This window comes from Serratia sp. MF1(2023) (assembly GCF_030954545.1).
Taxonomy (GTDB): Bacteria; Pseudomonadota; Gammaproteobacteria; order Enterobacterales; family Enterobacteriaceae; genus Serratia; species Serratia sarumanii.
On the sequence record NZ_JAVHUX010000048.1, the window covers coordinates 1 to 57,671 of the forward strand.

50 protein-coding genes and 5 tRNA genes (1 of these 55 running past the window's edge) are annotated in these 57,671 nt (G+C 60.3%); 43 read left to right on the forward strand and 12 right to left on the reverse strand.

All coding sequences use genetic code 11. The annotated features are described in order from the left end of the window. Positions 1 to 179: 179 nt before the first annotated feature. Positions 180 to 389, reverse strand: a complete 210-nt coding sequence (locus tag REA38_RS23010) for a YbfA family protein (RefSeq protein WP_004939916.1) — start codon at positions 387 to 389, stop codon at positions 180 to 182. 440 nt (positions 390 to 829) lie between these two features. Between REA38_RS23010 and REA38_RS23015 the strand changes: the two genes are divergently transcribed. From REA38_RS23015 to kdpE, 6 genes are all read left to right on the forward strand, one after another. Further along, complete coding sequence (locus REA38_RS23015; RefSeq protein ID WP_016928742.1) at positions 830 to 919, forward strand: K(+)-transporting ATPase subunit F; 90 nt, start codon at positions 830 to 832, stop codon at positions 917 to 919. Next, entirely contained in the window at positions 919 to 2,607 is a 1,689-nt protein-coding gene (gene kdpA, locus REA38_RS23020) for a potassium-transporting ATPase subunit KdpA (protein ID WP_060429645.1), read from the forward strand. The genes REA38_RS23015 and kdpA overlap by 1 nt, the downstream gene beginning before the upstream one ends. 26 nt (positions 2,608 to 2,633) lie before the next feature. Next, positions 2,634 to 4,703 carry a potassium-transporting ATPase subunit KdpB gene (kdpB, locus tag REA38_RS23025; RefSeq protein WP_033637460.1) on the forward strand — a complete coding sequence of 690 codons (2,070 nt, stop codon included), beginning with the start codon at positions 2,634 to 2,636 and terminating at the stop codon, positions 4,701 to 4,703. A gap of 18 nt (positions 4,704 to 4,721) precedes the next feature. After that, complete coding sequence (kdpC, locus tag REA38_RS23030) at positions 4,722 to 5,291, forward strand: potassium-transporting ATPase subunit KdpC (RefSeq protein WP_049196293.1); 570 nt, start codon at positions 4,722 to 4,724, stop codon at positions 5,289 to 5,291. A 73-nt stretch (positions 5,292 to 5,364) separates the two neighbouring features. Next, the gene (gene kdpD, locus REA38_RS23035; protein ID WP_060387383.1) at positions 5,365 to 8,061 is read left to right on the forward strand and encodes a two-component system sensor histidine kinase KdpD; all 2,697 of its coding nucleotides are present in this window, start codon (positions 5,365 to 5,367) and stop codon (positions 8,059 to 8,061) included. Positions 8,062 to 8,077: 16 nt separating this feature from the next. Continuing rightward, positions 8,078 to 8,767: a two-component system response regulator KdpE gene (kdpE, locus tag REA38_RS23040; RefSeq protein ID WP_033637458.1), complete on the forward strand. Its 690-nt coding sequence runs from the start codon at positions 8,078 to 8,080 to the stop codon at positions 8,765 to 8,767. Positions 8,768 to 8,794: 27 nt separating this feature from the next. Here kdpE and REA38_RS23045 read toward each other — a convergent pair whose 3' ends face one another. From REA38_RS23045 to seqA, 4 genes are all read right to left on the reverse strand, one after another. Then, positions 8,795 to 9,094 carry a DUF3861 domain-containing protein gene (locus REA38_RS23045; RefSeq protein WP_308886697.1) on the reverse strand — a complete coding sequence of 100 codons (300 nt, stop codon included), beginning with the start codon at positions 9,092 to 9,094 and terminating at the stop codon, positions 8,795 to 8,797. After that, complete coding sequence (locus tag REA38_RS23050; protein ID WP_060420297.1) at positions 9,094 to 9,735, reverse strand: PadR family transcriptional regulator; 642 nt, start codon at positions 9,733 to 9,735, stop codon at positions 9,094 to 9,096. Before REA38_RS23050 ends, REA38_RS23045 begins: the two co-directional genes overlap by 1 nt. Positions 9,736 to 9,926: 191 nt before the next feature. Further along, the gene (gene pgm / locus REA38_RS23055) at positions 9,927 to 11,570 is read right to left on the reverse strand and encodes a phosphoglucomutase (alpha-D-glucose-1,6-bisphosphate-dependent) (RefSeq protein ID WP_033638690.1); all 1,644 of its coding nucleotides are present in this window, start codon (positions 11,568 to 11,570) and stop codon (positions 9,927 to 9,929) included. 76 nt (positions 11,571 to 11,646) lie between these two features. Beyond that, positions 11,647 to 12,189, reverse strand: a complete 543-nt coding sequence (gene seqA, locus REA38_RS23060) for a replication initiation negative regulator SeqA (protein ID WP_033637454.1) — start codon at positions 12,187 to 12,189, stop codon at positions 11,647 to 11,649. Between the two features lie 224 nt (positions 12,190 to 12,413). Between seqA and ybfF the strand changes: the two genes are divergently transcribed. The 4 genes from ybfF (at position 12,414) to fur (ending at position 15,311) form a co-directional block, all read left to right on the forward strand. Then, on the forward strand, positions 12,414 to 13,187 hold the full coding sequence (gene ybfF, locus REA38_RS23065) for an esterase (RefSeq protein WP_126171408.1): 774 nt from the start codon (positions 12,414 to 12,416) through the stop codon (positions 13,185 to 13,187). A gap of 256 nt (positions 13,188 to 13,443) precedes the next feature. Further along, a complete protein-coding gene (gene ybfE / locus REA38_RS23070; protein WP_004939936.1) occupies positions 13,444 to 13,731 on the forward strand; it encodes a LexA regulated protein in 288 nt (95 codons plus the stop codon). A 264-nt stretch (positions 13,732 to 13,995) separates the two neighbouring features. Next, the gene (gene fldA / locus REA38_RS23075; protein WP_025301862.1) at positions 13,996 to 14,535 is read left to right on the forward strand and encodes a flavodoxin FldA; all 540 of its coding nucleotides are present in this window, start codon (positions 13,996 to 13,998) and stop codon (positions 14,533 to 14,535) included. Between the two features lie 329 nt (positions 14,536 to 14,864). Further along, positions 14,865 to 15,311 carry a ferric iron uptake transcriptional regulator gene (gene fur / locus REA38_RS23080; protein WP_019454058.1) on the forward strand — a complete coding sequence of 149 codons (447 nt, stop codon included), beginning with the start codon at positions 14,865 to 14,867 and terminating at the stop codon, positions 15,309 to 15,311. 247 nt (positions 15,312 to 15,558) lie between these two features. Here fur and REA38_RS23085 read toward each other — a convergent pair whose 3' ends face one another. The 5 genes from REA38_RS23085 to nagE all read right to left on the reverse strand — a co-directional run bounded on the left by REA38_RS23085 (position 15,559) and on the right by nagE (position 24,526). After that, on the reverse strand, positions 15,559 to 18,216 hold the full coding sequence (locus REA38_RS23085) for a beta-N-acetylhexosaminidase (protein ID WP_041033874.1): 2,658 nt from the start codon (positions 18,214 to 18,216) through the stop codon (positions 15,559 to 15,561). Positions 18,217 to 18,229: 13 nt separating this feature from the next. Next, a complete protein-coding gene (gene chiQ, locus REA38_RS23090) occupies positions 18,230 to 18,556 on the reverse strand; it encodes a ChiQ/YbfN family lipoprotein (protein ID WP_004939944.1) in 327 nt (108 codons plus the stop codon). A 46-nt stretch (positions 18,557 to 18,602) separates the two neighbouring features. Next, a complete protein-coding gene (locus tag REA38_RS23095; protein WP_033655304.1) occupies positions 18,603 to 20,006 on the reverse strand; it encodes an OprD family outer membrane porin in 1,404 nt (467 codons plus the stop codon). Positions 20,007 to 20,584: 578 nt separating this feature from the next. Then, positions 20,585 to 22,249: a glutamine--tRNA ligase gene (glnS, locus tag REA38_RS23100; protein WP_308886700.1), complete on the reverse strand. Its 1,665-nt coding sequence runs from the start codon at positions 22,247 to 22,249 to the stop codon at positions 20,585 to 20,587. A gap of 240 nt (positions 22,250 to 22,489) precedes the next feature. Beyond that, complete coding sequence (gene nagE, locus REA38_RS23105) at positions 22,490 to 24,526, reverse strand: N-acetylglucosamine-specific PTS transporter subunit IIBC (protein WP_033655302.1); 2,037 nt, start codon at positions 24,524 to 24,526, stop codon at positions 22,490 to 22,492. 334 nt (positions 24,527 to 24,860) lie between these two features. On the opposite strand from nagE, the gene nagB reads away from it, so the two are divergent. The 11 genes from nagB to REA38_RS23160 all read left to right on the forward strand — a co-directional run bounded on the left by nagB (position 24,861) and on the right by REA38_RS23160 (position 33,161). Continuing rightward, positions 24,861 to 25,661: a glucosamine-6-phosphate deaminase gene (nagB, locus tag REA38_RS23110; RefSeq protein ID WP_004939952.1), complete on the forward strand. Its 801-nt coding sequence runs from the start codon at positions 24,861 to 24,863 to the stop codon at positions 25,659 to 25,661. An 18-nt stretch (positions 25,662 to 25,679) separates the two neighbouring features. After that, entirely contained in the window at positions 25,680 to 26,819 is a 1,140-nt protein-coding gene (nagA, locus tag REA38_RS23115; protein ID WP_164096875.1) for an N-acetylglucosamine-6-phosphate deacetylase, read from the forward strand. A 27-nt stretch (positions 26,820 to 26,846) separates the two neighbouring features. Continuing rightward, positions 26,847 to 28,067 carry an N-acetylglucosamine repressor gene (locus REA38_RS23120; RefSeq protein ID WP_033637448.1) on the forward strand — a complete coding sequence of 407 codons (1,221 nt, stop codon included), beginning with the start codon at positions 26,847 to 26,849 and terminating at the stop codon, positions 28,065 to 28,067. A gap of 67 nt (positions 28,068 to 28,134) precedes the next feature. Then, on the forward strand, positions 28,135 to 28,887 hold the full coding sequence (locus REA38_RS23125) for an HAD-IIA family hydrolase (protein WP_004939957.1): 753 nt from the start codon (positions 28,135 to 28,137) through the stop codon (positions 28,885 to 28,887). Positions 28,888 to 29,075: 188 nt separating this feature from the next. Next, complete coding sequence (locus tag REA38_RS23130; RefSeq protein ID WP_041033868.1) at positions 29,076 to 30,512, forward strand: carbohydrate-binding protein; 1,437 nt, start codon at positions 29,076 to 29,078, stop codon at positions 30,510 to 30,512. Between the two features lie 284 nt (positions 30,513 to 30,796). Next, positions 30,797 to 32,461, forward strand: a complete 1,665-nt coding sequence (asnB, locus tag REA38_RS23135) for an asparagine synthase B (RefSeq protein ID WP_033637446.1) — start codon at positions 30,797 to 30,799, stop codon at positions 32,459 to 32,461. A 219-nt stretch (positions 32,462 to 32,680) separates the two neighbouring features. Then, positions 32,681 to 32,757: transfer RNA gene (locus REA38_RS23140), tRNA-Met, on the forward strand. Between the two features lie 17 nt (positions 32,758 to 32,774). Next, positions 32,775 to 32,859 (forward strand) — tRNA-Leu (locus REA38_RS23145). Between the two features lie 30 nt (positions 32,860 to 32,889). Beyond that, a tRNA-Gln gene (locus tag REA38_RS23150) sits at positions 32,890 to 32,964 on the forward strand. A 41-nt stretch (positions 32,965 to 33,005) separates the two neighbouring features. Next, positions 33,006 to 33,082, forward strand: a tRNA-Met gene (locus tag REA38_RS23155). Positions 33,083 to 33,086: 4 nt separating this feature from the next. Further along, positions 33,087 to 33,161, forward strand: a tRNA-Gln gene (locus tag REA38_RS23160). Positions 33,162 to 33,248: 87 nt separating this feature from the next. Here the strand turns inward: REA38_RS23160 and ubiF are convergent. Beyond that, positions 33,249 to 34,430 (reverse strand): 3-demethoxyubiquinol 3-hydroxylase, encoded by a 1,182-nt coding sequence (gene ubiF / locus REA38_RS23165; RefSeq protein ID WP_308886702.1) that lies wholly within the window; start codon positions 34,428 to 34,430, stop codon positions 33,249 to 33,251. 197 nt (positions 34,431 to 34,627) lie between these two features. Between ubiF and miaB the strand changes: the two genes are divergently transcribed. The 12 genes from miaB to REA38_RS23225 all read left to right on the forward strand — a co-directional run bounded on the left by miaB (position 34,628) and on the right by REA38_RS23225 (position 46,310). Beyond that, the gene (gene miaB, locus REA38_RS23170; RefSeq protein ID WP_004939964.1) at positions 34,628 to 36,052 is read left to right on the forward strand and encodes a tRNA (N6-isopentenyl adenosine(37)-C2)-methylthiotransferase MiaB; all 1,425 of its coding nucleotides are present in this window, start codon (positions 34,628 to 34,630) and stop codon (positions 36,050 to 36,052) included. Positions 36,053 to 36,170: 118 nt separating this feature from the next. Further along, entirely contained in the window at positions 36,171 to 36,506 is a 336-nt protein-coding gene (locus REA38_RS23175; protein ID WP_004939967.1) for a zinc ribbon domain-containing protein YjdM, read from the forward strand. 234 nt (positions 36,507 to 36,740) lie between these two features. Continuing rightward, on the forward strand, positions 36,741 to 37,796 hold the full coding sequence (locus tag REA38_RS23180; RefSeq protein ID WP_033637443.1) for a PhoH family protein: 1,056 nt from the start codon (positions 36,741 to 36,743) through the stop codon (positions 37,794 to 37,796). Further along, positions 37,793 to 38,266, forward strand: a complete 474-nt coding sequence (gene ybeY / locus REA38_RS23185; RefSeq protein ID WP_033637441.1) for an rRNA maturation RNase YbeY — start codon at positions 37,793 to 37,795, stop codon at positions 38,264 to 38,266. The genes REA38_RS23180 and ybeY overlap by 4 nt, the downstream gene beginning before the upstream one ends. 84 nt (positions 38,267 to 38,350) lie before the next feature. Beyond that, positions 38,351 to 39,229 carry a CNNM family magnesium/cobalt transport protein CorC gene (corC, locus tag REA38_RS23190; RefSeq protein WP_004939973.1) on the forward strand — a complete coding sequence of 293 codons (879 nt, stop codon included), beginning with the start codon at positions 38,351 to 38,353 and terminating at the stop codon, positions 39,227 to 39,229. Positions 39,230 to 39,236: 7 nt separating this feature from the next. Beyond that, positions 39,237 to 40,766, forward strand: a complete 1,530-nt coding sequence (lnt, locus tag REA38_RS23195) for an apolipoprotein N-acyltransferase (protein WP_308886703.1) — start codon at positions 39,237 to 39,239, stop codon at positions 40,764 to 40,766. 393 nt (positions 40,767 to 41,159) lie between these two features. After that, complete coding sequence (locus tag REA38_RS23200) at positions 41,160 to 42,056, forward strand: amino acid ABC transporter substrate-binding protein (RefSeq protein WP_033637439.1); 897 nt, start codon at positions 41,160 to 41,162, stop codon at positions 42,054 to 42,056. A 213-nt stretch (positions 42,057 to 42,269) separates the two neighbouring features. Then, positions 42,270 to 43,010: an amino acid ABC transporter permease gene (locus REA38_RS23205; RefSeq protein WP_033647195.1), complete on the forward strand. Its 741-nt coding sequence runs from the start codon at positions 42,270 to 42,272 to the stop codon at positions 43,008 to 43,010. Then, on the forward strand, positions 43,010 to 43,684 hold the full coding sequence (gltK, locus tag REA38_RS23210; protein ID WP_033637438.1) for a glutamate/aspartate ABC transporter permease GltK: 675 nt from the start codon (positions 43,010 to 43,012) through the stop codon (positions 43,682 to 43,684). Before REA38_RS23205 ends, gltK begins: the two co-directional genes overlap by 1 nt. Further along, complete coding sequence (locus REA38_RS23215) at positions 43,684 to 44,409, forward strand: amino acid ABC transporter ATP-binding protein (protein ID WP_033637437.1); 726 nt, start codon at positions 43,684 to 43,686, stop codon at positions 44,407 to 44,409. Before gltK ends, REA38_RS23215 begins: the two co-directional genes overlap by 1 nt. Before the next feature lie 115 nt (positions 44,410 to 44,524). Next, the gene (gene rihA / locus REA38_RS23220) at positions 44,525 to 45,457 is read left to right on the forward strand and encodes a pyrimidine-specific ribonucleoside hydrolase RihA (RefSeq protein WP_308886704.1); all 933 of its coding nucleotides are present in this window, start codon (positions 44,525 to 44,527) and stop codon (positions 45,455 to 45,457) included. A gap of 148 nt (positions 45,458 to 45,605) precedes the next feature. Beyond that, positions 45,606 to 46,310, forward strand: coding sequence for an FMN-dependent NADH-azoreductase (locus REA38_RS23225; RefSeq protein ID WP_308886705.1), 705 nt, complete (start codon positions 45,606 to 45,608; stop codon positions 46,308 to 46,310). A gap of 40 nt (positions 46,311 to 46,350) precedes the next feature. On the opposite strand, the gene REA38_RS23230 is transcribed toward REA38_RS23225, so the two are convergent. Beyond that, entirely contained in the window at positions 46,351 to 46,833 is a 483-nt protein-coding gene (locus REA38_RS23230) for a zinc ribbon-containing protein (RefSeq protein ID WP_025301844.1), read from the reverse strand. 285 nt (positions 46,834 to 47,118) lie between these two features. On the opposite strand from REA38_RS23230, the gene leuS reads away from it, so the two are divergent. The 10 genes from leuS to dacA all read left to right on the forward strand — a co-directional run. Next, positions 47,119 to 49,701 (forward strand): leucine--tRNA ligase, encoded by a 2,583-nt coding sequence (leuS, locus tag REA38_RS23235; RefSeq protein WP_033637432.1) that lies wholly within the window; start codon positions 47,119 to 47,121, stop codon positions 49,699 to 49,701. A 14-nt stretch (positions 49,702 to 49,715) separates the two neighbouring features. After that, positions 49,716 to 50,276, forward strand: coding sequence for an LPS assembly lipoprotein LptE (lptE, locus tag REA38_RS23240; RefSeq protein WP_033637431.1), 561 nt, complete (start codon positions 49,716 to 49,718; stop codon positions 50,274 to 50,276). After that, on the forward strand, positions 50,273 to 51,307 hold the full coding sequence (gene holA, locus REA38_RS23245; RefSeq protein ID WP_033647201.1) for a DNA polymerase III subunit delta: 1,035 nt from the start codon (positions 50,273 to 50,275) through the stop codon (positions 51,305 to 51,307). The genes lptE and holA overlap by 4 nt, the downstream gene beginning before the upstream one ends. Further along, the gene (gene nadD, locus REA38_RS23250; RefSeq protein WP_015376938.1) at positions 51,297 to 51,959 is read left to right on the forward strand and encodes a nicotinate-nucleotide adenylyltransferase; all 663 of its coding nucleotides are present in this window, start codon (positions 51,297 to 51,299) and stop codon (positions 51,957 to 51,959) included. The genes holA and nadD overlap by 11 nt, the downstream gene beginning before the upstream one ends. Before the next feature lie 194 nt (positions 51,960 to 52,153). Next, entirely contained in the window at positions 52,154 to 52,471 is a 318-nt protein-coding gene (gene rsfS, locus REA38_RS23255; protein WP_016928774.1) for a ribosome silencing factor, read from the forward strand. 3 nt (positions 52,472 to 52,474) lie between these two features. Next, a complete protein-coding gene (rlmH, locus tag REA38_RS23260) occupies positions 52,475 to 52,945 on the forward strand; it encodes a 23S rRNA (pseudouridine(1915)-N(3))-methyltransferase RlmH (protein ID WP_004940002.1) in 471 nt (156 codons plus the stop codon). A gap of 38 nt (positions 52,946 to 52,983) precedes the next feature. Continuing rightward, entirely contained in the window at positions 52,984 to 54,879 is a 1,896-nt protein-coding gene (gene mrdA, locus REA38_RS23265) for a peptidoglycan DD-transpeptidase MrdA (protein ID WP_308886706.1), read from the forward strand. An 8-nt stretch (positions 54,880 to 54,887) separates the two neighbouring features. Next, positions 54,888 to 56,000, forward strand: coding sequence for a peptidoglycan glycosyltransferase MrdB (mrdB, locus tag REA38_RS23270; protein ID WP_004940006.1), 1,113 nt, complete (start codon positions 54,888 to 54,890; stop codon positions 55,998 to 56,000). A gap of 10 nt (positions 56,001 to 56,010) precedes the next feature. Further along, positions 56,011 to 57,084, forward strand: a complete 1,074-nt coding sequence (gene rlpA / locus REA38_RS23275; protein ID WP_308886708.1) for an endolytic peptidoglycan transglycosylase RlpA — start codon at positions 56,011 to 56,013, stop codon at positions 57,082 to 57,084. A gap of 180 nt (positions 57,085 to 57,264) precedes the next feature. Then, positions 57,265 to 57,671 carry the start of a D-alanyl-D-alanine carboxypeptidase DacA gene (gene dacA, locus REA38_RS23280; RefSeq protein WP_033637426.1) on the forward strand. The gene runs 805 nt beyond the window's last position, so 407 of the gene's 1,212 nt are visible here — the first part of the coding sequence; it begins with the start codon at positions 57,265 to 57,267; its stop codon lies beyond the right edge, outside the window.

The following is a 57,671-nucleotide window of genomic DNA, read 5'->3' on the forward strand; positions in this document are numbered from 1 at the left end:
ATCCTGAGCGTGAACATGAAACGACTGCTTGCCGAGGTCAATACCGATGAGCGTAACGTTTTGCATGATGATCCCCTTCAGAAAGAAAAACACCCTGCCAGCGTACCGCTCACAGGGTGGGGGTGACCATCTCATTAACCCTCGCCGCAGGGCGAGGGTTTTCGTGAATCGGCAGCGACTCAGTAGAAATCGCAGGACGCCAGTTCCGCCTGCTGCAGCCAAACCGGCTTATCGCTGGTTTTTGACCAGACGCGGTGCAGGTAGCTGTAAAAACGCCCGCGATCGCTGCGGAACAGCATCACCGGCAGGGCCAAAATGCCCGCGATAACCACTGCGCTGCGGCGCAGGAGAATCCGATGCAGTGAATAAGCGTGATAGGTCGTAGACATGCGAACCTCCTAAAAACGCCTGCCGTTGATTTGTCAGGGAAAACGGCGTCGGCGTATCAAATGAACAATCGGTAATTTGGTAACTGGACAAAATTTTAGCGCACTTGATGAAAGTTTACTACTCATCCGACCACTAAATCGCACAAAAAATCGCTAACAGCCGCCGCGATCCGTAATTTTGTTACAGCAAGGTTAATTTTTAACTTACCATTAGTTACATTGTGGTTATTATCTGGTTCATTATTTCCCGCTTACGCCTGTTCTCCCTCCCCCATCAGGGACAATCTCGCCACCGGCCTGATGATTGAAATGCTAAATTTTCGCTGAAATTTCAGCCATTTTTATACTTTTTTTACACCCGCCCGCGCGATTTTTTCATCTTCTTTCTACCCCTCTCCCTACACTGCCTCTATCAAAAACAACACCTCTGGAGGTGTCCCGTGAGTTTCAGCGTTATTGGTGGTGCGCTGTTGGTTCTGCTGCTGTTGGCCTATCTGGTCTACGCCCTGTTTAACGCGGAGGATTTCTGATGGCGGCTTCAGCCTTTTTACTGATCGCCAGCTTCCTGCTGGTGCTTCTGCTGCTGGCCAGGCCGCTGGGCGGCTTTATGGCGCGCCTGATCGAAGGTGAACCGCTGCCTGCGCTACGCGGGGTGGAAGCCGGCGTCTGGCGCGCCTGCGGCATCCGCGTCACCGAGATGAACTGGTGGCAGTACGCGCTGGCAATACTGGCGTTCAACCTGCTCGGCCTGGCGCTGCTGTTTGCCCTGCTGATGACGCAGGGCTCGCTGCCGCTCAACCCGCAAGGCTTCCCGGGCCTCTCCTGGGATCTGGCGCTCAACACCGCCGTCAGCTTCGTCACCAACACCAACTGGCAAGCCTACAGCGGCGAAAGCGCCCTCAGCTATTTAAGCCAGATGGCCGGGCTGGCGGTGCAGAACTTCGTCTCCGCCGCCACCGGCATCGCCGTGGCCTTTGCGCTGATCCGCGCCTTTACCCGCCGCGCCGGCAACACCGTCGGCAACGCCTGGGCCGATCTGTTCCGCATCACGCTGTATGTGCTGCTGCCGATCGCGCTGCTGATCGCCCTGTTCTTCGTCAGCCAGGGCACGCTGCAAAACTTCCTGCCTTACCTGCACGTCACCACGCTCGAAGGCGCGCAGCAGACGCTGCCGATGGGGCCGGTGGCCTCGCAGGAAGCGATCAAGATGCTCGGCACCAACGGCGGCGGCTTCTTCGGCGCCAACTCGGCGCACCCGTTCGAGAACCCAACCGTGCTGACCAACTTCGTGCAGATGCTGGCCATCTTCCTGATCCCCTGCGCGCTGTGCTTCTCCTTCGGCCAGTTGGCCGGTGAAAACCGCCAGGGCCATGCGCTGATCTGGGCGATGGCGCTGATCTTCGTGGCGGCGGTGGTGGCGGTGATGGTCGCCGAGCTGGCAGGCAACCCGCACCTGAGCGCGCTGGGCGCCGACAGCAACATCAATATGGAAGGCAAAGAGTCGCGCTTCGGCATTCTCGCCACCAGCCTGTTCTCGGTAGTCACCACCGCCGCGTCCTGCGGGGCGGTCAACGCCATGCACGACTCCTTCACCGCGCTGGGCGGCATGGTGCCGATGTGGCTGATGCAGATCGGCGAAGTGGTGTTCGGCGGCGTCGGCTCCGGCCTTTACGGCATGCTGCTGTTCGTGCTGCTGACGGTGTTTATCGCCGGTCTGATGATCGGCCGCACCCCGGAATATCTGGGCAAGAAGATCGACGTTTACGACATGAAAATGACCGCGCTGGCGATCCTGGTCACGCCGACGCTGGTGCTGCTGGGCAGCGCGCTGGCCATCGGCACCGACGCGGGCCGCGCCGGCATCCTCAACCCGGGCGCCCACGGCTTCAGCGAAGTGCTGTATGCCCTGTCCTCCGCCGCCAACAACAACGGCAGCGCCTTCGCCGGGTTGAGCGTCAATACGCCGTTCTACAACCTGCTGCTGGCCTTCGCCATGTTCGTCGGCCGCTTCGGGGTGATCCTGCCGGTGCTGGCGATCGCCGGCTCGCTGAGCGCCAAGCAGCGCCAGCCGGCGGGCAACGGCACCCTGCCGACCTATGGGCCGCTGTTTATCGGCCTACTGATCGGCACCGTGCTGCTGGTGGGCGCGCTGACCTTCGTGCCGGCGCTGGCGCTGGGCCCGGTGGCCGAGCATTTGCAGCTTTGGTTGGCAAACTAATCGACGTCACAGAGAGAGAATAAGAGATGACTCGCAAACAACGCGCGCTGTTTGAACCGGCTCTGGTGCGCACCGCGCTGATCGATGCGGTGAAAAAACTGGACCCTCGCGTTCAATGGCGCAACCCGGTGATGTTCGTGGTGTATATCGGCAGCATTCTGACCACCGCCATCTGGCTGGCGATCCTCACCGGCCAAACCGACGGCGCCGCCGCCTTCACCGGCAGCGTCGCCCTGTGGCTGTGGTTCACCGTGCTGTTCGCCAACTTCGCCGAGGCGCTGGCCGAAGGGCGCAGCAAGGCCCAGGCGGAAAGCCTGAAGGGCACCAAGAAAACCAGCTGGGCGAAAAAGCTGGCCGGCCCGCGCCGCGACGGCGCCACGGAGAAAGTGGCCGCCGAGAGCCTGCGCAAAGGCGATATCGTGCTGGTGGAAGCCGGCGATACCATCCCGTGCGACGGCGAAGTGCTGGAAGGCGGCGCCTCGGTGGATGAAAGCGCCATCACCGGCGAATCCGCGCCGGTGATCCGCGAGTCCGGCGGCGACTTCTCCTCGGTCACCGGCGGCACCCGCGTGCTGTCCGACTGGCTGGTGGTGCAGTGCAGCGTCAACCCGGGGGAAACCTTCCTCGATCGCATGATCGCCATGGTGGAAGGCGCCAAACGCCGCAAAACGCCGAACGAGATCGCACTGACTATCCTGCTGGTGGCGCTGACCATCGTGTTCGTCCTGGCCACCGCCACCCTGTTCCCGTTCTCGCAATACAGCGTGGAAGCGGCCGGCAGCGGCAGCGTGGTCACCATCACCGTGCTGGTCGCGCTGCTGGTCTGCCTGATCCCCACCACTATCGGCGGCCTGCTGTCCGCCATCGGCGTGGCCGGGATGAGCCGCATGCTCGGCGCCAACGTGATCGCCACCAGCGGCCGCGCGGTGGAAGCCGCCGGCGACGTGGACGTGCTGCTGCTGGATAAAACCGGCACCATCACGCTGGGCAACCGCCAGGCTTCGGAGTTCCTGCCGGCGCCGGGCGTGAAAGAGCAAGAGTTGGCGGACGCCGCGCAGCTGGCCTCGCTGGCGGACGAAACGCCGGAAGGCCGCAGCATCGTGGTGCTGGCCAAACAGCGCTTCAACCTGCGCGAACGCGATCTGCAGGCGCTGAACGCCACCTTCGTGCCCTTCTCCGCCCAGACCCGCATGAGCGGCGTCAACGTGCAGGAGCGCATGATCCGCAAAGGCGCGGTGGACGCCATTCGCCGCCACGTCGAAACCAATCAGGGCCACTTCCCGCGGGCGGTGGACGATCTGGTGGAAAGCGTGGCGCGCACCGGCGGCACGCCGCTGGTGGTGGCGGAAGGCGCCCGGGTGCTGGGCGTGGTGGCGCTGAAGGATATCGTCAAGGGCGGCATCAAGGAACGCTTCAATGAGCTGCGCAAGATGGGCATCAAAACGGTGATGATCACCGGCGATAACCCGCTGACCGCGGCGGCGATCGCCGCCGAAGCCGGGGTGGACGATTTCCTGTCGGAAGCCACGCCGGAAGCCAAGCTGGCGCTGATCCGCCAGTATCAGGGAGAAGGCCGTTTGGTGGCGATGACCGGCGACGGCACCAACGACGCCCCGGCGCTGGCGCAGGCCGATGTGGCGGTGGCGATGAACTCCGGCACCCAGGCTGCCAAAGAGGCGGGCAACATGGTCGATCTGGATTCCAACCCGACCAAGCTGATCGAAGTGGTGCACATCGGCAAACAGATGCTGATGACGCGCGGCTCGCTGACCACCTTCAGCATCGCCAACGACGTGGCCAAATACTTCGCCATCATTCCGGCGGCGTTCGCGGCCACCTACCCGCAGCTGAACGCGCTGAACGTGATGCACCTGCACTCCCCCGCCTCCGCCATCATGTCGGCGGTGATCTTCAACGCCCTGGTGATCGTGTTCCTGATCCCGCTGGCGCTGAAAGGGGTGAGCTATAAACCGATGAGCGCCGCGGCCCTGCTGCGCCGCAACCTGTGGCTGTACGGGGTCGGCGGTCTGCTGGTGCCGTTCGTCGGCATCAAATTGATCGACCTGATCCTGGTCGCGCTGCACGTCGCCGGTTAACCATTGAGGGAAATGAACATGACTTATTTACGACCTGCGCTGGTGATGCTGATTTTGCTGACGCTGATCACCGGCATCGCCTATCCGCTGCTGACCACCGGGCTGGCGCAGCTGCTGTTTCCGGCCGCGGCCAACGGCTCGCTGCTGTACCAAGGCGACAAGGCGGTCGGCTCCGCGCTGATCGGCCAGAACTTTACGCGCGCCGACTATTTCTGGGGCCGCCCGTCGGCCACCGGCGATTCGGCCTATAATCCACAGGCCTCCGCCGGCAGCAACCTGGCGGCCACCAACCCGGCGCTGGATAAGGCTATCGCCGAACGCGCAGCGCAGCTGCGCCAGGCCAACCCGGCAATGAGCGGCCCGATCCCGGTCGATCTGCTGACCGCCTCCGGCAGCGGGTTGGATCCGCAGATCTCGATCGCCGCCGCGCAATATCAGCTGGCGCGGGTCGCGGCGGCGCGTCATCTGCCGCCGGAACAGGTCGCCAAACTGATCGACGACAATACCGATCGGACCACGCCCAACTTCATGGGGGAATCGGTGGTCAACGTGCTGAAGCTGAACCTGGCGCTGGATGCGTTGAAGTAACGCGCCGTATTCAGCATAGTGATAGGGTTCGGCATGCCGAACCCCTTTTTGCTTGGTAACACAAGGAATTGTCATGGTCGAAGAAGAGCAGCAGCGCCCCGATCCCGATAGCCTGCTGGCGCTGGCCAATGAAAAACCGCGCGGCCGGTTGAAGGTATTCTTCGGCGCCTGCGCCGGCGTGGGCAAAACCTACGCCATGCTGCAGGAGGCCCAGCGTTTGCGCGCTCAGGGGCTGGACGTGCTGGTCGGCGTGGTGGAAACCCACGGCCGCAGCGAGACCGCCGCCCTGCTCGACGGCCTGTCGCTGCTGCCGCAAAAACGCATCCAGCATCGCGGCCGGCTGGTGCATGAATTCGATCTCGACGCTGCGCTGGCGCGCCACCCGGCGCTGGTGCTGATGGACGAACTGGCGCACAGCAACGCCCAGGGTTCGCGCCACCCCAAACGCTGGCAGGATGTGGAAGAGCTGCTGGACGCCGGCATCGACGTGCTGACTACCGTCAACGTGCAACATCTGGAAAGCCTGAACGACGTCGTGGGCGGCGTGACCGGCGTGCGGGTGCGCGAAACGGTGCCCGACCACGTGTTTGACGAAGCCGCCGAAGTGGTGCTGGTCGATCTGCCGCCGGACGATCTGCGCCGGCGGCTGCACGAAGGCAAAGTGTATATTCCCGGTCAGGCCGAGCGCGCCATCGAGCACTTCTTTCGCAAAGGCAACCTGATCGCCCTGCGCGAGCTGGCGCTGCGCCGCACCGCCGATCGGGTCGATGATCAGATGCGCGAGTTTCGCGATACCCAGGGGCGCGAGAAAGTGTGGCACACCCGCGACAGCATTCTGCTGTGCGTCGGCCACAACAGCGGCAACGAAAAGCTGGTGCGCATCGCCGCCCGGCTGGCGGCGCGGCTCGGCTGCCACTGGCATGCGGTCTATGTGGAAACCCCCAAGCTGCACCGGCTGCCGGAAAACCAGCGCCGCGCCATTCTGCGCGCGCTGCGGCTGGCGCAGGAGCTGGGGGCAGAAACCGCCACCCTGGCCGATCCGTCCGAAGAGCGCGCGGTGCTGCGCTACGCCCGCGAGCATAACCTCGGCAAAATCATCATCGGCCGCCGCAGCGAACAGCGCTGGAAGCTGCGCGGCAGCTTCGCCGATCGCCTCGGCCGGCTGGGCCCGGATCTCGATCTGGTGATCGTGGCGCTGGAGAACGACGCCGCGCTGCCGCCGCCGGGCAAGGAGCACGACGGCCGCAGCTTCAATGAGAAATGGCGCATGCAGCTGCGCGGCTGCGCGGTGGCGGTGGCGCTGTGCGCGCTGATCACCCTGCTCTCGCAGTGGCTGCTGCCGGGCTTCGATCAGGCCAACCTGGTGATGATCTATCTGCTCGGCGTGGCGATCGTCGCGCTGTTCTTCGGCCGCTGGCCGTCGGTGCTGGCGGCGGTGATCAACGTCGCCAGCTTCGATCTGTTCTTCGTCCAGCCCGAATGGTCGTTCGCCGTCAGCGATATGCAGTATCTGCTGACCTTCGGCGTGATGCTCGCCGTCGGCATCATCATTGGCAACCTGACCGCCGGGGTGCGTTATCAGGCCCGGGTGGCGCGCTACCGCGAGCAGCGGGCGCGTCACCTGTACGAAATGTCGCGCGGGCTGAGCCGCGCGCTGACCGTGGCCGACATCGCCAATACCAGCCGCCACTTCCTCTCCAGCAGTTTCCAGGCGAAAACCGTGCTGCTGCTGCCGCAGGAAGACGGCCGCCTGCAACAGATGGTCGGCGAGGAAGGCGGGCTGCTGTCGGTTGATGAAGCCATCGCGCGCTGGAGCTTCGACAAAGGCCTGCCGGCAGGTGCCGGCACCGACACCCTGCCCGGCGTGCCTTACCAGCTGCTGCCGCTCAATACCCCCAAGCAGACCTTCGGCCTGCTGGCGATCGAGCCCAACAACCTGCGCCAGCTGATGGTGCCGGAACAGCAGCGGCTGCTGCAGACCTTCGCGGTGCTGATCGCCAGCGCGCTGGAGCGGCTGCACCTGGCGCGCAGCGCCGAAGAAGCCAAGCTGGACGCCGAGCGCGAACAGCTGCGCAACTCGCTGCTGGCGGCGCTGTCGCACGATCTGCGCACGCCGCTGACCGTGCTGTTCGGCCAGGCGGAAATCCTCACGCTGGACCTGGCGGCCGAAGGCTCCAATCACGCCACCCAGGCCAGCCAGATCCGCCAGCAGGTGCTGAGCACCACCCGGCTGGTGAACAACCTGCTGGATATGGCGCGCATCCAGTCCGGCGGTTTCAGCCTGCGCAAAGAGTGGCAGTCGCTGGAAGAGATCGTCGGCGCCTCGCTGCACATGCTGGAGCCGCTGCTCAGCCAGCATCCTATCGTGGTCGAACTGCCGCCGGAACAGATCCTGGTCAACTGCGACGGCAGCCTGCTGGAGCGGGTGTTCACCAACCTGTTGGAAAACGCCAATAAATACGCCGGCGCCGAGGCCACCATCGGCATTCGCGCCCGCACGCTGCCCGAGTGGCTGGAAGTCGAGGTCTGGGATAACGGCCCCGGCATCCCCGCCGATCAGCTGCAGCTGATTTTCGACAAGTTTTCACGCGGCAATAAAGAGTCGGCAATCCCCGGCGTCGGCTTGGGGTTAGCGATTTGCCGTGCCATTATTGAAGTGCATGATGGCCGCATCTGGGCGGAAAACGGCGCCAACGGCGGCGCCAGCTTCCGCTTCGTGCTGCCGCTGGAAAAACCGCCCGAGATCGACGGCGACGCCTTCGATCTGTAATCAACGCAGGGGAAACGTGAGCATAACGCCAACCAACATTCTGATTGTTGAAGATGAAAAAGAGATCCGCCGCTTCGTGCGCACCGCACTGGAGAGCGAAGGCCTGCGGGTATTTGAAAGTGAAACGCTGCAGCGTGGGTTGATTGAAGCCGGCACGCGCAAACCGGATCTGATCATTCTTGATTTGGGCTTGCCGGACGGCGACGGGCTGAGCTACATCCGCGATCTGCGGCAGTGGAGCGCCATTCCGGTGATCGTGCTGTCGGCGCGCAACGCCGAAGAGGACAAAATCGCCGCGCTGGACGCCGGCGCCGACGACTACCTCAGCAAGCCGTTCGGCATCGGCGAGCTGCTGGCGCGGGTGCGGGTCGCGCTGCGCCGCCACTCCGCCAGCCAGCAGGAAAGCCCGCTGGTGAGTTTTTCAGCGATCACCGTCGATCTGGTGAATCGCCGGGTGCTGCGCAACGACGAAGATTTGCACCTGACGCCGATCGAGTTTCGCCTGCTGGCGGAACTGCTGGCCAACGCCGGCAAGGTGATCACCCAACGTCAGCTGTTGAGCCACGTCTGGGGGCCGAACTACGTGGAGCACAGCCACTACCTGCGCATCTACATGGGCCATCTGCGGCAGAAGCTGGAAGCCGATCCGGCCCGGCCCAAACACCTGCTGACCGAAACCGGCGTCGGCTACCGCTTCATGCCTTAACCCCGGCGGGCGCGGTGTGCCGCGCCTTTACGCCGCCGGGCCTTTCTTCAATCCGACCATAAATTCCTTAAACGCATCGCGCAACGGAGCAAACACCGGGTGTTTGCGGTTTTCGATCATCACTTCGGAGAACAGCTTCAATCCCACGGCGAAGGCCGCGCTCTGCTCGTGGCCGAAGTTCAGATCGTCACGCGCCCGGATGCGCTCGACGATCTCGAGAATATCGTCGTGGTTGGTCACTTCAAAACTCAGCGGCGCTTTCTCGACGGGATTGCCCTGGCGATCGCTCAGGGCTTCAACGGTAATAGTAAAACGGTGGCCGGGCATCAGTTCTTCTCCTGCTGCGTGGGTTGAATATGCATTTCGCTTTCGATCGCCGCCACGGCGGTCAGCAACGCGGCGTTGATGCGCTCCACCTGCTGCGGCGTAAGATCGGCGCGCATCACGTTGCCGCGCAGCAGGCTGCGCAGGCGGTTCATGGCGTCGTAGATGCCTTCCGCCAGGTTGCCGTGCCGATGATGCTCGCGGCCGGCACCCGCCAGGCGCGCCAGAATGACGTCAACCGCCTGTTGATGCTTTTGCAGCTCGCCCTCGCCCGCCGCGGTGATGCGGTAGCTTTTGCGGCCGTTGCCGGTGGTGAGCGGCTCAAGGAAATCCTGCTCTTCCAGCAGCGTCAGCGTGGGGTAAATCACCCCCGGGCTCGGCACGTACAGGCCGGAAGAGGCTTCCTCGATCGCCTTGATCAGCTCATAGCCGTGGCTGGGCTTGCGCGCCACCAGCGCCAGCAGCACCAGGCGCAGATCGCCGTGTTCGAACAGACGATGACGCCCGCCCCGGCCGCCGCGCCCACCCCGGCCGTGCTCTTCGCCGTCGCCGCCGAAATGATGGCGCCCGCCGCGATGACGGCGGCCCTCTTCACATTCATGATGGTGATGGTGATGCCGGTGTAAACCTAATCGATGAAACATAGGGTGATACCTCGCTTTAACAGTGAACATCAATACGAGGTTGTTTAGATATATCTAAACAGCGTCGATAACGCTAATCTAGATCGATATATCTAAATGCGCAAGCGCGCACCGATAAAAAGATATATCTAAATTGCAGGCATAAAAAAAGCGCTGTAAAAACAGCGCTTTTTATCAATCAGGGAAAGTGATTACTTGGCGGAAGCCAGCACTTCGCTAACGATTTCGACCGCTTCATGCTCAATCTTCTCGCGGTGTTCCGCGCCGAGGAAGCTCTCGCAATAGATCTTGTAAGCCTCTTCGGTACCGGAAGGACGAGCCGCGAACCAGCCGTTGTCGGTCATCACTTTCAGCCCGCCGATCGAGGCGCCGTTACCCGGCGCCGCGGTCAAACGTGCGGTGATCGGATCCCCGCCCAGCGTACTGGCCTTGACCATCTCCGGCGACAGCTTGGACAGCGCCGCTTTCTGCGCATGGGTTGCCGGCGCCTGGATGCGGTTATAGCTCGGCGCACCGAAACGCTTGGCCAGATCGTCATAGTGATGCTGCGGGTTCTCACCGGTTACCGCGGTGATTTCAGCCGCCAGCAGGCACATGATGATGCCGTCTTTGTCCGTCGACCACGGCTGGCCGTTGAAGCGCAGGAACGAAGCCCCGGCGCTCTCTTCGCCGCCGAAGCCCAGGCTGCCGTCGAACAGGCCGTCCACAAACCATTTGAAACCGACCGGCACTTCCACCAGCTTGCGGCCCAGGTCGGCCACCACGCGGTCGATCATCGCGCTGGACACCAGCGTTTTACCGACTGCGACATCGGCGCCCCACTGCGGGCGATGTTGGAACAGGTAGTTGATGGCTACCGCCAGATAGTGGTTCGGGTTCATCAGGCCTTTCGGCGTGACAATGCCGTGGCGGTCGTAATCCGGATCGTTGGCGAACGCCAGATCGAATTTGTCGCGCAGCGCCAGCAGGCCGGCCATCGCCGACTCGGACGAGCAGTCCATGCGGATGATGCCGTCGTGATCCAGGTGCATAAAGCGGAAGGTCTGATCGATGGAATCGTTCACCAGCGTCAGATCCAGCTTGTAGTGTTCCGCCACGCGCTGCCAATAGGCGATGCCGGAGCCGCCGAGCGGATCCACGCCCAGCTTCAGGCCGGCGCGTTGAATGGCCGGCATGTCGACCACCTCAACCAGGCCTTCGACATAAGGCTGCACCAGGTCTTTGGCGTGCAGGTGGCCACTGTTCCAGGCCTTGTCCAGCGACTGGCGCTGAACGCCTTTCAGCTGCTGCGCCAGCAGTTCGTTGGCGCGCTTCTCGATCACCGACGTCAGGTTGGTGTCAGCCGGGCCGCCGTTCGGCGGATTGTATTTGATGCCGCCGTCTTCCGGCGGGTTGTGGGACGGCGTAATGACGATGCCGTCGGCCTGCGCGCCGCCGCGGCGGTTGTGGCACAGAATGGCGTGCGATACCGCCGGCGTTGGCGTGAAACCGTTATTTTCCTGCACGATCACATCGACGCCGTTGGCGGTCAGCACTTCCAGCACGGAAATGAAGGCCGGCTCAGACAGCGCATGGGTGTCTTTGCCCACGTAGCACGGGCCGGTGGTGCCCTGCTGATGACGAACTTCGGCGATCGCCTGAGCGATGGCGAGGATGTGCGCTTCGTTGAAGCTGTGGCGCTGCGCGCTGCCGCGGTGGCCGGAGGTGCCAAACTTCACCGCGTGTGCGGCATTGCCGGCTTCAGGTTGCAGCACATAGTACTGCGACGTCAGCTGGGCTACGTTGATCAGATCGCTTTGGCGGGCGGGCTGCCCGGCACGTGGATTATTCGCCATCGACATATCTCCCTCATCCCTGTCGGTGACCGGGCAATACGTCGCGCACGGCCAGCATGACGGGCTGTTCGCTAAATTAGACGGTACCGCAAACTTTTTCGATCAGTTCCGCCGGGAACTGCATCGCCTGCATGATGTGTTCGATCATGCTGCGTTTGCGGCCGGTATTGGTATTGGTGATCACCCAGTAAGGGGTGCCCGGTACATGCTTCGGCTTGGTATGCGTGCCGTTGGCCAGCAGGGTCTGCTGATCGCCGGCGAAATAGGTGCGGGTACGGCCGGTCAACGCCTCGGTGGCGGCGGCGAAACCGGCGGCATCGAGGGTGTACAGCGTGGACAACACCAGCATGAAACGGTTGACCGCTTTGTTCTGCTCGGCGTATTCATCCGATAACAGCAGCTCACGCATGGCGCGCACGCGATCGCGCGGACGCTGCGCCGGCGCCGCTTTTTCCAGCTCGACGGACTGCGGGGCACTGGCGGCAGGCAACGCGCGCACCGGCTGCCCGGCGGTGAATTTCAACATGCGGCGTAAAATATCGGACGCGCTTTCACCGATGTGTTGCGTGTGGCTGGCAATATAACGGTAAAGCTCTTCGTCGACTTCAATAGTTTTCATCTTTATCCAATACTGTTTTTTCTACTTAGAACCTGAAGCCAGATCCTGCATTCAAGCCATGGGATTATAAGGTTAAAAGCGCTGGGGCGAACACAACAATGTGCCTCCGGACGGCAAATGCAGACTAATACCTATAGCCGGCACTGCCAAGCCCGCGCCGCGAAAATTCCGCATGATTCATCGTGCGATTCAATCATGATACCCTAATCTGAATCTCTCTCAGTATGAACTTCGCCATGAAATTACATTATCAACTGCTGGCCGCCGAGTCAGACGCGCTGCCGGTGCTGCTGATCCACGGGCTGTTCGGCAATCTGGACAACCTGGGCGTGCTGGCGCGCGATCTGCATAAACAGCACACGGTGATCAAGGTCGATCTGCGCAATCACGGCCTCTCCCCGCGCGCCGACGACATGAACTACCCCGCCATGGCGCAGGATCTGCTGGCGCTGCTCGACGAACTGCAGCTGGAGAAAGCGATCGTCATCGGCCATTCGATGGGCGGCAAAGCGGCGATGGCGCTGACCGCCATCGCGCCCGAGCGCGTCGCCAGGCTGATCGTTATCGACGTCGCGCCGGTGGATTACCAGACCCGCCGCCACGACGAGATCTTCGCCGCGCTGAAGGCCGTCAGCGCCGCCGGCATCACCCAGCGCCAGGCGGCCGCCGAGCTGATGCGCGACTACCTGCAGGAAGAAGGCGTGATCCAGTTCCTGCTGAAGTCCTTCCACAACGGCGAATGGCGCTTCAACCTGCCGGTGCTGATCGCACGCTACGAAGACATCACCGGCTGGCAGGAAGTCCCGCCCTGGCCGCACCCGACCCTGTTCATTCGCGGCGGCCTGTCGCCGTATGTGCAGGACAGCTATCGTGCGGACATCGCCCGCCAGTTCCCGCAGGCTCGCGCGCACGTCGTCGCCGGCACCGGCCATTGGGTGCACGCCGAAAAACCGGAAGCGGTGCTGCGCGCCATCCACCGTTTCCTCGACGAAGCCTGAAAAACACGCTCCCCTGGCGAAAAAACGCGCTAAAGATAACAGCTTAGCGCGTTTAGCCCGCAGTTAGGCATTGTCGCCGCTCCATCTGCTGGGGTAATATGGCGCGCTATAATTTTGCCGCCGCGCCAGCGCGTTCACGAACGCCGGTTCGGGGGTGAATTTGGGTTAGGGTTTATTGGCCCGAAGTGTGTTAACCGATGCCTCCGGAAGCGTGCGAGCGCTTTTTGATGCAAACTCCCTTGCAGTACCGCTACCTATGGCAAAAGAACAAACGGATCGCACGACGCTGGATCTGTTCGCAGATGAACGCCGTCCGGGGCGCCCGAAAACCAACCCGCTCTCCCGCGATGAACAGCTTAGAATCAATAAGCGCAATCAGTTACGGCGCGATAAAGTGCGTGGATTGCGGCGCGTAGAGCTGAAAATCAACGCGGATGCGGTGGACGCCCTGAACAAACTGGCGGAACAGCGCAACATCAGCCGCAGCGAACTCATCGAGCAGATGCTGTTGGCGCAACTGGCGGAAGAACAGCCGGAACATTGATCTCTTCGGCCGCACGCGCGGCGCGGCGTTAAGGACAACGCCGGATCGACCACGCTTTTCTTCATTCTCCGGCATCGCATAAATGCGATAAAACCCCGGCGCCACTTTCTGGCATGATACGCATTTACCGGCTAGAGACTGCGCCTGTCGGCGCCCGCCCCGGAGGCGAAAGGCTCTTGCCATGGCATCATTTTAATCGGCGTCAGCGGCGGCAGTGCCGGCGTCGAGTAATGCAATTACTTGAATTTAAAGGTTATACGCGATATGGCTACTGTAGGCATTTTCTTTGGCAGCGACACTGGCAATACCGAAAACATTGCCAAAATGATCCAGAAAATTCTCCAGAAACAGTTTGGCGACGACGTCTCTGAAGTGCATGACATCGCTAAAAGCAGCAAAGAAGACCTGGAAGGGTTCGATATCCTGCTGCTGGGTATCCCGACCTGGTACTACGGTGAAGCACAGTGTGACTGGGATGATTTCTTCCCGACGCTGGAAGAAGTCGACTTCAACGGCAAACTGGTGGCGCTGTTCGGCTGCGGCGACCAGGAAGACTACGCGGAATACTTCTGTGACGCGATGGGCACCATCCGCGACATCATCGAACCGCGCGGCGCGGCCATCGTGGGCCACTGGCCGACCAAGGGCTACCACTTCGAGGCCTCCAAAGGCCTGGCGGACGACGATCACTTCATCGGTTTGGCGATCGACGAAGACCGTCAGCCGGAGCTGACCAACGAGCGCGTGGACGCCTGGGTCAAACAGATCGTCGAAGAGCTGAGCCTGGCCGATATCGTCGGCTAAGCCCCGGCACTGGCGAAAGGTTGAACAAAGGCCCTGTAAAGTGCATAGTGTGCCCACAGGGCCGTCATCGGCAGCAGGGATTGCTGCGATAGAAGCTACAGATTTGTAACTTCCCACCCCGTCACGGTAGACTGAGATATCGGTTTATCCCATCCATCAAGGCGTTGCATGCAAAACATGCAATAGTGCAATTATATCTTTGTTAACAACCGGCGGTTTCTATTTAGTACAACCGGTTCTATAATGAGACGCATTAACTCTTTGTGCCGACCGATGCCACAGGCGAGTACGCCTCAACTTGATTAGCATAGTAACAGGACTGAATTCGCATGACCGACAACAACATCGCACTGAAGAAGGCCGGCTTAAAAGTCACGCTTCCGCGACTCAAAATCCTGGAAGTACTGCAAAATCCGGAATGCCATCACGTCAGTGCGGAAGATTTGTACAAAAAACTGATTGATATGGGCGAAGAGATCGGGCTGGCAACGGTTTATCGCGTACTGAACCAGTTTGACGATGCGGGCATTGTGACACGTCACAATTTCGAAGGCGGCAAGTCCGTGTTCGAGCTGACCCAACAGCATCACCACGATCACCTGATTTGCCTGGACTGCGGCAAAGTGATTGAATTCAGCGACGAATCCATCGAAGTTCGCCAGCGTGATATCGCCAAGCAGCACGGCATCAAGCTCACCAACCACAGCCTGTACCTGTACGGCCACTGCGAAACCGGTGACTGTCGTGAAGACGAAACGCTGCACGACAAGAAATAAGCCTGACCGGCTATGAAAAACCGCCTCACACCGAGGCGGTTTTTTTATGCCCGCCGTGCAACGAGCAAAAAAATCCCCGGACAAGCCGGGGAAAATCATGTCATGAAATATCACAATTGCAGCGGCACTGCGACTCCACGTACTACTCTCACTTCAACGTCCGCCCCGCGCCGACACGCGCGAAGGCAGACGCATTCCCCCTTCGTTATACGGCCTGCCGACGGGGCAGCAGGCCGTTGCACCGGGCTTAAACCTTCTCGGCGCGGCTGTAGCGTTTACCGTCCGGGCTGACCGAACGCACCTGAACGTCACCGGAAACCGCCGGTTTGGCCTTGGCGTCATAGCGCTGCCACTGCTTGCCGCCGTCGGTGGAATACTCGATGCCCAATCCCGGCAGCGCGATATTCGCCTCCAGCTTGCCGCCCGCTACGCGCGCGCCCGGCACCGGCAGACGGTAAGCGACGCCGCCTTTGTCCAGCTTGGCCAGCTCACGCTGGCCCAGAATATTGGCGAAGCGCAGCCAGTCTTTCTCCAGCGCCTTGGTATCGACAAAGTGGGTTTCCCCGCCTTTGTATTCGCGGCCGGCGCGATAGTCCTGCTCCCAACCGGCGCGGTGCCAGGCGCGTTCCGCCACCGACAGCGCGCGTGGGAAGATCATGTATTCCATCTGCGGATCGGTGCGCTGGGTTTCGCTCCACAGCTGAGCGGACAGCCCGTAGGCGCCCGGCCACGGCTTGTCGCTCTTGGCGCTGAAGGGGTTGCCGTCGCGGTCGACCGAGGTTTCCGCGTTCTGCGGCATGTTGTCCGGCGCAAAGCTGAACACCTTGCGCTCGTCGCTGAAGCGGGTGCCCCAGTAGTAACCGCGCTCGTCCGGGTTCACCTCGTAAGGGAAGTCCATATAGACGTAGTCCGGGTTGGAAACCACCACTTCATACCCTTTGTTGGCCCAGTCGTTGACGCTATCGAAACCGCCCCAGTACAGGGTATCCCAGAAGTTGACGCCCACGCGCGAGGTGGCGAACGCCTTCGCGCTCTCGGCGTCTTTCAGGCCGTCCTGCCAGGCCTGCATTCTGTCGATGCCGTGCGCCTTCACCAGCTTGCTGACCTCTTGGCCGAAGTAGCTCGGCAGGTGCTCCATGTCGGCCACCTTGCCTTCTTTGATCATCGTCTGGCACACCTGCGACTTGGCCCATGGCTTGTCTTCGTTGCTCTGATCGATGATGCCTTTGCCCGGCTCCGGTTTCGCCTTGTCGGTATAGCCGGCGCCCAGGCGAATGTTTTTCGCTTCGTCGCCGCCGAAGTGCCAGGTCTTGATCGGCTGGCCGGCTTCTTTATGCATCTGGGCGATCTCGCCGATCACCTTGTCGACAAAGCGCTGGGAAGAGTCCAGGCACGGGTTCAGGTAGCTCTGGCGGTTAAAGAACTGCACGGAGGTGGTGTTGGAGGTATCGGTCGGATCCACCAGGCGGAATTCGTTGGCCTCCTGCTCTTTCCCGGCGGCATGCAGCTTTTTATAGCGCGCTTCCATCGAGACCACCGCGGCGCGGGCGTGCGCCGGCATGTCGATCTCCGGGATCACTTCAATCTGGCGCGCCTGGGCGTATTTGATGATGTCGATATAGTCCTGACGGCTGAAGAAGCCGCCGTAGACGTCCGGCCCCTGGCCGTACTGCGGCAGCAGGCAGGTGGTTTCGCTCAGATCGTGGCAGCGCTGGCCGCCGACTTCCGTCAGCTCAGGCAAACCGGGGATCTCGATGCGCCAGCCTTCGTCATCGCTCAGGTGGAAGTGGAATTTGTTGAGCTTGTAGGCCGCCATCTGATCCAGCAGGCGCAGCACCGCGTCCTTCTTATGGAAGTTGCGCGCCACGTCGAGGAAAATGCCGCGATACTCGAAGCGCGGCGCATCGCTGGCGTCCAGCGTGGCGATCTTGCCGCTGCCGTCGCTCGGCACTAACGACAGGATCGACTGCAGCCCGTAGAACACCCCGGCCTGATCGAAACCGATCACTCGCGCCTCTTTCTTGCCGATTTTCAACTCATAGGCGCCTGACACCGCCATCGCGCCTTTAAACTTGCCCGGCTGAATGTCGGTCTTGATCGGATAGCCGTTGGCCTGAACCGGCACGCCCAGCAGCGCAAAGCGCTGGTTGACGGCGTCCGCCGCCGGCTTGACCAGCGTGCTCAGATCCGGTGCCACGCCGTTACGCAGATCGGCGTCCTGCGCGTGCACTTTCACCTGCATCGGCGTCGGCACGATCTGGCCGCGCAGCGCGCCGGCAGGCAGCGTCTGCAGATCGGCATTGCTGACAAAGCGCGAAGCCGGCGTCATCAGAATGTTTTTGTCGTCCTTGGTGCGCTTCCACTGGTCGCCGGTGAACGGCGCCACGAACTGATCCAGATTTTCGGTATCGGTATTCGCCAGCATTTTCGGCTTGGCGTCGCCGGACGTGGCATACCAGCGCGGCAGGAAGTCGTTTCTGAACAGCTGCCAGTATTCGGCCACCACTGGAATTTCCACCGCCTTACCGGCCGGGAAACCGCTGAATTTGGCGGTCGGCTCCAGCTTGTACAGATCGCCGGTGAGGTGAGCGATCTTGAACTGGTCGTTGTCCACCCGCAGGGTCTGGCGCGGGCTGTGGAAATAGATGACCCAGTCTTTGCCGTCGATCGCCTGGCCGTCGTTGCTGAGGGTGAACAACACCCGGTTGCAAGAGGCCCAGTCGGCGCCCAGCGCCGCGCAATCCACGCCGTTTTCGCCAGCGCGGTTATCCAGCATTTTCACGTTCAGCTTCAGCTGACTCAGTTGATCCACCAGCTGTTGATCGGCCATGGCGTTTCCCATGCCGCCCAGGAATCCCATCGTTGCCGTCAAAGCGGCTAATGCGCTCAGTTTGAATGCGTTCATGTTCTTGTCCTTCTTAATTATTGTTATCGCGAATTTCTTGCCACAGCTTGCCGCACTTGGCGTCGTAAGCCTGACCGTTGCCGCTGTGAACCGCCATAATGCAGTTCTGATAATCCATCACCCGCACCGTTTCCTGCGCGGCGAACTGCTGGTGCTGCTTCTCTTGCTTCAGCACGTTCAGCACCGCTTTGCAGGGCTGCAGACGCTCCGGCGAACCTTCGGCGGTGTTGATGCAGGCGCTGTAAGCCTGCTTCAATTTGGCGTCTTCCGGCGGCGCGGCGGGTTGCGCGCAGGCGCTCAAGGCCGCGGCGGCCGCCAACATCAGCATGATTTTTTTCATCGTTGAATTCCCTTAACTGCCCCCGGCGGCGAGGCCGGGGAACGCATCAGAAGATGGTGAATGGCGCGATGACCATGAACTTGACGTCTTTCTCGTCCTGGAAGATGTTGCCGTAACCGCCGCCCCAGCTCGGGATGTTGGTGTGGTTGTCATACTGGGTGTAGTGCAGCTTGATCAGCGTGCCCTTGGCGCGCCCTTCCTGGATGGTGTACATCGCGTCCAGGCTCCAGGCGCTCTCTTTCAGGCGCTGGCTCTGATCGTAGATCGGGTTGGTGCTCGGCTTGGCGTCCCAGGCGTAAACGTAGGAGCCGCCGACCGCCATGCCCGGCAGGTTCCAGTTGCTGAGGTCATACATCACGCCGGCGTACACCGCTTTCTCGCCGTTGGCGTTAAAGTCGGAGCGGTTGTCCCACCACACGTCCAGGCGGCCGTTGGATGAGGCGTAGGTTGGGGTCATGCGCTGCAGGAAGAAGCCCTGGTTGCCTTCCGCCTTGACCATGGTGCCTTCCAGACGCCAGTTGAACTGCCCGGTGGTGTAACCGAAGGTCAGCGCCTGCAGCCAGGCCAGGCCGTCGTAGATGCTGTTCGGATCGTTCTTGTCGCTGATGCGGTCTTCCGCACCGTAGAACTGGTAACTGGTGGTCAGCGGGTTGCCCAGCAGATCGAATTTGTAAGACGCTTTAGTGAAGTATTGATTCACGTATCCCTGCGCCTGGCCGAAGGCGGCTTCCAGCACCAGATCGTTTTTGAAATCGTATTTGGCGCCCAGCGAGTGCAGGTAGGAGACGCGGGTTTTCCTGTCGTTCTGGCGGAAGTCGTCCACCTCGATATGCCACGGCGCCTTGTATTTGTCGGCCCACATGTAGGAGAAGCTCAACGCGCCGGCATCGCCGTAGTCGAACTTGGCGCCGGCTTCGGCCCCCTGATAGGTGCCCGGCATAAAGCTCCAGTGCGGCGCCAGCAGGGTTTGGCCGCTCGGCTGAATATAGCCGGCGCGTGCCCAGACCGGGCCGTATTTGAATTTGGCGGCGGCTTTGTACAGGCTGATGCCGCCCTTGTCACCGGAATAGTCTTCGTCGTAGGTCCGGTTTTTCGAGGAAAACGCGATCTCGTTCGGGTGGCCGCTGGCGCTGGATTCCGCCAGCTCGATGGCGGTGAAGGCACCGACGTCCAGACCGAACATATCCCAGGCGTAGCCCGAAGCGAAATCCAGGCTCAGGTTGGCGGTGGAGTGCGACAGGTTGGTGGTATATTGGTTGTAATCCTTGCTGTCCGGATTGAGATCTTTACGGTCGCGCTCACGTTGCCAGTAATAGATGCCGCCGGTCAGCGTGGAATCATCGATAAACCCTGCGGCTTTCGCCTCAGGCGCCATGGCAAACCCTGTTCCCAACAGCGCGCCCGCGACTGCGAGCGCCAGCGTTTTACGCTGAGCACCGTGCGTACCCATATTGAAATTCCTCTTTGACTTAACTTAAAAGTTGCAGCCGCCTGTGTTCACCACTGCCCTGCACGACTGCCAATAAAAAACCCGAACGGGTAAAAAATATTGCCGACGAGATGTTATTCCCACAGCACTAATTGCTACAGACAGACTATTTTTCGCGACGCGAATTATCAAATGAAAAATGCGGGAGATTTGTCAAAGTATGACAAGGAGCACATATCAGTGAGATTTTGTTACGCCGGTGATCATGGAAGGTGTCGAATAAAAAATTCAATTAAATCAGAATAAATTGAGATACCAGGTCAACCAGAGACGATTAATGGTTTCAGCCTGACTAAATCCGTCAGTCAGGCGATAAAAATTGAAAGCGCTCTCTAAATGAGATTAATTCGCATCACGAATATATAAGCAAATATTAAGACTAACAAGGCCAATATCAGAAAGCTTATGGGTTAATGCGCCGTGATTAATTAAACGCGCTCCGGTTAAAATCAGAGAAGAATAGATCGCAGGTGAAACCACAGGCATAAAAAAGCGCGGCCTAAGCCGCGCTGATTCATTAATTTTCGAGGCGAATAAGATTAGCCTTCGATTTTCGCCCAGGTGTCGCGCAGGCCGACGGTGCGGTTAAACACCAGATGCTCGGCCGACGAATAGCGACTGTCGGCGCAGAAGTAACCTTCACGCTCGAACTGATAGGCTTTCTCCGGCTGTGCGGCCGCCAGGCTCGGCTCGACGAAGCCGTGCTTGATCACCAGCGATTCCGGGTTGATGGTGGAGAGGAAATCTTCCGCCGCGCCCGGGTTAGGCACGCTGAACAGGCGATCGTACAGGCGAATTTCCGCCGGCAGCGCGTGCGCCGCGGACACCCAATGGATCACGCCCTTCACCTTGCGGCCGTCGGCAGGATCTTTGCTCAACGTTTCCGCATCGTAGCTGCAGAAGATGGTGACGATCTCGCCCACTTCGTCCTTCTCGACGCGCTCGGCCTTGATCACGTACGCATTGCGCAGACGCACTTCTTTGCCCAGCACCAAGCGCTTGTACTGCTTGTTGGCTTCTTCGCGGAAGTCGGCGCGATCGATATAGATCTCGCGGCTGAACGGCACATCGCGGCTGCCCATTTCCGGCTTGTTCGGATGGTTAGGCATGGTGACCATTTCCACCGCATCGCCCATGTTCTCGATGACGATTTTCACCGGATCCAGCACCGCCATGGCGCGCGGGGCGTTCTCGTTCAGATCGTCGCGGATGCAGGATTCCAGCGCCACCATCTCGACGTTGTTGTCTTGCTTGGTCACGCCGATGCGCAGGCAGAACTCGCGAATCGAGGCGGCGGTATAACCGCGGCGGCGCAGACCGGAGACGGTTGGCATCCGCGGGTCGTCCCAGCCTTCGACGATCTTCTCGGTCACCAACTGGTTCAGCTTGCGCTTCGACATGATGGCGTATTCGAGGTTGAGACGCGAAAACTCGTACTGACGCGGGTGGCAAGGAATGGTGATGTTATCCAACACCCAGTCATACAGACGGCGGTTATCCTGGAATTCCAGGGTACACAGCGAATGGGTGATCCCTTCCAGCGCATCGGAAATGCAGTGGGTGAAATCGTACATCGGGTAGATGCACCATTTATTGCCGGTCTGGTGGTGTTCGGCGAACTTGATGCGGTACAGCACCGGATCGCGCATCACGATAAACGGCGAAGCCATATCGATCTTGGCGCGCAGGCAGGCGGCGCCTTCGGCGAACTCGCCGTTGCGCATCTTCTCGAACAGCGCCAGGTTCTCTTCCACGCTGCGATCGCGGTACGGGCTGTCTTTGCCCGGCGCGGTCAGGGTGCCGCGATATTCACGGATCTGCTCCGGCGACAGCTCATCGACGTAGGCCAGCCCCTTGGTGATCAGCTCGACCGCATACTGGTGCAGCTGATCGAAATAGTCTGAGGAGTAACGAACGTTGCCGCTCCACTCAAAGCCCAGCCACTCCACGTCGTGCTTGATTGACTCCACGAACTCGATGTCTTCTTTCACCGGGTTGGTGTCATCGAAACGCAGGTTGCACTGGCCCTGATAGTCCTTGGCGATGCCGAAGTTCAGGCAGATGGACTTGGCGTGGCCGATATGCAGATAGCCGTTAGGCTCCGGCGGGAAGCGGGTATGTACCGACGTGTGTTTCCCCGACGCCAGATCTTCATCGACGATCTGACGGATAAAATTGGTTGGGCGGGCTTCAGCCTCACTCATTTCACTGTTCCTCAATGCAAAGCGCTACACATAACCGCCTATGATCCAACAAGCCACGTCTGGAAACAACCGTTTGTTGCACGAAAAATGCGGCGCGTTGCCCCCTCGGCGCGCAGCGCACCGCCGTGGGGCGAAACGGGATAAAAAAAGCGGGAAGAGATCGCTCTCTTCCCGCCAAATCGGGGCAAACTCCGCCATGATGCGTGGCCGGCCCCCGGTACTACTCAGGTAAAAACGGCCTTACTTTTGGATCTCGTACAGCTTGGTCTGACCGGCGACCACAGAGCCGCTGGCCAGCGCCGCCAGGCCGGCGTAGTCGTCAGAGTTGCTGACCACCACCGGGCTTATCATCGAACGCGCGTTGGCGTTGAGATAATCCAGATCCAGTTCCAGGATCGGTTGACCGGCTTTCACTTCCGCGCCCTCTTCCACCAGGCGTTTGAAGCCCTGGCCTTCCAGCGCGACGGTGTCGATCCCCATGTGCACCACGATCTCGGCGCCCTTGTCGGTTTCCAGGCAGAACGCGTGGTTGGTATTGAAGATTTTCACCACGGTGCCGTCCGCCGGCGCCACGACGATGTTGTCGGTCGGGCGAATCGCCAAGCCGTCGCCTACCGCCTTGCTGGCGAAAGCTTCGTCCGGCACCTGATCGAGCGCCACGACTTCACCGGTCACCGGCGCCACCAGCGTTTCAAACGCGGCTTTCGGCGCGTTCGGCACCGCCTGCGGTTTGGCTTCCGCGGCAGGGGCCGCCGCCGGGGCCGCCGCAGCCGCTACCGGGCCGGCTGCAATCACGTTGCGCATTGCGCTGGCGATAAGTTCAGCACGGGTGCCGACGATCACTTGCACGCTCTGCTTGTTCAGGCGGATAACGCCGGATGCGCCGAGGCGTTTCGCCAAGGCGTCGTTCACCAGCGCGGAGTCTTTCACGTTCAGACGCAGGCGGGTGATGCAGGCATCGATGCCGGTCAGGTTGTCGGAACCGCCGATCGCGCCGACGTAGCGACGGGCCAGCGTGGTGGTTTCGTTCTCGTCTTTACCGCCGTTGCTGTTGACGTTGACGTCGTAACCGTCGGTTTCGTCACCGGCAACCGCCAGCTCGCGGCCCGGGGTCATCAGGTTGAATTTGTTGATGGTGAAGCGGAACACCACGTAGTAGATGACGAAGAACACCAGGCCCTGCGGGATCAGCATGTACCAGTGGGTCGCCAGCGGGTTACGCACCCACAGCATCATATCCACCAGGCCGGCGCTGAAGCCGAAACCGGAAATCCAATGCATGTTAGCAGCGATGAACACCGAGATACCGGTCAACACGGCGTGGATCACATACAGCACCGGCGCCACGAACATGAAGGAGAATTCCAGCGGTTCGGTGATGCCGGTAAAGAAAGCGGCGAAGGCCCCCGCCATCATGATCCCCAGCACTTTGGCCTTATTCTCAGGACGCGCGCAGTGATAGATGGCCAGCGCCGCACCCGGCAGACCGAACATCATGATCGGGAAGAAGCCGGCCTGATAACGGCCGGTGATGCCGACGACCGCTTTACCCGCGTCGATCGACTGCTGGCCGCCGAGGAAGTTAGGGATATCGTTGATGCCGGCCACGTCGAACCAGAACACCGAGTTCAGCGCGTGGTGCAGGCCGACCGGGATCAGCAGGCGGTTGAAGAAGGCATAGATGCCCGCGCCGACCGAGCCCAATTTTTGGATGTGTTCGCCGAAGCTCACCAGAGCGCCGAACACCACTGGCCAGACGAACATCAGGATGTAAGCGACCAGGATCATCAGGAAGGAAATGAGGATCGGCACCAGGCGGCGGCCGCTGAAGAACGACAGCGCCTTAGGCAGCTCGACGCCGCTGAAGCGGTTGTACACTTCGGCGGAGATGATACCCACCAGAATACCGACGAACTGGTTCTCAATCTTGCCGAACGCGGCGGGCACCTGATCGAGCGGGATCTTCTGAATCATCGACACGGCGGCCGGTGAACAGAGGGTGGTCAGCACCAGGAAACCGACGAAGCCGGTCAGTGCGGCAGAGCCGTCCTTGTCTTTGGACATGCCGTAGGCGACACCAACGGCGAACAACACCGCCATATGATCGATAATCGCAGAGCCAGACTTAATCAATAAGGCAGCGAAAGCGTTGTCGCCGCCCCAACCAACAGGGTCAATCCAGTACCCGACGCCCATCAAGATGGCGGCGGCGGGCAGCGTGGCGACCGGCACCATCAGCGCCCGTCCCACCTTTTGCAAATAACTAAGAATGTTCACCTTTTCCCCCTATGTTGTCCGCGGACGGACCCTATTAGTAGTTTATTTGGAGCTCTCACTACCTTTTTAGAAACAACGCATGGCACGTATCACTCATGCCGAGTGTAAAAAATTTATTTTGTATCGCAAATTAAAACCTCCCTTTTTGTGATAAATATCACCAAAAAGTAGTCTTTCCCTCCCGGATTGCTGGCCATCACACAAAACTTATTTTATCATTCAAAAAATCAACCGAACGGACGATTCACGCGAGAATCATAAAGCTGGGTTACGCTTAGGACTCCCGCAGGCCCGTACAGTATAGCTTTAGTTTACTTATCCCAAGAGGTGTTAGATGAGACTTATCCCACTGAAAGATACCGCACAAGTCGGCAAATGGGCCGCGCGTCATATCGTTCAACGCATCAACGCATTCAAGCCAACCGCAGAGCGCCCGTTTGTCCTCGGCCTGCCTACCGGCGGCACGCCGCTGGAAGCCTACAAACATCTGATTGCGATGCACAAAGCAGGTGAAGTAAGCTTTAAGCATGTTGTGACTTTCAACATGGACGAGTACGTTGGCCTGCCGCAGGAACACCCGGAAAGCTACCACACCTTCATGTACCGCAACTTCTTTGATCACGTTGATATCCCTCGTGAAAATATCAACCTGCTGAACGGCAACGCCGCGGATGTCGACGCCGAGTGCCGCCAGTACGAAGAGAAGATCAAGTCTTACGGCAAAATTAACCTGTTCATGGGCGGCGTGGGCATCGACGGCCATATCGCGTTCAACGAGCCGGCTTCGTCCCTGGCTTCACGCACCCGCATCAAAACGCTGACCGAAGACACCCGCATCGCCAACTCGCGCTTCTTCGGCGGCGACGTCAGCCTGGTGCCGAAATATGCGTTGACCGTCGGCGTGGGTACGCTGCTGGATGCCGAAGAAGTGATGATCCTGGTGACCGGCCACGCCAAGGCGCAGGCGCTGGAAGCCGCGGTGGAAGGCAACATCAACCACATGTGGACCATCAGTTGCCTGCAGCTGCACGCCAAAGCGGTGGTGGTGTGCGACGAACCGGCCACCATGGAGCTGAAAGTCAAAACCGTTAAATATTTCCGCGAGTTAGAAGCGGAAAGCGTGAAAAGTCTTTAATCTTTGCAGGGGGCTACGATGTTCGCTTTAACCCACGGCCGAATCTATACCGGCCACGACGTACTTGATGACCATGCAGTCATTATCGCTGATGGGCTGATCGAGAGAGTCTGCCCGGCGGCTGAATTGCCCGCCGGCATCGAAACGCGCGACCTGGGTGGCGCCATCCTGGCCCCCGGGCTTATAGACGTGCAGCTGAACGGCTGCGGCGGCGTACAGTTCAACGATTCGCTGGAAGCGATTTCGGAAGAAACGCTGGAGATCATGCAGCGCGCCAACGAGAAATCCGGCTGCACCAGCTATCTGCCGACGCTGATCACCAGCAGCGACGAATTCATGAAGCACAGCGTCGAGGTGATGCGCGCCTATCTGAAAAAGCACCAAAACCAGGCGCTGGGCCTGCACCTGGAAGGGCCGTACCTCAGCCCGGTGAAAAAAGGCACCCATAACCCGGCGTTCATTCGCAAGCCAACGCAGGACATGATCGATTACCTGTGCGCCAACGCCGACGTGATCACCAAGGTGACGCTGGCGCCGGAGATGGTTGAACCGCACGTTATCAAGCAGCTGACCGAGGCCGGTATCGTGGTCTCCGCCGGCCACTCGAACGCCACCTACGATCAGGCGCGCACCGGCTTCGCCGCCGGCATCAGCTTCGCCACCCACCTGTACAACGCCATGCCGTATATCACCGGCCGCGAACCGGGGCTGATGGGGGCGATCTTCGATACGCCGGAGGTCTATACCGGCATCATCGCCGACGGCCATCACGTGGCCTGGGCGAGTATCCGTAACGCCAAACGCCTGAAAGGTGATAAATTGGTATTGGTCACCGACGCGACCGCACCGGCAGGTGCAGATATTGACCAATTTATTTTCGCCGGTAAAACAATATACTATCGGGATGGGCTGTGCGTGGATGAGAACGGTACCCTGAGCGGTTCCGCACTGACCATGATCGAAGCGGTGCAAAACAGCGTCGAGCATATCGGCATCGCGCTGGACGAAGCGCTGCGCATGGCGACGCTGTACCCAGCGCGCGCCATCGGCGTCGAGCAGCGTCTGGGCACCATCGAAGCCGGCAAGGTGGCTAACCTGACCGCCTTCACCCGTGATTTTAAAATCACCAAAACGCTCGTTAACGGTAACGAGGTTTAATTCAATGAACAGCGAGTAACATTATTGATGAGCACTGGCGGACAAGCACAAATAGGGAACGTTGACTTAGTCAAACAACTTAACGGCGCGGCAGTTTACCGCCTGATCGACCAGCAGGGCCCGATCTCGCGCATTCAAATTGCCGAACTCAGCCAGCTTGCCCCCGCCAGCGTCACCAAAATTACTCGCCAGCTGCTGGAGCGCGGGCTGATCAAAGAAGTCGATCAGCAAGCCTCCACCGGCGGCCGCCGCGCGATCTCCATCGTGTCGGAAACCCGTCATTTCCATACCGTCGCGGTGCGTCTCGGCCGCCACGACGCCACCATCACCCTGTATGACATGAGCGGCAAATCGCTCGGCGAAGAACACTATCCGCTGCCGGAACGCACCCAGGAAACGCTGGAGAATGCGCTGTTCGCCGCCATCGCCCAATTCATCGAAGCGAATCAGCGCCGCCTGCGCGAGCTGATCGCCATCGCGGTGATCCTGCCCGGCCTGGTGGATCCGGCGCTGGGCGTGGTGCGCTACATGCCGCACATCAGCGTCAGCAACTGGGCGCTGGTGGACAACCTGCAGCAACGTTTCAACGTCACCAGCTTCGTCGGCCACGACATCCGCAGCCTGGCGCTGGCGGAGCACTACTTCGGCGCCACCCGCGACTGCGAAGACTCGATTCTGGTGCGCCTGCACCGCGGCACCGGCGCCGGCATCATCGTCAACGGGCAGATTTTTCTCGGCAACAACGGCAACGTCGGCGAGATCGGCCATATCCAGATCGATCCGCTCGGCGAACGCTGCCACTGCGGCAACTTCGGCTGCCTGGAAACGGTGGCCGCCAACGCGGCGATCGAACAGCGCGTGCGCCAGCTGCTGAGCCAGGGCTACCCGAGCAAACTGACGCTGGAAGACTGCGGCATCAACGCCATCTGCAAGGCCGCCAACCGCGGCGATCTGCTGGCCAGCGAAGTGATCGAACACGTCGGCCGCTATCTGGGCAAGGCGGTGGCCATCGCCATCAACCTGTTCAATCCGCAGAAGGTGGTGATCGCCGGTGAGATCACCGAAGCGGACAAAGTGCTGCTGCCGGCGATCCAGAGCTGCATCAATACCCAGGTGCTGAAGGACTTCCGCAAGAATCTGCCGGTGGTGACCTCCGAACTCAATCATCGCTCGGCGATCGGCGCTTTCGCCCTGGCCAAACGCGCGATGCTCAACGGCGTGCTCTTGCAGCGATTGCTGGAAAGCTGATCCGCCGCTTCTGGCAGGTGTGTTATCGTCACCCCTTGCCTGCCGTAATCATGAGAAACAGCGACAAATGAAAATCAAAAACGTTATATGCGATATCGACGGCGTGCTGCTGCATGACAATACGCCGGTGCCCGGCGCCGATCTGTTCCTGGCGCGCATCCAGGAACAAGGCATGCCGCTGGTGGTGCTGACCAACTACCCGTCACAGACCGCGCAGGATCTGGCGAACCGCTTCGCCGCCGCCGGGCTGGAAGTGCCGGAGAGCGCGTTCTATACCTCGGCGATGGCCACCGCCGATTTCCTGCGCCGCCAGGAAGGCAAAAAAGCCTACGTGGTCGGCGAAGGCGCGCTGATCCATGAGCTGTACAAAGCCGGTTTCACCATCACCGACATCAACCCGGATTTCGTGATCGTCGGGGAAACCCGCTCTTACAACTGGGACATGATGCACAAGGCCGCCTACTTCGTCAGTAACGGCGCGCGCTTTATCGCCACCAACCCGGATAGCCACGGCCACGGCTTCTCGCCGGCCTGCGGCGCGCTGTGCGCCCCCATCGAGAAGATCACCGGCCGCAAGCCGTTTTACGTCGGCAAGCCCAGCCCGTGGATCATTCGCGCCGCATTGAACAAAATGCAGGCGCACTCGGAAGAGACGGTGATCGTCGGCGACAACCTGCGCACCGACATTCTGGCGGGCTTCCAGGCCGGCCTGGAAACCGTGCTGGTGCTGTCCGGCGTCTCCACGCTGAGCGACATCGAAACCATGCCTTTCCGCCCGAGCTACGTCTACCCTTCCGTTGCCGATATCACTATTTTCTGACGCATTTATGGCGGCTGCCCGGCCGCCATTATTTCCCTCTTCCTGACCGCAGTTTGAATTTAATTCGTTCATGGCCGCAAAAGGTTTCAGCCTGCCCGCGCTAAAAACCCTCATTATAACCTTACGCCCCGCCAATAGCTGATATTGCCGGCAGGCGAAAATCCCTTACCCTAATTAATGAGGCTACCATGAGCACAAATAACATTATTAATGCCGCCGATGACGCTGCCATTATGCCGACTATCGCCAATAAAAAAATCCTGATGGGGTTCTGGCACAACTGGGCCGCCGGCGCCAGTGACGGTTATCAACAAGGCCAGTTCGCCAATATGAACCTGACCGACATTCCCGCCGAATATAACGTGGTGGCCGTCGCCTTTATGAAAGGCCAGGGCATCCCGACCTTCAAGCCTTACAACCTGTCCGACGCCGAGTTCCGCCGCCAGGTGGGCGTGCTGAACAGCCAGGGCCGCGCGGTGCTGATCTCCCTCGGCGGCGCAGACGCGCACATCGAACTGAAAACCGGCGACGAAGACCGGCTGAAAGACGAGATTATTCGCCTGGTGGAAGTCTACGGCTTCGACGGCCTGGATATCGATCTGGAACAGGCGGCGATCGGCGCCGCCAATAATAAAACCGTCTTGCCTGCGGCGCTGAAAAAAGTAAAAGACCATTACGCCGCGCAGGGGAAAAACTTTATTATCAGCATGGCGCCGGAATTCCCATATTTACGCACCAACGGCACCTACCTGGATTATATCAACGCCCTCGAAGGCTATTATGACTTTATCGCGCCGCAATATTATAACCAGGGTGGAGACGGTATTTGGGTGGACGAGCTCAACGCCTGGATCACGCAAAATAACGACGCCATGAAAGAGGACTTCCTCTACTACCTGACGGAAAGCCTGGTCACCGGCACCCGCGGCTATGCAAAGATCCCTGCAGCAAAATTCGTCATCGGTCTGCCGAGCAACAACGATGCCGCCGCCACCGGCTACGTGATCGACAAACAGGCGGTGTATAACGCCTTCTCGCGTCTCGACGCCAAAAACCTGTCGATCAAGGGCCTGATGACCTGGTCAATCAACTGGGACAACGGCAAGAGCAAAGCCGGCGTGGCCTACAGCTGGGAGTTCAAAACCCGCTACGCGCCGCTGATTCAGGGCGGAGTCACCCCGCCGCCGGGAAAGCCTAATGCGCCGACGGCGCTGACGGTCTCCGAGTTGGGCGCCACCTCGCTGAAGCTGAGCTGGGCCGCCGCCACCGGCTCCTTACCGATCGCCAGTTACACCGTTTACCGCAACGGCAACCCGATCGGCCAGACTGCCGGCCTGTCGTTGGCCGACAACGGCCTGGCTCCGGCCACCCAGTACAGCTACTTCGTTACCGCAACCGACAGCCAGGGCAATACCTCGCTGCCGAGCAGCGCGCTGGCGGTCAAAACCGCCAACGACGGCACGCCGCCCGATCCGAGCGCGCCCGAGTGGCAGAACAACCACAGCTACCAAGCCGGCGACGTGGTGAGTTATAAAGGCAAGAAATACACCTGTATTCAGGCGCACACCTCCAACGCCGGCTGGACGCCGGACGCCGCCTTCACCCTGTGGCAGCTCATCGCCTAATTGCTAATCGATTGCCGGTCAAACCGGCCGGCAATCCCGTCATTACGCTAAAAATTGCATAATCGCTAATTTTCCCCGCCGATAACTGAAAATCCGTCAAAAACAGCGTCCAGGCAAACAACTATTTCTCAGCGTATGGCTAAAACGCTTGCATCTCATGCAGCTTTAGGCGCATTTTCATAACCACAGCGCAGCAAAACCGCGTTATCGCTGATGAATCGGCAATGCTGCCCATAACAGTAAAAAACAACATCACAGTCATAAAAGCCCGTTAGGAGAGTTGTATGTGTTCTATTTTCGGTGTGCTCGATCTGAAGTCCGATCCCGTTGAACTGCGTAAGAAAGCGCTGGAGCTGTCGCGCCTGATGCGCCACCGCGGCCCGGATTGGTCCGGCGTTTACGCCAGCGACAAAGCCATTTTGGCCCACGAACGCCTGTCGATCGTCGACGTCAACAACGGCGCTCAACCGCTGTACAACGCTGCGCACACCCACGTTTTGGCGGTCAACGGCGAAATTTACAACCACCAGGCGCTGCGCCAACAGCTGAGCGACCGCTACGCGTTCCAGACCGGTTCCGACTGTGAAGTGATCCTGGCGCTGTATCAGGAGAAAGGCCCGGACTTCCTCGACGATCTGCAAGGCATGTTCGCCTTCGCCCTGTACGACACCGAAAAAGACGCCTACTTGATCGGCCGCGATCATCTGGGCATCATCCCGCTGTACATGGGCCACGACGAGCACGGCAACCTGTACGTCGCCTCGGAAATGAAAGCGCTGGTGCCGGTGTGCCGCACCATCAAGGAATTCCCGGCCGGCAGTTACCTGTGGAGCCAGGACGGCGAGATCCGCGAATACTATCGCCGCGACTGGTTCGATTACGACAGCGTCAAAGACAACGTGACCGACGCCACAGCCCTGCGCACCGCGCTGGAAGAGTCGGTGAAAAGCCACCTGATGTCCGACGTGCCTTACGGCGTGCTGCTGTCGGGCGGGCTGGATTCATCGGTCATCTCGGCGATCACCAAGAAGTACGCCGCGCGCCGCGTGGAAGATCAGGAACGCAGCGAAGCCTGGTGGCCGCAGCTGCACTCCTTCGCCGTCGGCCTGGAAGGCTCGCCGGATCTGCGCGCCGCGCAGGAGGTGGCCAACCATCTGGGCACCGTGCACCATGAAATCCACTTCACCGTGCAGGAAGGCCTGGACGCCATCCGCGACGTGATTTACCACATCGAAACCTACGACGTCACCACCATCCGCGCCTCGACGCCGATGTACCTGATGTCGCGCAAAATCAAGGCGATGGGCATCAAGATGGTGCTCTCCGGCGAAGGCGCGGACGAAGTGTTCGGCGGCTACCTCTACTTCCATAAGGCGCCGGACGCCCGCGAATTCCACGAAGAGACCGTGCGCAAGCTGCTGGCGCTGCATATGTTCGACTGCGCGCGCGCCAACAAGGCAATGTCCGCCTGGGGCGTTGAGGCCCGCGTGCCGTTCCTGGACAAGAAATTCCTCGACGTGGCGATGCGCATCAACCCGAAAGATAAAATGTGCGGCAACGGCAAAATGGAAAAACACATCGTCCGCGAATGTTTCGAGTCCTATTTGCCGGCCAGCGTGGCCTGGCGCCAGAAAGAGCAGTTCTCCGACGGCGTCGGCTACAGCTGGATCGACACGCTAAAAGAGGTCGCTGCGCAGCAAATCAGCGATCAACAGCTCGAAACCGCGCGTTTCCGCTTCCCGTACAACACGCCGACTTCGAAAGAAGGCTACCTGTACCGCGAAATCTTCGAGGAGCTGTTCCCGCTGCCGAGCGCCGCCGAATGCGTGCCGGGCGGCCCGTCTGTCGCCTGCTCGTCCGCCAAGGCCATCGAATGGGACGAATCGTTCAAGAAGATGGACGATCCTTCCGGCCGCGCCGTCGGCGTACACCAGGCCGCCTATAAATAATCGCACGGCGCTTTCCCTCGGGGCGGGCCTTTTGGCCCGCCTTTTTGTTGCCTTTTCCCCCCGCCAACTGCCTGAATTGCCGATTTTATCGCCATAATGTTCACAACCCAGACAAACGGCGCTTCCGGGCACTTTTTCGGGAAAAAACTTGTTGACGCAAATCGGTCATATACGCATAATGCGCCCCGCAACGCCGATGAAGGCAAAGCAAAAAAAGAGGGCTACGTAGCTCAGCTGGTTAGAGCACATCACTCATAATGATGGGGTCACAGGTTCGAATCCCGTCGTAGCCACCATCTATTTTTTTGCATTTGCGGGAGTGGCGAAATTGGTAGACGCACCAGATTTAGGTTCTGGCGCCGCAAGGTGTGCGAGTTCAAGTCTCGCCTCCCGCACCATTTCTCTTCATCGTCGGCGCAGTATGTTGATGGGGTATCGCCAAGCGGTAAGGCACCGGTTTTTGATACCGGCATTCCCTGGTTCGAATCCAGGTACCCCAGCCATAACAAACTGCTTGCAAATCAAAGAAGTAAAAAGTACCATCGGCTACGTAGCTCAGCTGGTTAGAGCACATCACTCATAATGATGGGGTCACAGGTTCAAATCCCGTCGTAGCCACCATAATTGGGGTGTCGCCAAGCGGTAAGGCTCTGGTTTCTGATACCAGCATACCCAGGTTCGAATCCTGGCACCCCAGCCATATTTAGAAAAGCCCGCTTCGGCGGGCTTTTTGCTTTTCGGCGCTCGGCCAATCCTAACGAGCCCAGCCGCAGCCGAGCCCTGTCGGTTACAATCCCAACGCGTACTTCAACGCATGCTCTTTCAGCTTGCCCGCCCGCTGCGCGGCCATCAGCGCCAGATTGCGCGCCACGTTCAGCGGCGCCAGGTTATTGCTGAAAGCGGTATAGAACAGATCCATGCCGCTCTGCATCAGCAGATTGTCGGTACGGCGGCGGCGCTGATAGCGCAGCAGTACCGCCTCGCTGCTCCAGTCCTCTCCCTGCTCCCGCGCATCGCTTAATACGTTCAGCAAGGCATCCACGTCGCGATACCCCAGATTGACGCCCTGCCCGGCCAGCGGGTTGATGGTATGCGCCGCATCGCCCAACAGCGCCAGCCCCGGCAGCACGTAGCGCTGCGCATGACGCCGCGTCAGCGGGAACGAACCGGCGGCGTGCACCTTGACCGGGCCCAGTCGCGACGGGAAAGCGGCGGCGATCTCGCGCTCCAGTTGCGCCGGCGGCATCGCCTGCAGCTGGCGAATGCGCTGCGGGCTGTCATACCACACCAGCGACCCCCAGCTGTCGTACAGCGGCAGGAAGGCACGCGGCCCGGATGGGAAGAAGCGCTGCCAGGTCACATCCTGCTGCGGCGCGCCGGTATCGACGGTGATCAACATGCACGCCTGACGATACTGCCAGCCGTTGGTGCCGATCGCCGCCAGCTTGCGCACCTGCGAGTTGGCGCCGTCGGCGCCGACAACCAAACGCGTCTGCAGCGTCTCACCGCCGTCCAGCGTCAACTGCCAGGCATTGTCCGCCCGCTGCAGCGATTGCAGCCTGGCGGGGCACAGCAGCGTCAAATTGGCGCACTGCGCGAACTGCTGCCACAGCGCCAGCTGCAGAATGCGGTTTTCCACCATAAAGCCCAGCTCCGGCAGCCCCAGGGACACCGCGTCGAACGCCACGCGCGACGACGCCCACTCCCAGGTCTCCAGCCGGCGATACGGCGCCGTGCGCATCGCCGTCACGGCCTGCCAGGCGCCGAGCTGTTTCAGCAGCCCCACCGAGGTGCAGCCGATAGCGGAAATGCGCAGATCCGGCGGGCTTTGCGCCTCGAACGCCTGCGGCGCCTGATGTTCCAGCAACGCCACCGACCAGCCCGCCTGCGCCAGCCCCAGGGCCGCCGCCGCGCCGACCATGCCGCCGCCGACCACCACCGCGTCATACCGATTTTGAGATGTCTTCATATTGGCTATGTTTTCTGTGTGAATGCTCGCCATCCCACCCGGTATGGCGTTTTGCGCAGTGTACCGGATTTTCGCTCCGGCTTCAGGTTGCGTGCCATTTTCCCCCGCGCTGGTCACAACGGCGGCAAATGATTACAATACGCGCCCTGCATGTCGCGTAACGCAACTTTCGCTCCGCACTGAGTAATGGCAAGTCAATGACGAAAAAACTACATATCAAAACCTGGGGCTGCCAGATGAATGAGTACGATTCATCGAAAATGGCCGACCTGTTGAACAGCACGCACGGCTTCGAGTGGACCGATAACGCCGAAGAGGCGGACGTGCTGCTGCTGAACACCTGCTCGATCCGTGAAAAGGCGCAGGAGAAAGTTTTCGCCATGCTGGGGCGCTGGCGCTTGCTGAAAGAAAAGAACCCGTCGGTGATCATCGGCGTCGGCGGTTGCGTGGCCTCGCAAGAAGGTGAACTGATCCGCAGCCGCGCGCCCTGCGTTGACGTGGTATTCGGCCCGCAGACCCTGCACCGCCTGCCGGAAATGATCAATCACGTTCAGGGCACCCGCAGCCCGGTGGTCGACATCAGCTTCCCGGAGATCGAAAAGTTCGACCGTCTGCCGGAACCGCGCGCCGAAGGCCCGACCGCATTCGTGTCGATCATGGAAGGCTGCAACAAATACTGCACCTTCTGCGTGGTGCCTTACACCCGCGGCGAGGAAGTGAGCCGCCCGAGCGACGACGTGCTGTTCGAAATCGCCCAACTGGCGGCGCAGGGCGTACGCGAGGTCAACCTGCTCGGCCAAAACGTCAACGCTTACCGCGGCGCCACGCATGACGGCGATATCTGCTCGTTCGCCGAACTGCTGCGCCTGGTGGCGGCCATCGACGGCATCGATCGCATTCGCTTCACCACCAGCCACCCTATCGAGTTCACCGATGATATCATCGCGGTGTATGAAGACACGCCGGAGCTGGTCAGCTTCCTGCATCTGCCGGTGCAGAGCGGTTCGGATCGCATCCTGACCATGATGAAACGCGCGCACACCGCGCTGGAGTACAAGGCGATTATCCGCAAGCTGCGCAAGGCGCGCCCGAACATCCAGCTCAGCTCCGATTTCATCGTCGGTTTCCCGGGCGAAAGCCAGGCCGACTTCGAACAGACCATGAACCTGATCGCCGACGTCAATTTCGACGTCAGCTTCAGCTTCATCTATTCGTCGCGCCCGGGCACCCCGGCGGCGGACATGGTCGACGACGTCAGCGAAGAAGAGAAAAAACAGCGGCTGTATATTCTGCAGGACCGCATCAACCAGCAGGCGCTGCAGTTCAGCCGCCGCATGCTCGGCACCGTCCAGCGCATTCTGGTGGAGGGCACCTCGCGCAAAAGCGTGATGGAGCTGGCCGGGCGCACGGAGTGCAACCGTGTGGTAAACTTCGAGGGCACGCCCGACATGATCGGCCAGTTCGTCGACGTGGAAATTACCGAGGTGCTGACCAACACCCTGCGTGGCGCAGTGGTGCGCACCGAACAGCAGATGGATCTGCGCGTACATGAATCCCCGCAGTCGGTGATCGCCCGTACCCGCAAAGAAAACGCGCTGGGCGTCGGCATTTACCAGCCCTGACGCCGCGGCGGCCGCCTTATCGCCGCCCATTCGCGCTACTCCTTACCGTTTCTCCGCCGGGCGTCCGCGCCCGGTGATTTGCTTTTTTATTTTTTTATTGTTGAAGAGGCGACATAACATGCAACTCCCACACTGCCCGAAGTGCAACTCCGAATACACCTACCAGGACAATGCCCTGTTCATCTGCCCTGAGTGCGCCCACGAGTGGAGCGACAGCGCCCCGGCGGAAGATCAGGACGCGCTGATCGTCAAAGACGCCAACGGCAACCTGCTGGCGGACGGCGACGCGGTCACCGTGATCAAAGACCTGAAGGTCAAAGGCAGCTCCTCGATGCTCAAGATCGGCACCAAGGTGAAAAACATTCGCCTGGTCGAAGGCGATCACAACATCGACTGCAAAATCGATGGCTTCGGCCCGATGAAGCTGAAATCCGAGTTCGTGAAAAAGAATTGATTCCCAGCGGCCTTGTTCTGTGATGACGCGGCGGGCTTTACGCCCCGCCGCGTTTTTTCCTTTTCTTCCCTTGAATTTCGCCGACGGCGCACAGATAGATCAGCGGTAAACTTGCGCCGTTGCGGCGCACCATGAATAATTCAAGAAAGAGAGTATTCAGGCTCGCCCTGAACGCGCGCGTCCCGGACGCGCTATGTGACATCAACCAGGCCCGATGTGACCTAGAGGAATAGTTTGAACGTCGCAACACAAGAAATTTTGTTAGAGCCCGCAGACAACAAGCGTTTGCTCAGCCTGTGCGGCCCGTTTGATGACAACATCAAACAACTCGAGCGCCGATTGGGCATCGAAATCAATCGCCGCGACAACCGTTTCAAGCTGGTCGGCAAAAACCTGTGCGTGGCCGCCGCCGCCGATATCCTGCGCCATCTGTACGTGGATACCGCGCCGATTCGCGGCGTGATCCCGGATATCGATCCGGAGCAAATCCACCTGGCCATCAAAGAGAGCCGGGTGCTGGAACAGGTAGCCGACAGCGTGCCGGATTACGGCAAGGCGGTCACCATCAAAACCAAGCGCGGCATGGTGAAACCGCGCACGCCCAACCAGGCGCAGTACATCGCCAACATTCTCGATCACGACATCACCTTCGGCATCGGCCCGGCGGGCACCGGCAAGACCTACCTGGCGGTCGCCGCCGCGGTAGATGCGCTGGAGCGCCAGGAAATTCGCCGCATTCTGCTGACCCGCCCCGCGGTCGAAGCCGGCGAAAAGCTGGGCTTCCTGCCGGGCGATCTGAGCCAGAAGGTCGATCCCTATCTGCGCCCGCTGTACGACGCCCTGTTCGAAATGCTGGGCTTCGAGCGCGTGGAGAAGCTCATCGAGCGCAACGTGATCGAAGTCGCGCCGCTGGCCTATATGCGCGGCCGCACGCTGAACGACGCCTTTATCATTCTGGATGAGAGCCAGAACACCACCATCGAACAGATGAAGATGTTCCTGACGCGCATCGGCTTCAACTCGAAGGCGGTCATCACCGGCGACGTCACCCAGATCGACCTGCCGCGCAACCAGAAATCCGGCCTGCGCCACGCGGTGGAAGTGCTTTCGGACGTGGAAGAACTGAGCTTCAACTTCTTCCACAGCGAAGACGTGGTGCGCCACCCGGTGGTGGCCCGCGTGGTCATCGCCTATGAGGCCTGGGAAGCGGCCGAGCAGAAACGCAAAGACGCGATTGCCGAACAACGTAAGCGCGAGGCGCTCGCCGCCTCCGAGCAGGAGACACCATGAGCCAGGTGATTTTGGATCTGCAGATTGCCTGTGAAAGCGGCGACGGCCTGCCGGATGAGGCCACCTTCCAGCGCTGGCTGGAAGGCGTGCTGCCGCAATTTCAGGAAGAGGCCGAGGTGACCGTGCGTCTGGTTGACGAAGCGGAAAGCCACGAGCTGAACCTGACCTACCGCGGCAAAGACAAGCCGACCAACGTGCTCTCTTTCCCGTTCGAGGCCCCGCCGGGCATCGAGCTGCCGCTGCTCGGCGATCTGATCATCTGCCGCCAGGTGGTTGAACAGGAAGCGATTGAGCAAGGCAAGGCGCTGGAGGCCCACTGGGCGCATATGGTTGTCCACGGCAGTCTTCATCTGCTAGGGTATGACCACATCGAAGACGATGAAGCCGAAGAAATGGAGTCTTTGGAAACCGAAATCATGCACGGACTGGGCTATCCTGATCCGTACCTGGCGGAAAAAGACCCCGTCTGACGTCAGCCGTTTACCCTACAGCCCCCTGCGGGGCTGTCGCTGACGCCCCTTAACTCTGACATGAGTGACAGTAACGAAAACGCCATGAGCGACGACCATTCACAAAGCAATGACAGCCCCAGTCCCAAGAAGGGGTTCTTTACTCTTATCCTTAACCAGCTGTTCCACGGCGAGCCCAAAAACCGTGGCGATCTGGTCGAGCTGATCCGTGATTCCGAACAAAACGACCTGATCGATCCCGATACTCGCGACATGCTGGAAGGCGTGATGGATATCGCCGAGCAGCGCGTGCGCGACATCATGATCCCCCGCTCCCAGATGGTGACGCTCAAGCGCAACCAGACGCTGGAAGAGTGCCTGGACGTGATTATCGACTCCGCCCACTCGCGCTTCCCGGTGATCAGCGAAGACAAAGATCACATCGAAGGCATTCTGATGGCCAAGGATCTGCTGCCGTTCATGCGCGCAGACTCCGAGCCGTTCAGCATCGACAAGGTGCTGCGCACCGCGGTGGTGGTGCCGGAAAGCAAGCGCGTCGACCGGATGCTGAAAGAGTTCCGCTCCCAGCGCTATCACATGGCGATTGTCATTGACGAATTCGGCGGCGTGTCCGGCCTGGTCACCATCGAAGACATTCTGGAACTGATCGTCGGCGAGATCGAAGACGAATACGACGACGAAGACGATCTGGATATCCGCCAGCTCAGCCGCCACATGTACACCGTGCGCGCATTGGCCCCGATCGAAGACTTCAACGAAGCCTTCGGTACCCATTTTAGCGACGACGAGGTCGATACCATCGGCGGTCTGGTGATGCAGGCCTTCGGCCACCTGCCGGCGCGCGGGGAAACCATTGAAATCGAAGGTTACCTATTTAAAGTTGCCATGGCCGACAGTCGACGTATTATCCAGGTTCATGTAAAAATTCCGGACGATTCTCCACCACCGAAACTGGAAGATTAAATCCAACATGGCTAAAGCCTCATTACTTGAACGCCAGCGGGTTCGCGCCCTGCTGGCGCTGTTGTCAGGTGCCGGCGGGACGCTGGCGTTCTCACCCTACGACTTCTGGCCAGCGGCCATCGTCTCCCTGTTCGGCCTGCTGGCCATTACCCTCAATCGCACCGCCAAACAGTCCGCCCTGCTCGGCTTTGTCTGGGGCTTCGGGCTGTTCGGCAGCGGCATCAACTGGGTGTATGTCAGCATCGCCGATTTCGGCGGCATGCCTTTCGCCGTCAACGTCTTCCTGGTGGTGCTGCTCGCCGCTTACCTGTCGCTGTATACCGGGCTGTTCGCCGGGCTGTTGACGCGCCTGTGCCCGGCCACTCGCTGGTGGCGGCTGGCCATCGCCGCGCCGGCGCTGTGGCAGGTGACCGAATTCCTGCGCGGCTGGGTGCTGACCGGCTTCCCCTGGCTGCAGTTCGGCTACAGCCAGATCAACGGCCCGCTGAAGGGCATCGCGCCGCTGCTGGGCGTCGACGCCATCACCTTTGTGCTGATGGCCATCGCCGGTCTGCTGGTGTATGCCGTCAATCAGCGCCGCCTGTCGGCTGCGGTCATCGCCGCCGCGCTGCTGCTGTTGCCGTGGCCGCTGCGCCAACTGCAGTGGTTTACCCCGCAGCCGGAGAAAGCGGTGAACGTCGCCATGGTGCAAGGCAACATCGCCCAGTCGATGAAATGGGATCCGAAAGCGCTGGTCAGCACGCTGCAAACCTATCTGGACGAAACCCGTCCGTACGTGGGCAAGGCGCCGATCGTCATCTGGCCGGAGTCCGCCATCCCGGATTATGAAGCCAACCAGAACGGCTTCCTGACCATGATGGACGACCTGATGCGGGCGAAGAACAGCAGCCTGATCACCGGCATCGTCGACGTGCGCGCCACGCCACAGGGCCAGCAGATCTACAACAGCGCCATCGTGCTCGGCGAACCGACGCCGTACAGCTACCCGGACAAGAATCGCTACAACAAGCACCACCTGGTGCCGTTCGGCGAATTCGTGCCGCTGGAGACGCTGCTGCGGCCGCTGGCGCCGTTCTTCGATCTGCCGATGTCTTCCTTCAGCCGCGGCGACTATGTGCAGCCGCAGCTCAGCGTGCGCGGGTACAACCTGACGGCGGCCATCTGCTACGAAATCGTGCTGGGCCAGCAGGTGCGCGATAACTTCCGCCCGGACACCAACTTCCTGCTGACCATCTCCAACGATGCCTGGTTCGGCCACTCCATCGGCCCGTGGCAACACTTCCAGATGGCGCGCATGCGGGCGCTGGAGCTCGGCCGGCCGCTGCTGCGCAGCACCAATAACGGCGTCACCGCCGCGGTGGACGCGAACGGCGAGGTGATCGCCGAGATCCCGCAGTTCACCCGTCAGGTGCTCGAAGTGAAGGTCACGCCGACCACCGGCGTCACGCCTTATGCGCGCTTCGGCGCCACGCCGCTGTGGGTGATAACCCTGCTGCTGGGCGGCTGGGCGCTGATGTTGGGCCTGCGCCGTAAATAGTCCTCTTCGCCGGGGCGCGCTCGCCGCGCCCCACTTTCCCGTCAATATCCCCACCCCAGTCAGAAAATGCCGTTAAATCAACGCGGCTGGCACACTCCTTGCTTTTATCTATGGCAACCTCGCGCGCCGGTTTACTTTTGCTGACGTTTTGTCGCACCTGCGCACATTTTGGGTGCATCGAGCGCACCGCACGAGTGCGTCAGCGTTTTGTTGCATTGATTTGGTGCGCGCGGCGTCTCAAAAAATGAAACATTTTAGTTTCAAGATATTCACAATCGGTTATTTTTTAACGGCTATCCGTTCTAAGACTATCTTTATAACTTGAGCAATAAATAGTCGGTTTAACCTGACGCTCTTTAGTCAGAGCCACCACAACAGCAAAGGAGTTGGACCATGCAAATGCGTAAATTGGCGTTATCGTTACTGCTGCTCGGTATGGCAGGTAGCGTGGCGCATGCGGAAGACCTGACCGGTACGCTGAAGAAAATCAAAGACAATGGCGTGATCGTTGTCGGCCACCGCGAATCGTCAGTGCCGTTCTCCTACTACGACAACCAACAAAAAGTTGTGGGCTACTCTCAGGACTACTCCAACCAAATCGTTGAAGCCGTTAAGAAAAAGCTGAATGCACCGAATCTGCAGGTGAAAATGCTGCCGATTACCTCGCAGAACCGCATCCCGCTGCTGCAAAACGGCACCTATGATTTCGAGTGCGGCTCCACCACCAATAACCTCGAGCGCCAGAAACAGGCCGCCTTCTCCGACACCATTTTCGTGGTCGGCACCCGCTTGCTGGTGAAAAAAGGCTCCGACATCAAAGACTTTAAAGACCTGGCAGGCAAACCGGTGGTGGTCACCTCCGGCACCACCTCCGAAGTGCTGCTGAACAAGCTGAACGACAGCGGCAAGATGAACATGCGCATCATCAGCGCCAAAGATCACGGCGATTCCTTCCGCACTCTGGAAAGCGGCCGCGCCGTAGCCTTCATGATGGATGACGCCCTGCTGGCGGGCGAGCGCGCCAAGGCCAAGAAACCGGATCAGTGGGAAATCATCGGCACGCCGCAGTCGAAAGAGGCCTACGGCTGCATGCTGCGTAAAGACGACCCTGAGTTCAAAAAACTGGTCGATGACACCATCGCCCAGGCGCAAACTTCCGGTGAAGCGGCCAAGTGGTTTGACAAATGGTTCAAACAGCCTATCCCACCAAAACAGCTCAACATGAACTTCGAACTGTCGGACGACATGAAGCAACTGTTCAAAGAGCCTAACGACAAAGCGTTGAACTAAATAGAACAAAAGCCGGGGCGGCCGCCAGGCCAAACCGGCCCAGTTGATGACTGGGACAGACAGGAATGAGGGGGGCCGTTCCCCTCCCTCATTTTCCCCAAGGCGCGCCACCGACATCCGTACACAACAAGCCAGCCAGACTGGCCGCGCGGCGATCGGCGCTCATCAAGTCATCAATCTTCGGCGCCCTGCGCCCGTTTATCGGAGTTTGTTATGTCAATAGATTGGAACTGGGGTATCTTCCTGCAGCAGGCCCCGTTTGGGAACACCACTTACCTCGGCTGGATCTGGTCCGGCTTTCAGGTCACGGTGGCCCTCTCCGTCTGTGCATGGATTATCGCTTTCTTCGTCGGTTCGCTGTTCGGTATCTTGCGTACCGTGCCCAACCGCTTTCTTTCCACTCTCGGCACCTGTTACGTCGAGCTGTTCCGCAACGTGCCGCTGATCGTGCAATTCTTTACCTGGTATCTGGTGATCCCCGAGCTGCTGCCGGTCAATATCGGCACCTGGTTTAAGACCGAGCTGGATCCCAACGTGCAGTTCTTCGTCTCTTCCATGCTTTGTCTGGGGCTGTTTACCGCCGCCCGCGTTTGCGAGCAGGTGCGCGCCGCCATTCAATCCCTGCCGCGCGGCCAGAAAGCCGCCGGGCTGGCGATGGGCCTGACGCTGCCGCAAACCTACCGCTACGTGCTGTTGCCGAACGCCTACCGGGTGATCGTGCCGCCGATGACCTCGGAGATGCTCAACCTGGTCAAAAACTCCGCCATCGCCTCCACCATCGGGCTGGTGGACATGGCCGCGCAGGCCGGCAAGCTGTTGGATTACTCCGCACACGCCTATGAATCCTTTACCGCCATCACGCTGGCTTATATCGGCATCAACGCCGTTATCATGCTGTTTATGCGTCTGGTCGAAAAGAAAGTGCAGTTGCCTGGCAACCTGGGGAGTAAATAATGTACGAATTTGACTGGGCGTCAATCGTCCCAAGCTTCCCTTATCTGCTGCAGGGCATGGTGATCACGCTGAAGATCACCGTGACCGCCGTCGTGGTCGGCATCCTGTGGGGCACCGTGCTGGCGGTGATGCGCCTGTCGCCGTTCAAACCGATCAGCTGGTTCGCCACCCTGTACGTCAACCTGTTCCGTTCGGTACCGCTGGTGATGGTGCTGCTGTGGTTCTATCTGGTGGTTCCAAGCTTATTACAACAGGTTCTAGGGCTGTCGCCGAAAACCGATATTCGCCTGATCTCGGCTATGGTAGCCTTTTCCCTGTTTGAAGCGGCTTATTATTCGGAAATCATCCGCGCCGGCATTATCAGCATCTCGCGCGGCCAATCTTCCGCCGCGCTGGCGCTGGGCATGACCCACTGGCAATCCATGCGGCTGGTGATCCTGCCGCAGGCGTTCCGCGCCATGGTGCCGCTGCTGCTGACCCAGGGCATCGTGCTGTTCCAGGATACCTCGCTGGTTTACGTACTGAGCCTGGCCGACTTCTTCCGCACCGCGTCGACCATCGGCGAACGCGACGGCACCCAGGTTGAAATGATCCTGTTCGCCGGCTTTGTCTATTTTGTTATCAGCCTCGCCGCCTCGGCGCTGGTAAGCTATTTGAAGAAAAGGACTGTTTGATGATATCCCTGAAAAATGTTTCCAAGTGGTACGGTCACTTTCAAGTGTTGACCGATTGCACCACCGAAGTGAAAAAAGGCGAAGTGGTCGTCGTCTGCGGTCCTTCAGGTTCCGGCAAGTCCACCCTGATCAAAACCGTCAACGGCCTGGAGCCGATCCAGCAGGGAAGCATCCTGGTGAACGGCACGCCGGTCAACGACAAGAAAACCAACCTGGCGCAGCTGCGCGCCAAGGTCGGCATGGTGTTCCAACACTTTGAACTGTTCCCGCACCTGTCCATCATCGACAACCTGACGCTGGCGCAGGTAAAAGTGCTCAAGCGCGATAAGACCGCCTCGCGCGAGAAGGGCCTGAAGCTGCTGGAGCGCGTCGGCCTCACCGCCCATGCCAACAAGTTCCCCGGTCAGCTGTCCGGCGGCCAGCAGCAGCGCGTCGCCATCGCCCGCGCGCTGTGCATGGATCCGATCGCCATGCTGTTCGATGAGCCGACCTCGGCGCTCGATCCGGAAATGATCAACGAAGTGCTGGACGTAATGGTCGAACTGGCGAACGAAGGCATGACCATGATGGTGGTGACCCACGAAATGGGCTTCGCCCGCAAGGTGGCGAATCGCGTGATCTTTATGGACGAAGGCAAAATCGTCGAAGACCGCAACAAAGACGATTTCTTCAACAACCCTGAATCCGATCGCGCCAAGGACTTCCTGGCCAAGATCCTGCACTAAATACGCCATCCATGCGCCCCGCCAGGGGCGCATCTTTTCTCCCGGCACTAAAAGCGCTTGTTTCTCCCCGGTTTTGATCCGATGCTCGCTGGATAACAAACAGAGGAGAAAGAACATGCCCCGCCCTATTATCATCGATTGCGATCCCGGCCTCGACGACGCCATCGCGCTGGCCATGGCGCTGCGTTCGCCGGAGCTGGACGTCAAAGCCATCACCACCTCCGCCGGCAACCAGACGCCGGAGAAAACCCTGCGTAACGCGCTGGGCCTGTTGACCCTGATGGGGCGCGAGGACATACCGGTCGCCGCCGGCGCCGGCGGCCCGCTGATGCGCGAGCTGGTGATCGCCGACTATGTCCACGGCAAAACCGGCATGGGTAACACCCACCTGCCGGCGCCGACCCTCAAACCCGATCCCCGCGGCGCCGTCGAACTGATCGCCGACCTGCTGCGCGCCAGCCCGCAGCCGATAACCCTGGTGGTGACCGGCCCGATGACCAACATCGCCCTGCTGTTGGCCCAGCATGCCGAGCTGAAAAGCCGCATCGAGCGCATCGTATTCATGGGCGGCGGCATGAACGCCGGCAATACCACGCCGGTCGCGGAGTTCAACATCTTCGTCGATCCCGAAGCCGCCGAAATGGTGCTGAAATCCGGCGTGCCGCTGACCATGGCCGGCCTGAACGTCACCCATCAGGCGCTGGTGTTGCCGCAGGATATCGAACGCATTCGTCAGATAGCCAATCCGGTCGCGCAGGCGGTCGCGGAGATGCTCGATTTTTACCTGCCGCTGTATCTCAGCCACCCGCGCGGCCTGCCCGGCGCGGCGATGCACGATCCCTGCACCATCGCCTGGCTGCTGGCGCCGCAGCTGTTTTCCGGCGTAGAGCGCTGGGTGGGGGTGGAAACCAAGGGGGAATACACCGCCGGCATGACGGTGGTGGACTATTTCCAGCAAACCGGCAACGCGGCCAACGTGGAAGTGCTGACCGGCATCAACCGCGAAGGCTTTATCGATCTGCTGGCCGAGCGCGTAGCGCGTTATTGATCCCATCGGGGCGCATTCGCGCCCCTATTTCAATTTTTTTGATTTAACTCAGCGAATTTTTGCGCTATCACTGTTCCTGGCTTGCCTCTACCATGCGTTTACACCGACTGACATCGTCACCGATTAGACTTCGCCTGGAGATAAGCCAATGAGCCGCGTACTGGTCCTGAAATCAAGTATTCTGGGTGAATATTCCCAGTCTGGAAAATTAGTCGATTTTTTTGTTGAACAATGGCGTGAAACTCACCCTGAAGACAGGTTCACCGTGCGCGATTTGGCCAACCCGACGCTGCCGGAGCTGGATGGTGAAGTGATGGCCGGTTTTACCGCCGGCGATAAACCGCTGACGCCGCACCAGCAAAGCACCCTGGCGCTGTCCGATGAGCTGATTGCCGAGCTGAAGTCGCACGACACGCTGATCATCAGCGCCCCGATGTACAACTTCAACATCCCGACACAGCTGAAGATCTACTTCGATCTGATTGCCCGCGCCGGTCAGACGTTCCGCTATACTTCCGCCGGCGCCGAAGGGCTGGTGACAGGCAAGAAAGCGATCGTCATCTCCAGCCGCGGCGGCATCCACGCCGGCACGCCGACGGATCTGATCACGCCGTACGTGAAGCTGTTCCTGGGCTTTATCGGCATCACCGACGTTGAATTCGTGCTGGCGGAAGGCTTCGCCTACGGCCCGGAAGCGGCGGAGAAAGCCGCCCAGGACAGCCGCATCGCGGTCGCGCAGAAAATCCCGGCCGGCGTCGCCGTACCGGCCAGCGCACCGGCGCAGGCGCAAGCCGCCCCGGCTACCGTCAGCGGCGGTTTCCTCAGCAACCTGCTGAAGAAACTGTTCCGCTAAACGCCGGCCTTAGCGTTCCCCGCCCTGCCGGGGAGCGCCATCAAGGTTCAAACGGCCGCCGCTGGAACTGGTCGTGGCCGCATTTCGGGCACAGCGGCAGCACCTCCGGCGTGTAGAACGCCAGGTGGTAGTGACACTGCTCGCACACCAGATTGCCCAGCCCCACCACTTCACCGCTGTGGTAAACGCCGTGGTGGCTGACATCCTTGAACACCTCGCGCCACTCCAGCTGGGTTTTGTCGGTGATATCCGCCAGTTCCTGCCACAGGCTCTCTTTGATCACCCGCATAAACACGCTGTCGGTAAACTCGTCCCGGCTCTCCTGATAGCTGCGGGCGAACTCTTCCAGATCGCGCCGCACCGCCTGCGTCACCTGCCGCACCTCATCGCGGGTCAGATCCTCGGCCTCGTTCAACCGCCGCTCCGCGCTGGCCACCAGTTCGTCGATATCGCGTTCACCGTTTTTCAGGCGTTCGGTCAGCGATGCCACCAATTCGCGGTAATACTGAGCAACCTTGTTCATAGACTCTCCTCGATAAACGCTGCGCCGGACTTGGCTGTAGGGATACCCCTAAGCTACTTGTTCTTATTTTAGCCGTAAATGACTGATGTCACTTGGCAAGACGCGGGATCCGCAGGTTGTGAGCCGCGTCATGACGACGCTTTTTTTAAATGCGCCGAGTCAGGCGCTTGGAGTTGTTGCCGGGAGGTCTTATCAGCTATGCTATGCGGATCTACGAATACTAAATGTTCATTGCGTTGCCTCTGACCGGGGCAACGGTTTACACCTACAGGACCACCGGCCGCCATGCAAGAGCAATACCGTCCAGAAGACATAGAATCGAACGTACAGCTTCACTGGCAAGAGAAGCAGACTTTCAAAGTTACCGAAGACGACAGCAAGGAAAAGTACTACTGCCTATCCATGCTGCCTTACCCGTCCGGCCGACTGCACATGGGCCACGTTCGTAACTACACTATCGGCGACGTGATCTCGCGCTATCAGCGCATGCTGGGCAAAAACGTGCTGCAGCCGATCGGCTGGGATGCGTTCGGCCTGCCGGCGGAAGGCGCGGCGGTGAAAAACAACACCGCACCGGCCCCGTGGACCTATGACAACATCGAATACATGAAGAACCAGCTGAAATTGCTGGGCTTCGGCTACGACTGGGATCGCGAAATCGCCACCTGCCAGCCGGAATACTACCGCTGGGAACAGTGGTTCTTCACCAAGCTGTATGAAAAAGGCCTGGTCTACAAAAAGACCTCGGCGGTGAACTGGTGCCCGCACGATCTGACCGTGCTGGCCAACGAACAGGTTATCGACGGCTGCTGCTGGCGCTGCGACACCAAGGTCGAGCGTAAAGAGATCCCGCAGTGGTTCATCAAAATCACCGCCTACGCCGATCAGCTGCTGAACGATCTGGACACGCTTGAAAGCTGGCCGGAGCAGGTGAAAACCATGCAGCGCAACTGGATTGGCCGCTCCGAAGGCGTGGAAATCACCTTCGACGTGGCGGACAGCGAAGAGAAGCTGACGGTTTACACCACCCGTCCCGACACCTTCATGGGCGCCACCTACGTGGCGGTCGCCGCGGGCCACCCGCTGGCGCAACAAGGCGCGCGCAACAACCCGGCGCTGACCGACTTCATCGACGAATGCCGCAACACCAAAGTTGCCGAAGCCGAAATGGCGACGATGGAGAAGAAAGGCATGCCGACCGGCCTGTTCGTTGTCCACCCGCTGAGCGGCGAGAAGCTGCCGGTGTGGGTCGCCAACTTCGTGCTGATGGAATACGGCACCGGCGCCGTGATGGCGGTACCGGCGCACGACCAGCGCGACTGGGAATTCGCCACCAAATACGATTTGCCGATCAAACCGGTGATCCTGAACCTCGACGGCAGCCAGCCTGACGTGAGCGCCGAAGCGATGACCGACAAAGGCGCGCTGTTCAACTCCGGCGAGTTCGACGGCCTGGACAATGAAGCGGGCTTCAACGCCATCGCCGACAAACTGGTCGCCAAGGGCGTAGGCCAGCGCAAGGTCAACTACCGTCTGCGCGACTGGGGCGTTTCCCGTCAGCGTTACTGGGGCGCGCCAATCCCGATGGTGACGCTGGAAGACGGCACCGTGATGCCGACGCCGGAAGACCAGTTGCCGGTGATCCTGCCGGAAGACGTGGTCATGGACGGCATCACCAGCCCGATCAAGGCCGATCCTGAGTGGGCGAAGACCACCGTCGACGGCCAGCCGGCGCTGCGTGAAACCGATACTTTCGACACCTTTATGGAGTCTTCCTGGTACTACGCGCGCTACACCTGCCCGCAGTATGACCAAGGCATGCTGGATCCGGCCGCCGCCAACTACTGGCTGCCGGTCGATCAATATATCGGTGGCATCGAACACGCCATCATGCACCTGATGTACTTCCGCTTCTTCCACAAGCTGATGCGCGATGCGGGCCTGGTGGATTCCGACGAGCCGGCCAAGCGCCTGCTGTGTCAGGGCATGGTGTTGGCCGACGCCTTCTACTACACCGGCAACAGCGGCGAGCGCGTCTGGGTGTCCCCGGTTGACGCCACCGTCGAGCGCGACGACAAGGGTCGCATCATCAAGGCCACCGATCCGCAAGGCCGTGAACTGGTCTATGCTGGCATGAGCAAAATGTCGAAGTCGAAAAACAACGGCATCGACCCGCAGGAGATGGTGGAAAAATACGGCGCGGACACCGTGCGTCTGTTCATGATGTTCGCTTCACCGGCAGAAATGACGCTGGAGTGGCAGGAATCCGGCGTGGAAGGGGCTAACCGCTTCCTGAAACGCGTGTGGAAACTGGCCTACGATCACGTGGAAAAAGGCGCGGTGCAGCCGCTCGACGTGGCGGCGCTGAACGAAGATCAGAAAGCGCTGCGCCGCGATCTGCACAAAACCATCGCCAAGGTGACCGATGACATCGGCCGCCGTCAGACCTTCAACACCGCGATCGCCGCCGTGATGGAGCTGATGAACAAGCTGGCCCGCGCACCGCAGGAGAGCGAGCAGGATCGCGCGCTGCTGCAGGAAGCGCTGCTGGCCGTGGTTCGCATGCTGTATCCGTTCACCCCGCACGTATGCTTCACGCTGTGGCAAGCGCTGGGCGGCGAAGGCGACGTAGACACTGCGCCATGGCCGGTTGCCGACGAGCAGGCGATGGTCGAAGACTCCAAACTGGTGGTGGTGCAGGTGAACGGCAAGGTTCGCGCTAAAATCACCGTATCCGCCGATGCGACCGAAGAGCAGGTGCGCGCGCGCGCTGCCGAAGAGCATCTGGTGGCTAAATATCTGGACGGCGTCACGATTCGCAAAGTGATCTACGTTCCGGGCAAACTGCTTAACCTGGTTGTGGGTTAACACAAGGAGGAATTGTGCGACAACGCATTCTGACGCTGTTGCTGGGGTTGGCGGTGCTGGTCACCGCCGGCTGCGGTTTTCACCTGCGCGGCACCACGCAGGTGCCTAATGAAATGAAAACGCTGATCCTGGACAGCGCTGACCCTTACGGCCCGTTGACGCGCTCGGTGCGCGAACAGCTGCGTCTGAACGACGTGACTATCGTCAGCGATCCGAAGCGTAAAGACGTGCCTTCCCTGCGCATCGTCGGCGCGACGGAAAGCCAGGATACCGCTTCGATCTTCCAGGACGGTAAAACCGCCGAGTACCAGATGGTGCTGACCGTGCAGGCGCAGGTGCTGATCCCGGGCCATGACCTGTATCCGCTGTCGGTGAAAGTGTTCCGTTCCTTCTTCGACAACCCGTTGACCGCGCTGGCCAAGGACTCCGAACAGGAGATCATTCGCCAGGAAATGCGTGAGCAGGCGGCGCAACAGCTGGTGCGCAAACTGCTGGCCGTGCATGCGGCGGAAGAAGATAACCGGCAGAAAGCCGCTGCCGCCGGCGAACGAGCGGCAAGCCAAACCGCACAATGATCCGCATTTATCCGGAACAACTTGCCGCGCAGCTCCGAGAGGGGCTGCGCGCTTGTTATTTATTGAGCGGCAATGAACCGCTGCTGCTGCAGGAGAGCCAGGATTTGCTCCGGCAGGCCGCGCAACAGCAGCAGTTCAGCGAGCACTACAGCATTTCCCTCGACGCCCATACCGACTGGGACGCCATCTTCGGCATCTGCCAGGCGATGAGCCTGTTCGCCAGCCGCCAGACGCTGCTGCTGATCTTCCCCGAAAACGGCCCGACGGCGCCGATCGGCGAACAGCTGACCAAGCTCGCCACGCTGCTGCACGAGGATATCCTGCTGATCCTGCGCGGCCCGCGCCTCACCAAAGCGCAGGAAAACAGCGCCTGGTTCAAGGCGCTCAGCCCGCACGGCGCCCTCGTCAGTTGCCAGACGCCGGAACAGGCGCAGCTGCCGCGCTGGGTCGCCACGCGCGCCAAGGCGATGAAGCTGGAGTTGGACGACGCCGCCAATCAGCTGCTGTGCTACTGCTATGAAGGCAACCTGCTGGCGCTGTCGCAGGCGCTGGAGCGGCTGTCGCTGCTGCACCCGGACGGCAAGCTCACGCTGCCGCGCGTCGAACAGGCGGTGAACGACGCCGCCCACTTCACGCCGTTCCACTGGCTGGACGCCCTGCTGGCCGGCAAGAGCAAGCGCGCCTGGCATATTTTGCAGCAGCTGCAGCAAGAAGACGTGGAGCCGGTGATCCTGCTGCGCACCCTGCAGCGCGAACTGCTGCTGTTGCTGACGCTGCAGCGCCGCATGGCTTCCGCGCCGCTGCGCACGCTGTTCGATCAGCACAAGGTCTGGCAGAACCGCCGCCCGCTGGTGACCCAGGCGCTGCAACGCCTGTCCGGCCCCCAGCTGCAGCAGGCGGTACAGCTGCTGACGCAAATCGAGCTGACCCTCAAGCAGGACTATGGCCAGTCGGTCTGGCCGGAACTGGAAACCCTGTCGATGCTGCTGTGCGGCAAACCCTTGGCCACGAGTTTTACCGATGCCCACTAACCCGGAACACCCCACCGTTTTGCACGCGCTGTTCGGCGGCACCTTTGACCCGATCCACTACGGCCACCTGCGGCCGGTGGAAGCGTTGGCCGCCGAAGTGGGCCTGAATCGCGTCACGCTGCTGCCTAACCACGTGCCGCCGCACCGCCCGCAGCCGGAGGCCAATGCGCAGCAGCGCCTGAAGATGGTCGAGCTGGCGATCGCCGGCAATCCACTGTTTGCCGTCGACGATCGCGAACTGCACCGCACCACCCCCTCCTACACCATCGAGACGTTGGAAACGATTCGTAAAGAGCGTGGCGCCGCCCAGCCGCTGGCGTTTATCATTGGTCAGGACTCGCTGCTGACGCTGCATAAGTGGCACCGCTGGCAGGCGCTGCTGGACGTGTGTCATCTGCTGGTGCTGGCGCGCCCGGGCTATAACGATCGCATGGACACGCCGGAACTGCAGCAGTGGCTGGAACGCCATCGCACCGCCGACCCGGCGCTGCTCAGCCGTCGCCCGCACGGCCATATCTATTTGGCCGATACGCCGGAGCTGGAAATTTCCGCCACCGAGATCCGTCAGCGCCGCCATCAGGGCCTCAACTGCGACGACCTGCTGCCACGCCCGGTGCAGCGCTATATCGAGTTGCAGGGTTTATATCGCTAGCGAAAGGTGCGTGATATACTGCGCCGCTATTTTTCAGGTATCCGCTGAAAACCCCGGAAACCTTAGCTGGCCGGGCAGTCACCAGTTAGCTGGCTTTCAGCGGCAGCCTGCCGAAACCATTATCCGGTTACGCCGCGGCGCGCGCATTTTGCCCGCCGCAGCCGACTGAACAGAACACACCCAAGGGGGAACCTTTGCAAGGTAAAGCGCTCCAAGATTTCGTCATCGATAAAATCGATGATCTGAAAGGCCAAGACATTATCGCTCTGGACGTCCAGGGCAAATCCAGCATCACCGATTGCATGATCATCTGCACCGGCACCTCGACTCGCCACGTGATGTCGATCGCCAGCCACGTGGTGCAGGAATCCCGTGCCGCGGGCATGGAGCTGTACGGCATGAAAGGCCAGGAAGCCTCCGACTGGATCGTGGTCGATCTGGGCGAAGTGATCGTGCACGTGATGCAGGAAGAGAGCCGTCGCCTGTACGAGCTGGAAAAACTCTGGAGCTAAGCGGTGAAACTGCAATTGGTGGCGGTCGGCACCAAAATGCCAGACTGGGTGCAAACCGGCTTTATGGATTACCTGCACCGCTTTCCCAAAGATATGCCGTTTGAGCTGACCGAGATCCCGGCGGGCAAACGCGGCAAAAACGCCGACATCAAGCGCATTCTGGACAAGGAAGGCGAACAGATGCTGGCGGCGGTGGGCAAAGGCAACCGCATCGTTACGCTGGACATCCCAGGCACGCCGTGGGAAACGCCGCAGCTGGCGCAGCAGCTTGAACGCTGGAAGCAGGATGGCCGCAACGTCAGCTTGCTGATCGGCGGCCCGGAAGGGCTGGCGCCCGCCTGCAAAGCCGCTGCCGAGCAGAGCTGGTCACTGTCTCCGCTGACGCTGCCGCATCCTTTGGTGCGCGTCCTGGTGGCCGAAAGCCTCTACCGCGCCTGGAGTATTACTACAAATCATCCTTACCACCGGGAATAGCCGGTGGTGACCGTGACAGAGTGAAATAAAGCAGCGGGATGAAAATAGAACGTAACCCTTTTCGCGACTATACGGCTGAATCCGCCCTGTTTGTACGCCGCGCCCTGGTGGCGTTTCTGGGCATCCTGGTGCTGTCCGGCATCCTGATCGCCAACCTGTATAATCTGCAAGTGCTCCGCGTCGAGGATTACCGCACCCGCTCCAACGAAAACCGCATCAAGCTGGTGCCCATCGCGCCCAGCCGCGGCATTATCTACGATCGCAACGGCACCCCGCTGGCGCTCAACCGCACCATTTATCAGCTGGAGCTGATGCCGGAGAAGGTCGACGATCTCAAGGCCACGCTGCAGGCGCTGCGCACGGTGGTCGATCTGACCGACGACGACATCACCAATTTCGAAAAAGAGCGCAAGCGTTCGCGCCGCTTCGTCTCCATTCCGGTGAAAACCGCGCTGACCGAGGTGCAGGTCGCCCGCTTTGCGGTCAATCAGTTCCGCTTCCCCGGCGTGGAAGTGAAAGGTTACCAGCGCCGCTACTATCCTTACGGCTCCGCCCTCACCCACGTCACCGGCTACGTGTCGAAAATCAACGACCGCGACGTCGAACGCCTGGACAAAGACGGCAAACTGGCCAACTACGCCGCCACCCACGATATCGGCAAACTGGGCATCGAACGCTATTACGAAGACACGCTGCACGGCAAAACCGGTTACGAAGAGGTTGAAGTCAACAACCGCGGCCGGGTGATCCGCCAATTGCACGAGCAGCCGCCTTCCGCCGGTCAGGACGTCTACCTGACGCTCGATCTTGAGCTGCAGCGCTACATCGAGCAGCTGCTGGTGGGCAGCCGCGCCGCGGTGGTGGTGAGCGATCCGCGCACCGGCGCCATCCTGGCGATGGTGTCCAACCCGAGCTACGATCCGAACCTGTTCGTGGACGGTATTTCCAGCAAGGATTATCAGGGGTTGCTGAACGATCCGAATCGCCCGCTGATCAACCGCGCCACGCAGGGGGTTTACCCGCCCGCGTCGACGGTGAAACCTTATATCGCAGTGTCGGCGCTCAGCGCCGGCGTGATCACCAAGAACACCGTGGTGTTCGATCCCGGCTGGTGGCAACTGCCCGGCTCGGAAAAACGCTTCCGCGACTGGAAAAAATGGGGCCACGGCCGCCTGAACGTCACCAAGGCGCTGGAAGAGTCCGCGGATACCTACTTCTATCAGGTCGCCTATGACATGGGGATCGATCGGCTGTCGAGCTGGCTGACCAAATTCGGTTACGGCCAGTACACCGGCATCGATCTGGCCGAAGAGCGTTCCGGCCTGATGCCGACGCGCGAATGGAAGCTGAAACGCTATAAAAAGCCGTGGTATCAGGGTGACACCATTCCGGTGGGCATCGGCCAGGGCTACTGGACCGCCACGCCGATCCAGATGGCCAAGGCGCTGAACACCCTGATCAACGACGGCACCGTCAAAACGCCGCACCTGCTGCAGAGCACCCGCGTCAACGGCACGCTGGTGCCGTTCAAACAGGAAGAGAGCACGCAGATCGGCGATATTCACTCCGGCTTCTGGGAAATCGCCAAAGACGGCATGTACGGGGTGGCCAACCGTCCGAACGGGACGGCGCGCAAGTACTTTGCGGACGCACCTTACAAAGCCGCGGCGAAATCGGGTACCGCACAGGTATTCGGCTACGAAACCTACAACGCCCACAAACTGGCGGAACACCTGCGCGATCACAAGCTGATGACCGCCTTCGCGCCGTTCAACAACCCGACGGTGTCGGTCGCCATCATTCTGGAAAACGGCGGCTCCGGTCCGGCGGTGGGCACCATCACCCGCCAGATCCTCGACCATATCATGCTGGGCGACAACAATACGCAATTGCCAAGCGAGGCCCCGCTGCCGCCTGGCGTAGAAGGTGACTAAGGTAGAACATGACTGAAAGCCAACAAAAAGGCTCGATCTGGACCAAAATCCACATCGACCCGACGTTCCTGCTGCTGATCCTGGCCCTGCTGGTCTACAGCGCCTTCGTGATGTGGAGCGCCAGCGGCCAGGACATCGGCATGATGGAGCGCAAGATCGGGCAGATCGTCATGGGGCTGATCGTGATGGCCGTCATGGCGCAAATCCCGCCGCGCGTGTACGAAAGCTGGGCGCCCTATCTGTATATTTTCTGCGTGATTTTGCTGATCCTGGTGGACGCCTTCGGGCAGATCAGTAAAGGCGCGCAGCGCTGGCTGGATCTCGGCGTGGTGCGCTTCCAGCCGTCGGAAATCGCCAAGATCGCCGTGCCGCTGATGGTGGCGCGCTTTATGAACCGCGACGTCTGCCCGCCTTCGCTGAAAAACACCGCCATCGCGCTGGTGCTGATCTTCCTGCCGACGCTGCTGGTGGCCGCGCAGCCGGATCTGGGCACCTCGATCCTGATCGCCGCCTCCGGCCTGTTCGTGCTGTTCCTGTCGGGCATGAGCTGGAAACTGATCGCCGTCGCCGCCGTCGCGCTGGCGGCCTTTATCCCGGTGCTGTGGTTCTTCCTGATGCACGGTTATCAACGCGACCGCGTAATGATGCTGCTCGATCCGGAAAGCGACCCGCTCGGCGCCGGCTACCACATCATTCAGTCGAAGATCGCCATCGGCTCCGGCGGCCTGTCCGGCAAGGGCTGGCTGCACGGCACCCAGTCGCAGCTGGAGTTCCTGCCGGAGCGCCATACCGACTTTATCTTTGCCGTGTTGGCCGAAGAGCTGGGGCTGATCGGGGTATTGGTGCTGCTGGCGCTCTACCTGCTGGTGATCATTCGCGGGCTGATGATCGCCGCCAAGGCGCAAACCACCTTCGGCCGCGTGATGGTTGGCGGCTTGATGCTGATTTTGTTCGTTTATGTCTTTGTTAACATCGGTATGGTCAGTGGCATTTTGCCGGTAGTTGGCGTACCTTTGCCTCTGGTCAGTTACGGGGGTTCGGCGCTGATAGTGTTGATGGCCGGTTTCGGCATCATCATGTCGATCCACACGCATCGGAAAATGCTGTCTAAAAGTTTATAAGAGGTGAGTAATGCGTAAGGAATGGCTTTGGATCGGCGTCGCGGCGGTGTTGCTCTCCGCCTGTACCGCCCCGACCACGGAACAGCAGGCGCCACAGCAGCCGTACAACGGCCCGGTGGTGGAAATCGGTGGCGTCGAGCCTCAATATGAACCCTATAACCCTAACAACATGCAGGATTATAAGGTTAATGGCGATACTTACCGCATCGTAAAAGATCCGCAGAACTTCTCGCAGACCGGCCTGGCGTCCTGGTATGGCGAAGAGGCCAACGGCAACACCACGGCGCTGGGTGAGCAGTTCGATCCCAACGGCCTGACCGCGGCGCACCCAACGCTGCCAATCCCAAGCTATGTGCGCGTCACCAACCTGGCCAACGGCCGTCAGCTGGTGGTGCGCGTCAACGATCGCGGGCCATACACCAAGGGCCGCATCATCGATCTGTCGAAAGCCGCCGCCGACCGCCTCAACCTGTCCAACAACACCAAGGTCAAAGTCGATTTCATCAACGTGGCGCCGGACGGCACGCTGAGCGGCCCGGGCACCATCGGCACCATCGTGGCGAAACAGAGTTACGCCCTGCCGGCACGCCCGGATCTCGGCGCCAGCGGCATGGGCACCCCGATCCAACAGGACGTGCCGGTCGCCGGCGGCGCGGCGGTGCGCCCGATCGATAACAGCACCCTGCGCACCGACGATGGCGCTCCGGCAAACGCCGGCAACGGCCGCAGCGGTTTCCTCGGCGCGCCAAGCGCAGTACCGGCCGGCGTGCTGGAAGGTTCCGAACCGGAAGCCGCCGCCGTGGCCGCTCCGGTTGCGGCCGGCGCTGCGGCGGCTGGCATGGCGGCCGCTTCTTCCTCCGGCGGTTACGTGGTGCAGGTCGGTGCGCTGAGCAACGCCGAGCGCGCCCAGAGCTGGCAGCAAAGCCTGAGCCAACAGTTTGGCGTGCCGGGCAAAGTGGCGGCCAACGGCAACGTTTATCGCGTCCAGCTCGGCCCGTTCAGCAGCCGTCAGCAGGCGGCCCAGCTGCAGCAACGCCTGGCCAGCGAAGCGCAACAACAGTCTTTCGTTACTGCTGCACCCTAAGCGTTATGCCCGGCGGGCATTCGCGGCTGATAAGCGGTTATTTAGCTGAAACATTTTCTTGCAGCTAAAAGGTCTTTAACCGCAATTAGTCAGATGAATGGATAATGCCTGCCGGGATCGCATCTGCTATAGTGTGGCTCGTTTTTTAACTTTACTTTCACGGATGTTGTAGTCCCGATCATGAAACAAGTAACTTCTTTTCGCTTAATCAAAAGCATCGCACTCGGCACCGTTATCGCAATGAGCGCAGCCTCCGTTGCACATGCCGATGACGTTAACATCAAAACCATGATCCCAGGTGTCCCGCAGATCGATGCGGAAGCGTACATCCTGATTGATTACAACTCCGGCAAGGTGCTGGCCGAGATGAACGCCGACGCGCGTCGCGATCCGGCCAGCCTGACCAAAATGATGACCAGCTACGTCATCGGCCAGGCGCTGAAAGCGGGTAAAATCGGCCAGGACGATCTGGTGACCGTCGGTCAGGACGCCTGGGCGACCGGCAACCCGGTGTTCAAAGGCTCCTCGCTGATGTTCCTGAAGCCAGGCGATCGCGTGCCGGTCTCCAAGCTGACCCGCGGCATCAA

Bases quoted from the DNA above. Each gene is read 5' to 3' on its own strand.
- kdpC (WP_049196293.1), top strand. From the start codon at position 4,722: ATGACTTATTTACGACCTGCGCTGGTGATGCTGATTTTGCTGACGCTG.
- gltK (WP_033637438.1), top strand. From the start codon at position 43,010: ATGTACGAATTTGACTGGGCGTCAATCGTCCCAAGCTTCCCTTATCTG.
- REA38_RS23125 (WP_004939957.1), top strand. From the start codon at position 28,135: ATGAAAATCAAAAACGTTATATGCGATATCGACGGCGTGCTGCTGCAT.
- REA38_RS23120 (WP_033637448.1), top strand. From the start codon at position 26,847: ATGAGCACTGGCGGACAAGCACAAATAGGGAACGTTGACTTAGTCAAA.
- corC (WP_004939973.1), top strand. From the start codon at position 38,351: ATGAGCGACGACCATTCACAAAGCAATGACAGCCCCAGTCCCAAGAAG.
- ybfE (WP_004939936.1), top strand. From the start codon at position 13,444: ATGGCAAAAGAACAAACGGATCGCACGACGCTGGATCTGTTCGCAGAT.
- REA38_RS23230 (WP_025301844.1), bottom strand. From the start codon at position 46,833: ATGAACAAGGTTGCTCAGTATTACCGCGAATTGGTGGCATCGCTGACC.
- ybfF (WP_126171408.1), top strand. From the start codon at position 12,414: ATGAACTTCGCCATGAAATTACATTATCAACTGCTGGCCGCCGAGTCA.
- REA38_RS23045 (WP_308886697.1), bottom strand. From the start codon at position 9,094: ATGCCCGGCCACCGTTTTACTATTACCGTTGAAGCCCTGAGCGATCGC.
- nagA (WP_164096875.1), top strand. From the start codon at position 25,680: ATGTTCGCTTTAACCCACGGCCGAATCTATACCGGCCACGACGTACTT.
- miaB (WP_004939964.1), top strand. From the start codon at position 34,628: ATGACGAAAAAACTACATATCAAAACCTGGGGCTGCCAGATGAATGAG.
- nagB (WP_004939952.1), top strand. From the start codon at position 24,861: ATGAGACTTATCCCACTGAAAGATACCGCACAAGTCGGCAAATGGGCC.
- rihA (WP_308886704.1), top strand. From the start codon at position 44,525: ATGCCCCGCCCTATTATCATCGATTGCGATCCCGGCCTCGACGACGCC.
- REA38_RS23050 (WP_060420297.1), bottom strand. From the start codon at position 9,735: ATGTTTCATCGATTAGGTTTACACCGGCATCACCATCACCATCATGAA.
- holA (WP_033647201.1), top strand. From the start codon at position 50,273: ATGATCCGCATTTATCCGGAACAACTTGCCGCGCAGCTCCGAGAGGGG.
- lnt (WP_308886703.1), top strand. From the start codon at position 39,237: ATGGCTAAAGCCTCATTACTTGAACGCCAGCGGGTTCGCGCCCTGCTG.
- kdpA (WP_060429645.1), top strand. From the start codon at position 919: ATGGCGGCTTCAGCCTTTTTACTGATCGCCAGCTTCCTGCTGGTGCTT.
- ybeY (WP_033637441.1), top strand. From the start codon at position 37,793: ATGAGCCAGGTGATTTTGGATCTGCAGATTGCCTGTGAAAGCGGCGAC.
- REA38_RS23130 (WP_041033868.1), top strand. From the start codon at position 29,076: ATGAGCACAAATAACATTATTAATGCCGCCGATGACGCTGCCATTATG.
- ubiF (WP_308886702.1), bottom strand. From the start codon at position 34,430: ATGAAGACATCTCAAAATCGGTATGACGCGGTGGTGGTCGGCGGCGGC.
- REA38_RS23215 (WP_033637437.1), top strand. From the start codon at position 43,684: ATGATATCCCTGAAAAATGTTTCCAAGTGGTACGGTCACTTTCAAGTG.
- pgm (WP_033638690.1), bottom strand. From the start codon at position 11,570: ATGGCGAATAATCCACGTGCCGGGCAGCCCGCCCGCCAAAGCGATCTG.
- chiQ (WP_004939944.1), bottom strand. From the start codon at position 18,556: ATGAAAAAAATCATGCTGATGTTGGCGGCCGCCGCGGCCTTGAGCGCC.
- REA38_RS23010 (WP_004939916.1), bottom strand. From the start codon at position 389: ATGTCTACGACCTATCACGCTTATTCACTGCATCGGATTCTCCTGCGC.
- kdpB (WP_033637460.1), top strand. From the start codon at position 2,634: ATGACTCGCAAACAACGCGCGCTGTTTGAACCGGCTCTGGTGCGCACC.
- rlpA (WP_308886708.1), top strand. From the start codon at position 56,011: ATGCGTAAGGAATGGCTTTGGATCGGCGTCGCGGCGGTGTTGCTCTCC.
- seqA (WP_033637454.1), bottom strand. From the start codon at position 12,189: ATGAAAACTATTGAAGTCGACGAAGAGCTTTACCGTTATATTGCCAGC.
- kdpD (WP_060387383.1), top strand. From the start codon at position 5,365: ATGGTCGAAGAAGAGCAGCAGCGCCCCGATCCCGATAGCCTGCTGGCG.
- nadD (WP_015376938.1), top strand. From the start codon at position 51,297: ATGCCCACTAACCCGGAACACCCCACCGTTTTGCACGCGCTGTTCGGC.
- leuS (WP_033637432.1), top strand. From the start codon at position 47,119: ATGCAAGAGCAATACCGTCCAGAAGACATAGAATCGAACGTACAGCTT.
- REA38_RS23095 (WP_033655304.1), bottom strand. From the start codon at position 20,006: ATGGGTACGCACGGTGCTCAGCGTAAAACGCTGGCGCTCGCAGTCGCG.
- REA38_RS23200 (WP_033637439.1), top strand. From the start codon at position 41,160: ATGCAAATGCGTAAATTGGCGTTATCGTTACTGCTGCTCGGTATGGCA.
- mrdB (WP_004940006.1), top strand. From the start codon at position 54,888: ATGACTGAAAGCCAACAAAAAGGCTCGATCTGGACCAAAATCCACATC.
- REA38_RS23175 (WP_004939967.1), top strand. From the start codon at position 36,171: ATGCAACTCCCACACTGCCCGAAGTGCAACTCCGAATACACCTACCAG.
- mrdA (WP_308886706.1), top strand. From the start codon at position 52,984: ATGAAAATAGAACGTAACCCTTTTCGCGACTATACGGCTGAATCCGCC.
- fur (WP_019454058.1), top strand. From the start codon at position 14,865: ATGACCGACAACAACATCGCACTGAAGAAGGCCGGCTTAAAAGTCACG.
- REA38_RS23085 (WP_041033874.1), bottom strand. From the start codon at position 18,216: ATGAACGCATTCAAACTGAGCGCATTAGCCGCTTTGACGGCAACGATG.
- REA38_RS23205 (WP_033647195.1), top strand. From the start codon at position 42,270: ATGTCAATAGATTGGAACTGGGGTATCTTCCTGCAGCAGGCCCCGTTT.
- glnS (WP_308886700.1), bottom strand. From the start codon at position 22,249: ATGAGTGAGGCTGAAGCCCGCCCAACCAATTTTATCCGTCAGATCGTC.
- fldA (WP_025301862.1), top strand. From the start codon at position 13,996: ATGGCTACTGTAGGCATTTTCTTTGGCAGCGACACTGGCAATACCGAA.
- asnB (WP_033637446.1), top strand. From the start codon at position 30,797: ATGTGTTCTATTTTCGGTGTGCTCGATCTGAAGTCCGATCCCGTTGAA.
- REA38_RS23225 (WP_308886705.1), top strand. From the start codon at position 45,606: ATGAGCCGCGTACTGGTCCTGAAATCAAGTATTCTGGGTGAATATTCC.